We start from the raw sequence: 46,428 nt of genomic DNA, 5'->3' as shown, positions 1-46,428 counted from the left end.
TACATGCCCATGATGGTGGGTGCCCAGGTAGCGTTTGCCCGTTCGGTACAGGGTCTGGCGGAGGATCTCATGAACCTGCGCCCCACCGTGCTCATCTCGGTGCCAAGGATCTACGAACGTATCTATGGTCGCATCACCTCGGGGCTGGAGGCGAAGTCCGGTTTTGCCCGTTTTCTGTTCAACACCACGGTGTCTGTGGGATGGCGCCGCTTCGAGCACGAGCAGGGGCGCGCTGGCTGGCATCCCAGCCTGCTGCTGTGGCCGCTGCTGAAACGGATCATTGCCACCAAGGTGACCGAGCGCCTGGGCGGCCGGTTGCGTCTGGCTGTCTGCGGTGGTGCGCCGTTGCCACCGCCCATCGCGCGTTTCTTCATTGGCCTGGGGTTGCCCGTGTTCCACGGTTTTGGCATGACCGAGGCCAGTCCGGTGGTGGCCGTCAACCGGCCTGAGGACAACGTCCCCGCCAGCGTGGGGTGTGCGTTGCCCGGTGTTGAGGTGAGTATCGGGAAAGATCAGGAATTGCTGGTGCGCGGTCCTTCGGTGATGCAGGGCTATTGGAATAATGAGGAAGCCACCGCCGACACCATCGACAAGGATGGCTGGCTGCACAGTGGCGACAAGGCCCGCATCGACGAGCAGGGTCATATCTTCATCATCGGTCGCATCAAGGAGATCCTGGTGCTGGGCAATGGCGAGAAGGTGCCACCGGCGGATATGGAAATGGCCGTGACCCTGGATCCCATCTTTGAACAGGCCATGGTCGTGGGGGAGGGCAAGCCCTATCTCACCGCCCTGGTGGTGCTCAATGCCGAGGAGTGGAAAAAGCTGGCCGAGGAACTGGAAGTGGATCCAGGCAGCAACGAGGATCTGTTCAGCCGCAAGGTGGAAAAGGCCCTGCTGGAGCGTGCCGGCAAGCAACTGACCGAGTTCCACGGATACGCCCAAGTGCGTCGTCTCACGCCCACCCTGGAGCCCTGGGATGTGGACAACGGGCTGCTCACGCCCACCATGAAACTCAAGCGTGCGTTGATCCTGGAGCGCTACAGCAAGCAGATCGAGGCCATGTACGAGGCCCACAGCAAGCGCTGAAAAGCTTGTGAACGGATAAAACCAAAAGAAATCACCCAAGGGGGAAACATGCCATTCATCCAGTCCCGCAACGCCCTGTCCTGCGCCGTGGCCGGCGCTGTCGCCCTGTCCGGGGCCACCCTGTGGCAGTCACCGGTGAAGGCGGCCGGCTTCTATATTCAGGAACAGAGCGTCAGCGGCCTGGGCCGCGCCTTCGCCGGCGAGGCGGCGGTGGCCCAGGATGCCAGCACCATCTTCTTCAATCCGGCGGGGATGGTGTTCCTGCCCGGCACCGAGGTACAGGCAGCGGTGCATTTGCTGATGCCGAAGGCGGATGTGAGTGATGGAGGGTCAACAGTCACAACGCCAGGTACGTTGGGAAATCCGGTTTCCGGGCTCGGGGGTTCTGGTGGCAATCCTTACGATCCGACCCCGGTACCCAACCTCTTCATCTCCCATCAGCATGACGACCGTACCTGGTTCGGGTTTGGCCTGACTGCTCCGTTTGGCCTGGCCAATCACTACGACGACGACTTCTTCGCCCGCTACGACTCCACCGAGACCGAGTTGGCAGTGATCAATCTGCAGCCAAGCGTGGCCTATCGGCTCACGGACCGCCTGGCCCTGGGTGGGGGGGTCGATATCCAGTATGCGGATGCGACCCTGAAGAATGCGATCCCGGATCCCACGGTGCCGGGCGGCCCAACGGTTGCAACCGATGGTGAACAGGTGCTGGATGCCGATAGCTGGGACTATGGCTTCAATCTGGGCCTGCTGTGGCAGGCGAGCGACACAACCCGCCTGGGGCTCCATTACCGGCAGGGTATCAAGCATACTTTGGACGGCAAGGCCGGTGGGATCGCGCCCGCGCGCTTGGGGGGTGCCGAGACCCAGTTGGATGGTCGTGCTGATCTGCATTTGCCGGATATGCTGGCCCTGGGCTTGCGACAGGAAATGAATGATCGCTGGACACTGATGGCCCAGTACAAGTGGTTCCAATGGTCCAACTTTGACGAAATCCGGGTCCGCTTCGATAATGGTGACCCTGATAGCCCGACCGAGCAGAACTACAAGGACAGCTGGGCGCTGGCTGTGGGTGCCGAATACCAGTGGGATGATCGTTGGACCCTGCGCGGTGGCATCCAATATGATCGCACACCCACACAGGACAACTACCGCACCACCCGCACCCCGGACGGTGACCGCACCTGGTTTTCCGTTGGGGCCAGTTACGAGCAGGGGCCGCACTGGGGGTTTGACATGGCCTATACCTACATCGATATCTCAAAGGAGTCTCTGGATTTGAGTAGGACGTTTTTTAAGGGTGTCGAGATTCCAGTTGATGGTGCAGGCAATCTGCCCATTGAATCAACTGTCGACCTCACCGGCAACACCGAAGGCCACGTCCACATCCTCGCCGCCTCCGTGCGCTACCGGTTCTAGAACCCATGACCTCCACCTTCCCGGCCCTGTTGATTCGTGACGAGGTGCTTGGCTCCCGTCGTGTCAGTCTCGCGGAAATGGAACCCTCGGAGCTGATGGACGGGGCCGTGGAGGTGGCGGTTCGTTACTCCTCGCTCAACTACAAGGATGCCCTGGGCATCACCGGCAGTGGGCGGGTGCTGAGGCGCTCGCCTATCGTCGGGGGCATCGACGCCGCGGGCGAGGTGGTCTGCGCGGGCGATAACAGCGGCTTCAAGGTCGGTGATCCGGTGCTGGTCACTGGCTGCGGCCTGGGCGAGATCCACCATGGTGGCTTTGCGGGGCGTATCCGCGTGCCCGCCGACTGGGTGGTGCCGCTCCCTCGGGGGCTTAATCTGCGTCAGTCCATGATCCTGGGTACCGCCGGGTTCACCGCGGCCCTGGCGTTGCAGCGTCTGCGGGCCAACGACCAGGATCCGGGCATGGGCCCGATCCTGGTCACGGGGGCCAGCGGCGGGGTGGGCTCCCTTACCGTGAACCTGCTGGCGTCCCAGGGGTACGAAGTGGTGGCCCTGTCCGGCAAGACCCGCCGGCAGGACTGGCTCAAGTCCCTGGGCGCCGTCAAGGTCATGGATCGTCGCGGTCTCTCCCAGGGCTGGCGCCCGTTGGAGACGGCCCGCTGGGCGGGCGCGGTGGACACTGTTGGTGGTGAGATCCTGTGCTGGCTCACCCGCACGGTGGACGAGTGGGGCAATATCGTCACCATCGGGCTGGCGGGTGGCGCGGAACTACGCACCACGGTGATGCCCTTCATCCTGCGGGGGGTCTCCCTTCTGGGGGTGAGTTCCAGCAACTATCCCACGGAACGCCGCGCCGCCATCTGGACCCGTCTGGCCACCGACTGGTCCATTCCCCACCTGGATGACATCGCCACCGAGGAGATCGGGCTGGGGGAGCTGGAGTCAGCCAGCAAGCGGATGCTGGCGGGAGATGTGTACGGGCGGATCCTGGTGGATCTTCAGCGGTAGTCCCTGGTATTCAAGGATCACCCTCACCCCCTAGCCCTCTCCCGCAAGCCCGTCTATGTTCGATGGCCTGTCGGGGTGTTGCGGGGGTATTGGGGGCGCCGGCCGGGCGCTTCCCGAAGCGCCCCTACAAGGGCTTGAGTTCTTTCTCCATGACTGCTTCAGTGGAATATGCGAAAGATATGGGTAGGGGCCGTTCGCGAACGGCCCGCCAGCCTGTCCGAGGTTGATGGATTGTCGGGCTGGTGACGTGCTATCCGCTGTGCCGGCCGGGTGCTCAAGGCTTGCCGATCCCCGACAGGATGGATTCCTGAGTGATGACCTCGCGCATCACCCGACTCTCCGGGTGCCGTCCGCCGCAGATTTCCAGAACATTGCCATCCGCCAGATGGGCCTCCACGCTGTAGCCCAGGCCGGGTTCATGGTTCAGGGTGATGGTGCGGGTCTTGTCCGGCGCCAGTTGGAGGATCGTGGTGGTCTGCTGGGTGTCCACGTTGGCATAACCGATTTCCACCTTGGGAATGGTCTCCGAAGTGCGGTTCTGGACATGAACGATCAGGGTGCGGTCAGGCAGCGAGGCCCCCTGGTCGTGGCGGCAACCGGAGCCTGTCAGGCCCACCGTCAGGAGCAGTGGGATCAGGCAGAGTGTCATCATGGAGCGATTCATTTTCATGATTCCCACATTAGCGCTTTCTGATGGATCCGTCAGTGAGAATTATCATATGAACCCATAAAATGTTATCCCTCACTGGATCGATCACCATAAGATCCCGTGAGGAGCGCCGACCGCGAAGATCATGCAGCCACATGGATGGTGTTGTGTCACGATGCCTGGTTACACTGTGATGCAGCAAGAAAGGATACGACTTATGCCAAAACGTACCATGCGTCCCAGGAATGCCCGACGACTCCCGGCCCTGCTGCTGACCGCCTCCCTGGTGCTTGGCGCCTGCGAGCAACCTCCCGAGATGCAAGAGGCAGCGCCCGAGCGCCCGGTGCTGACCCTCACCCTGCAATCTTCCGAGGATATGGCCTCCCGTACCTTCAGCGCTCGGGCCGAGGCCGCTGAACATACGGCTCTGGCCTTTCGTGTGTCCGGGCAGGTGGCATCGGTGCAGGCGGACCTGGGGGACCGGGTGATCGAGGGCGACGTGCTGGCGCGGATGGATGACCGGGACTACCGTCTCAAGGTGCGCGAACTGGAGGGCCAACTGGAGGCCGCCGAAGGGCAGCTGCAAGAAGCCGAGGTGAATTACCGACGCGGGCAGACGCTGGTGCAGGACGGCACCATCAGCCGCGCCGATTTCGATAGTTTGCGATCGGCCTTCCGCCAGGCCCAGGGGCAACGGGATGCCACCCGCGAGGGTTTGGCCACTGCCCGTGCCGCGCTGGACGACACGGTGCTGCGGGCCCCCTTCGAGGCCCATGTGGCCCGCCGCAACATCGAACCCCACGAACAGGTCAGCCCGGAGCGCGTGGTCTTTGTCCTGGACCGCCTTGACGAGATCGAACTGCGGGTCGGGATGCCCGAGACCCTGGTGGTGCACCGCGATCAACTCACCGGCGTGAAGGTGCATTTCGCTGCACTGGGCCGCCAGTATCCGGGCCGGGTGCAGGCCGTGGGTGTGGACGTGGACGAAGATACCCAGACCTATCCGGTGCGCATCGTGGTGGACAACCCGGACCAACGCATCCTGCCCGGAATGACCGCCCGCCTGGATTTCCGGGCCGACCTGGATGCGGCGGGCGAGCAGGGTTATTTCCGGGTGCCCATGACGGCGATATTCGACCACGATGGCCAGCCCCATGTCTGGGTGCTGGACGAGGCCGGCGAGACAGCGACGCGCCGCCCGGTGAGCCTGGGGCCGCTGGAGCGGGATGGCGCGCGCGTCCAGGGTGACCTGCATGCGGGTCAGCAGGTGGTGACCGCGGGTGTGCAGCACCTGCGCGAGGGTCAGAAGGTACGCGTGCTCACCGAGGACGAGATGCGAGGTGCACGCCGATGAACGCCGCTGTCTGGGCCATCCAGCGGGGCCGTCTGATGGGCTTTCTGGTGGCCCTGATCGTATTCGTGGGGGGCTTCGCCTACACCCAGCTGGGTCAGCTTGAGGACCCGGAATTCACTGTGCGCACAGCGGTGGTTTACACGGAATACCCGGGCGCCCGGGCCGTGCGCGTGGAGCAGGAGGTGACCGAGCACATCGAGCTCAAGATTCAGCAACTGGGCGAGCTGGACCAGGTGCAGTCCCACAGTCGGGACGGGGTGTCAGTGATCTTTGTGGACATCCAGGAGCATCATGATCCGGAGAAGTTGCGACAGATCTGGGATGAACTGCGCCACAAGGTGAACGAAGCCGCCCGCGAGCTCCCCGATGGGGTGCGCGGGCCCATTGTGGACGATGACTATGGTGATGTGTACGCCCTGTTGATTGCCCTTACCGGCGAGGGCTACGGCTATGACGTGCTGGATCGGGTGACGGACAACGTGCGCCGTGAATTGCTGCGGGTACCTGGCGTGGCCAAGGTGGAACTCTTCGGGCAGCAGGGGGAGCGGGTGTTCGTCGAGACCTCCCGGGAGAAGGTGGCCGAGATGGGCCTCACGCCGCACCAGGTGGTCCAGGCCCTGAACCGTCAAAATGTGGTGGAACCGGCGGGTTTTGTGGAGATGGGGCCCCGGCAGGTGCGCATCTTTGCCAGTGGCGTGTTCGAGTCCCTGGAGGAAATTCGCAGCCTCTCCATCCGCAGTCCGGTGACCGGCAACCTGGTGTATCTGCGTGATTTTGCCGAGGTGCGCCGGGGGTTTGCGGATCCACCCCAGGCGCTGCTTCGCCATGGGGGGCAGGACGCCCTGGCCATTGGCATCGTCCCCTCCCAGGGAGTGAACGTGGTGGAGCTGGGGGACCGGATCAACAAGCAGCTGTCACGGATCGAGCCCACCCTGCCCGTGGGGATGTCCTTCGGCATCATTGCCAACCAGCCCCGCGAGGTGCAGGCGGCAGTAAGCGAGTTCATGATCAACCTGGTCACGGCGGTGGTCATCGTCATCGCGGTGCTGCTCATTGCCCTGGGGCTGCGCACGGGCCTGATCGTGGGGTCTGGCGTGCCCTTTACCATTCTGGCCACCTTCATCGCCATGTGGGTCACGGGGATTGACCTGCACCGGGTCTCTCTGGGGGCCTTGGTGATCGTGCTGGGCATGATGGTGGATAATGCCATCGTGGTGGCTGAGCTCACCGTCGTGAAGATGCAGCGGGGGCTGGACCGCGCACGCGCAGCCCGGGAGGCGGTGGGTGAAACCGCCTGGCCTTTGCTGTCGGCCACCCTGATTGCCGTGCTGGCCTTTTCGCCCATTGCCCTCACCGATACGGCAACCGGGGAGTTCACCCGCTCTCTGTTCTGGGTGGTGGGTTTTTCCCTGTTGCTCAGCTGGGTGCTGGCCATCACCGTCACGCCGGTGATGTGTCATCGCTGGCTCAAGGCCCCGGCCGAGGGCAGTGCAGGCAGTGATCCCTACGGGGGACGCCTGTACCGCGGTTTCCGCGGCCTGTTGGGTGGGGTGCTCCACTGGCGCCGTGCCAGTCTGGGGGGGATTGCCGGGCTGCTGGTGCTCTCCCTGATCGGCTTCATGCTGGTGCCGCAGATCTTCTTCCCTCCCGCGCAGCGGGCCCAGTTCATGGTCGATTACTGGCTGCCGGAGGGCAGCCGTATCCGTCAGACGGCCGAGGACATGGCCGTGATCGAGGACTGGCTGCAGGGGCAGGACGAGGTGGAGTCCGCCACCGCCTTCATTGGCGAGGGAGCACCGCGCTTCTATCTGCCCATGCTGCCCGAACATCCCAATGCGTCCTTCGGGCAGATCCTGGTGAATCTGAAGGCCGTGGATGACCTGGATGGCATGATGGCAGCCACTCGGGGGTTCATGGATCAGCGTTTCCCGGATGCCGAGCCTCGAGTGCGGCCCATGCAGTTGGGGGATCCGGTGCGATATCCCATCGAGATGCGCATCATTGGGCCGGAACGTGACACCTTGCGGGCCTTGGCCGAGCAGGGGCGGGACATGCTGGCAGGGGATCCCCGTCTGGATCATGTGCGCCTGGACTGGCGCAACAAGACGCCGCAGATCCAGGTGGATGTGGATCAGGAGCGGGCACGCCGGGCCAATGTGTCCAGTGCCGCCATCGCCGAGGCACTGGCCACTGCCTTCGCTGGTCAGCCCATTGGTGTTTACCTCGAAGACGATAAACGCATCCCCATCAAGTGGCGCTTCCCCCTGGAAGATCGTACGGATCCCACGCAGGTGGAGACCATGGTGATCTGGCCTGAGCAAGGCCATCGTCCGGTACCGCTGTTGCAGGTGGCCGAGGTGTCAGTGGTGTGGGAGGACGCCTCCATCTGGCGTATGGACCGAGAACGCAGCGTGACCCTGCAGATGGATCTCATGCCTGGCTTCATTGCCCATGAGGTGCTCAGTGATCTTCAGCAGCGGGTTCAGGATCTGGATCTGCCACCTGGCTACCGGCTCGACTGGGACGGTGAGCCGGTGAAATCCCAGGAAGCCCAGCGGGGCGTGCTGCAACCGGTGCCGGTGGTATTGGGCTTGATGGCCCTGGTGTTGATGGCGCAGTTCAATAGTTACCGCCGCTCACTGATCATTCTGCTCACGGTGCCCCTGGGGGTGGTTGGGGTGAGCGCGGGATTGTTGCTGTTCAAGCAGCCCTTCGGCTTCATGGCGCTGCTGGGGGTGATGAGCCTGTCCGGCATGATCATCAAGAACGCCATTGTCATGGTGGAGCAGGTGGATCTGGAAATGGAGCGCGGCGAAGAGGCCCACGAAGCCCTGCTGGAGGCGGCGGTGAGTCGCGTGCGGCCGGTGATGCTGGCGGCTGCCACCACGGTGCTGGGGATGTTGCCATTGGCCTTGTCCGGGCCCTTCTGGGCGCCCATGGCCATTGCCATCATGTTTGGGTTGGCGCTGGCATCGTTGTTGACCTTGCTGGCGGTGCCACTGTTTTATGCGGTGCTGTTCGGGGTTTCGCACCCTCACCCCAACCCCTCTCCCCGGGGGGGAGAGGGGCTATAACTTCCTTCCTCCCCGGGGGGGTCTCCCTTCTCCCCTCGGGGGAGAAGGGTCGGGGATGCGGGGAGCGGCGGGCACCGCCCCCTACAATCGCTTGCTCACCAGCTTGATGCCCTCGTCCTCCCGACTGTTGCGGGAGCTGAAGCCGAGGCGATGCATCAGGGCCATCATGTTGGTGTTCTGGGCAAGCACGTCTCCCTCCATGGTACGCAGGCCGCGGGTGCGGGCCACATCCATGAGCTCGTTCATCAGGTGTGAACCCACGCCCCGGCCCTGCCACTCGTCGGCCACCGCCAGTGCAAACTCACAACTCTGCTGGTCCGGATTGGCGGTGTAACGGGCCACCGCCACCTGCAGCTCGGAGCCATCCGGGCGCTCCTGAACGGCGACCAGGGCCATTTCCCGGTCGTAATCGATCTGGGTGAAGCGCACCAGCATTTGCGGGGTGAGTTCGTGCACTGCCTGCATGAAGCGGTAATACCGGGATTCCGCCGAGAGAGTGCGCACGAAATCCTGTTCGATCTTGGCATCCTCGGGCCGGATTGGCCGGATGGTCAGGTTGGTGCCATCGGGCAACTGCCATTGATTGACCAGGTGGGCAGGGTAGGGATGGATGGCCATGTGGGCATAGCGATCCGGCATCACCGGCGGGAAGTTCACGGTGATGCGGGCATCCACCGCCGCCAGGCCGCGTTCATCGGCGATCAGGGGATTGATGTCCATCTCCTGGATCTCCGGAAGCTCGCAGACCATCTCCGACACCCGCAGCAGTACCTGTTCCAGGGCCTGTGCATCCACCGCGGGCATGTTGCGGAATTCCTTGAGGAGCTTGGCCACCTTGGTCCGCGCGATCATGCCTTCGATGATCACCTCGTTGAGGGGCGGCAGGGCCACGGCCCGGTCCTTGATCACCTCCACCGAGGTGCCGCCGGATCCGAAGCTGATGACCGGTCCGAAGACCGGATCCCGGAGCACGCCCACCATGAGTTCCCGGCCGTAGGTGCTCTGATGCATGCGCTCCAGGGTCACGCCATTGATGCGGGCCTCGGGCTTGAGCCGTCGAGCGTCGTCCACCATGGTCTGGAAGGCGTTGCGCACGGATTCGGCGCTGGCGATGTTCAGGCGCACACCCTGCACGTCGGACTTGTGGGTGATGTCGGGGGAGTCGATCTTCATGGCCACCGGATAGCCCACGGTGCCCGCGGCCACCAGGGCCTCGCCCGCCGTGTTGGCCCGCATGGTCTGGGTGACGGGGATACGAAACGCGGACAGCACCGCCTTGGATTCCAGGGTGCTGAGCAGCTTGCGGCCCTCGGAGAGGGCGCCCTCGATGATCAGTCGGGCGCCGTGCACGTCGGTGCGACCGCGGTCGGTGAGGGGGCTGGGCACCTGCAACAGCAGGCGCTGGTTGCGTTTGTGGGAGGCCAGGTAGGCAAAGCCCTCCACTGAGGCCTCGGGGGTGGTGAAATGGGGCAGGCGCTCGTGCGTGAGATGGTCACGGCCTTCACGTACCTGGATATCACCCATCCAGCATCCGAGTACGGGTTTTTTCACCTTCTTGGCGACCCGGGTGGTCACTTCGGCCACGCTCAGGGGATCGGTCATGGCCTGAGGTGTCAGCATGATGATGGAGGCATCCACGCCGCCGTCCTCAAGACAGGCGGTCATGGCACTCTCGAAGCGCTCTGCATCCGCATCCCCCAAGATGTCCACGGGATTACCGTGGGACCATTGCTCCGGAAGGGCCTTGTTGAGCTTGTCCATGGTTTGGGTACTGAACTGAGCCATGCTCACGTCCAGTTCCACCGCCCGGTCAGTGGCCATGACGCCGGGCCCACCGGCATTGGTGATGATGGCCAGGCGGTTGCCTTCTACCCGATAGCCACTGGAGAGGATGCGGGCCGCGGAGAAGAGTTGCTGGATGGTCATGGCACGCACGGCGCCGGCCCGTTCCAGGGCGGCGTCGAAGACATCGTCAGCGCCCACCAGGGAGCCGGTATGGGACATGGCCGCCCGCGAACCCTCCGCATGGCGACCGGACTTGATGACGATGACCGGCTTCATGCGCGCGGCGGCACGCAGGCCACTCATGAAGCGCCGGGCGTTGTGAATGCCCTCCACGTAGAGGAGGATGCTGCGGGTTTCCCGATCCAGGGCCAGATAATCCAGCACATCGCCAAAATCCACATCGGAGGCGTCGCCCATGGAGGCCACGGCGGAAAAACCGATCTCCTGGCTCTCGGCCCAATCCAGGATGGCGGTGCAGATGGCACCGGACTGGGATACCAGGGCCAGATTCCCCGGCAGGGCCTTGTTCTTGCTGAAGGTGGCATTGAGGCCGCGCCCCGGTCGCATCACGCCCAGGCAGTTGGGTCCGATCAGGCGCAGGTCATATTCCCGGGAGATCTCGATGATCTCCTCTTCCAGACGTTTACCGGCCCGCCCGGACTCACTGAATCCGGCGGAGAGCACCACGGCTCCGTGTACGCCGTGTTCGCCGCAGTGGCGCAGGACATTGGGCACGGTGCGTGCGGGGGTAGCCACCACGACCATCTCCACGGGCCGGCCAATGGCCTCCACGTCGGGATAGCAGCGGCGTCCGTGCACGGTCTCGTGTTTGGGGTTCACCGGGTACAACTCACCCTTGAAGCCGGCGTCCACCAGATTGGCGAACACCAGGTTACCCAAGGCGTTGTCCCGTTCGGTGGCGCCGATCACGGCAATGCTGCGCGGCGCGAAAATTCGCTTGAGGAAGTGTGGTCCCATGGTTGTGCTGCTGATCGCCCCTGTAGAGATTCTCTCTGAGTATAGTATGGGTGATGCTGCGGTGCGGCGAAACCGCCTGGGGACGAATGGCACAAGCAGACGAAATTGTCTCAGCCTATCTCGTCTTTTCGCGCTTCGCGTTACCATGGGGAAAAGCCCAAGGAGTCGTGCCCATGACCATCGCCTTCATCACGCATCATGATTGCAGTTTGCACCGGGTGGCCGTTCACCATCCAGAGGTGCCTGAACGCCTGTCCGCTGTTGACGATCGGATGCTGGCGTCGGGGATCAGTATCCTGTTGAGCCATTATGACGCACCGCTGGTCACCCGTGAGCAGTTGTTGCGGGTGCATACTGCGGATTACGTGGATTACGTGGAGTCCTCCTCGCCGGGCCCGGACGAGATGGTGTGTCTGGACGAGGGGGATACGGTGATGACGGAGCATACCCTGCAGGCGGCCCGCCGGGCGGCGGGTGCATCGGTCCTGGGAGTGGATCTGGTGATGTCGGGAGAGGCCAGCAGTGCCTTTTGCAGTGTGCGCCCGCCGGGGCATCATGCGGAGCGGGCGCGAGCCATGGGGTTCTGCATCTTCAATAACGTCGCGGTGGGGGCGGCCCATGCTCTGGCTCAGCATGGCCTGGAGCGTGTGGCGGTGGTGGATTTCGATGTCCATCATGGCAACGGTACGGAGGATATTTTCCGTGACGAGCCGCGGGTGCTGTTCTGCTCGACCTTCCAGCATCCGTTTTATCCGCATACCGGCGAGGCGGTGGATTCCCCGCATCTGGTGAATGTGCCGTTGACGCGAGGGGTCACGGGCAGGGAGTTTCGGGATGCGGTCAAGGGGCACTGGTTGCCGGCGCTGGAGGCCTTCAAGCCGCAGTTGATCATGATTTCGGCGGGTTTTGACGGCCATCGTGAGGAGGATATGGCGGATTTCCGCCTGGTGGAAGATGACTATGCCTGGGTGACCCGGGAGTTGAAGGAAGTGGCCAAGCGTCATGGGGAGGGGCGGTTGGTGTCCTGCCTGGAGGGGGGGTATGCCCTGTCCGCCCTGGGGCGGTCGGCGTGTGTGCATCTGGATGCGTTGATCGGGCACTGAGTTGGGTTTTGTGGTGCCTGGGTTTGGCATCCGGGTGGCGATATCCTCGGGGGCGGGCGCCTGTCCGCGGGACGCCGTGAATACCTCCCTGTAGGCTTGACCGCCGCATCCCTGCGGCGAACACCCGCTCCCAGGCACCCGCCCCCGAGGACATCTTGAGACTGCAGGGGCTTTACGGTTGCAGGACGCCGTGAACTCATGCCTGCGGGGTTGATTCCTGCATCCCTGCGGCGAACACCCGCTCCCAGGCACCCGCCCCCGAGGACACCATGAGACTGCAGTGGCTTTCGGTTCGCGGGGTGCCATGAAAGAGCCCCTCTCCCGCTGGCGGGAGAGGGGTTGGGGTGAGGGCGGGGCGGGGTGGGGATGGGGACGCCCCTATGCCTTCCACTTGATGTTGCAGCCCAGGCTGGGTTTCTGGTCCTGGGGGATGGGCTGGCCTTCGAGCCGGGCGTCGGCGGCGGCGCGCAGGTCCTTGCCGGTGACGGGGACGTCGCTGCCGGGGCGGCAGTCGTCGAACTGGCCGCGGTAAACCAGCTTTCGGTCGGCATCGAAGAGGTAGAAGTCCGGGGTGCAGGCGGCGTCGTAGGCTCTGGCCACTTCCTGGGTCTCGTCGAACAGGTAGGGGAAGGTGTAGCCGAAGCGGCGGGCGTCGTCCTGCATCTTTTCAGGGCTGTCTTCCGGGAAGTTGTCCGCGTCGTTGGCGTTGATGGCGATCACGGCCAGGCCCTTGTCGGTGTATTCACGACCGAAACGGGCGAATTCGTGGCGGATGAGTTGTACGAAGGGGCAGTGGTTGCAGATGAAGGCGATCACATAGCCCTTGGCCTGGGGAAAGTCATCCAGGGAAACGGTCTTGCCGGTGGATGGGTCGGGCAGGTTGAAGTCGGGGGCGCGGGTGCCCAGGTCGATCATTCGGGATTCGGTTCTGGCCATGGGATTCTCCTTGCGCCTCTCCCGCTGGCGGGAGAGGGATTGGGGTGAGGGTGGGCATGCTCAATCAGGGGCACGGAACAGGATATCTTTCGTGCACGGCTTCGATTTCCTCCAGCACCGCCTCACTCAATGTGACCTCCAGACTATCGAGATTCTCCTCCAGCTGGGATAGCTTGGTGGCACCAATGATGTTGCTGGTGACGAAGGGCTGGGCGTTCACGAAGGCCAGGGACATCTGTGCCGGGCTCAGGTCGTGGCGCCGGGCGATGTCCGCGTACTCGCGGGTGGCAGCCACGCCGGTTTCGCCGGAGTAGCGCACAAAACGAGAGTACAGGGTGATGCGCCCATCGGGCGGGGCGTTTTCCAGGTATTTGCCGCTCAGGGCACCGAAGGCCATGGGTGAGTAGGCGAGCAGGCCCACGTCTTCGCGGATGGCCATCTCGGCCAGGCCCACCTCGAAACTGCGGTTGAGCAGGTTGTAGGGGTTCTGAATGGAGGCAATACGGGGCAGGTCGGCCTGTTCCGCCAGGCGCAGGTACTCCATGAGCCCCCAGGGGGTCTCGTTGGAGATGCCGATGGTGCGCACCTTGCCGGCGCGCACGAAATCGGCCAGCACTTCCAGGGTTTCGGCAATGGGTGTGGCGCCAGTGTCGTCCTGGTGTCGGTAGCCCAGTTGGCCGAAGTAGTTGGTGGGTCTTGAGGGCCAGTGGATCTGGTACAGGTCCAGGTAGTCCGTCTGCAGTCGTTCCAGGCTGTCGTGCAGGGCCTGTTCCAGGTGGGGCCGGTCCAGTTGCGGGCCGCCACGGATGTGGCCGAAGTTCTCGCTGGGGCCTGATGCCTTGGAGGCGATCACCAGATCATCCCGCCGGCCGCGACGGGCCAGCCAGGTGCCCAGATAGCGTTCTGTGCGCCCCTGGGTCTCGGCCTTGGGGGGTACCGGGTACATCTCGGCCGTGTCGATGAAGTTGATGCCCCTCTCCATCGCCATGTCCAGCTGACTGTGGGCCTCGGCCTCGGTGTTCTGTTCGCCCCAGGTCATGGTACCCAGGCATAGGGTGCTCACCTGGATGCCGGAACGTCCCAGTGGCTTGGTCTGCATGATGTTCTCCCGCGATGCTTGAATCTGCCAGGATACAACCGGTGGCCGGTGCGGAGAAATCCAGCTCCCATAGGGCAGGGGGAGTTGGCCAGAGCGGCCCTCCCCCAAAACCTCAGCGCCGCTTTTCCAGCATGTTGGCGATGATGGGGGCCAGGATCACCTCCATGGCCAGCCCCATCTTGCCACCGGGCACCACGATGGTGTTGCGGCGCGACATGAAGGAGTCATGCAGCATGTTCAGCAGGTAGGGAAAATCCACACCGAATTTCTTGGGGTCGCGGAAGCGGATCACCACCAGGCTCTCATCCGGCGTGGGGATATCGCGGGCGATGAAGGGGTTGGAGGTATCCACGGTGGGGACCCGCTGGAAGTTGATGTCCGTCTTGGAGAACTGCGGCGTGATGTAGTGGACGTAGTCGGGCATGCGGCGCAGCATGGTGTCGACGATGGCCTCAGCCGTGTAGCCGCGCTCGGCATTGTCGCGGAAGATTTTCTGGATCCATTCCAGGTTGACGATGGGGACCACGCCGATGCCCAGGTCCACATGCTGAGCGGCATTCACATCGCCGTCAGTCACCAGGCCGTGCAAGCCCTCGTAGAACATGAGATCGGTGCCGTCGGGGATGTCTTCCCAGGGCGTGAATTCACCGGCCTTGAGGCTGGTGCCGAGCCGACCATTGTGGTTGTCCGCTTCTTCTTCGTTGTGGATGTAGTAGCGTTTCTTGCCACCGCCGGTCTCACCGTAGGTCTTGAACATCTCTTCGAGTTTGTCGAACAGATTGGCCTCGGGGCCGAAGTGACTGAAGTGATTGTTGCCATGGGCGGCGGCCTCCTTCATGGCCTGCTTCATCTCCACCCGGTTGTAGCGGTGGAAGCTGTCACCCTCGATGATCACCGGATTGATATGTTCACGGCGGAAGATATGCTCAAAGGCGTTCTTGACCGTGGAGGTTCCGGCGCCGGATGAACCGGTGACGGCCACAATCGGGTGTTTTCTGGACATGGGTTCGACTCCTCTTTGGGTTTGATGGCTGTTTTTTTAGCGCACTTATAATGGGCTCCCCCGCATCTGGGCCGAGGAACCATATGGGGTATTCTTTAGGATTCCATCCTTGGAACTGTCTGCGATGGCGCCTATACCTACACCATGAGCCGACACCATGGCAACCATCGGGCGTCTGCTTACGGGTTGCGTTTCCGATGGGGCTGCAGGGTTTCCAGGGCTTCCCTGTAGGAGCCAAAGATGTTTTTCTCGCCGATCTCATCCAGCAGGCCGGCCCGTTTCATGTACTTGAGAACACCCGGCTTGAGGCCGCTGAACATGAGGGTGCAGTCGGCCGCCTGAAGATCAGTGATCAGGGAACGGATCTTGTCGATGCCCGAGGCATCAATGCGGTTCAGGCTGTTGCCGACAACCAGCAGGGCGCGTGCATTCGGGTTGCGGGCGAGGGCATCCATCACCGCATCCTCGAAATGCGCGGTGTTCATGAAGACCAGCGAGGCATCAAACCGCAATATTGCAAAGTCCTCGGCAGCCGGCTCTTCATCCTCTCCTTCGGCATCATCACGAATGGACCCTGGGCGCGTCCCATCCGAGCGCAAGCTCTGTATTTCGTAGCGAGGCCGAACGGTTCCCGCCAGGAATACAAGATTGGCCATGAGTGCCCCGACGATCACGCCATTGGCCAGATTCGGTGCCATGAGCAGCGTGACCCCAAAGGTGATGAAGCCGGCCAGACCGTCCGCACGCCGGATGCTCCAGTACTGAGCCATCGTTCGGAAATCCACGAGGCCGAATACGGCGGACATGACGATGGCCGCCAGAACTGCCTGGGGAAGGTGATAAAGCCATGGGGTGAGGTAGAGCATGGTGATGAGCACGCCGATGGCGCTGATGATCGCGAACATCCCCGTCTGGGCTCCGGAGCGTGCAGCCACGGCTGAGCGGGAAAATGACCCGCTCACCGAGAAAGACTGGAAGAAGCTGCCCACGATGTTGGCCAGCCCCTGGCCGATCAATTCTTGATTGGGATTAAGCTTTTCACGGCGTCGAGCCGCCAGGGCCCGTGAGATGGCCGTGGCCTCCATGAAGCCGATCAGGGCCATGACAAAGGCCGCGGGCAGGAGTGCGGGCATGACATCCCAGTGCAATACGGGGGCCTGTATGCTGGGCAGGCCCTGGGGTATGGTGCCCACCACTTGCCCCCCGGAAGCCATGATCAGGCGATTCCCTTCGAAGCCGGATAACCGCCACATGGGCCCCGCATCGCCCGCCTCCCTGGGCTGGAACACCGATCCCAGTGTGGGGTGGTCACGGCGTGTGAGCTGCTGCCGATGGGCCTCCAGTCGCAACGCATTGCGTGCCTTGCTCAAGCGCTTCTTTTCCGATTCCAGGGTGGCCACGCGCACCGCCAGCTCCGGTGGGTGGACTCCCGCGTCTTCGGAGGACTGCAGCGCCTCGGAGGCCTCGTTCAGGGTCTGAATCACGCGGTCGAGGTCCTGTCGTGCCGCCAGGAGTCCATGGTAGATACCCTCAACGGGATCCCCCTGGACCTGTTCGATATCCACCGTTTCGTTACGCTCGAAGCCGATGAGGGCGCTGATCAGTGTGCCCAGGATCACCACCACCAACACACCCGGCAGCCGTGGCATGAGGTACCGCAAGCCCACCAGGGCCACCAGCGTTCCCACGCCGAAGGCCACGGTGGGCCAGTGGGCATGGGGAATCTGTGCCACCACGCCGAAAAAGTCCTCCAGAAACGTGCCGCTGTCCGGTTTGGGAACCGACAGGAAGGTGTTCAACAGGGAGAGCCCGATGATCAGGGCGGCAGCGTTGGTGAACCCGATGATGACCGGTTGGGAAACGAAGTTCATCAGGATGCCCAGCCGGAAGATTCCCAGCAAAAGCCGCATGACGCCGACCATCAGTGCCAGCAGAATGGACAGTTCGATGAAATATTGAGTGCCGGCGGCCGCGAAGGGCGCCAATGAGGCGGCCGACAGCAGTGAGATCATGGCGACGGGGCCGGTATGCAGAAAGCGCGACGATCCCCAGAGCGAGCCGATGATGGCGGGGATCGCGGAGGCATACAGGCCGTAGATGACGGGCAGACCCGCCAGCGTGGCGTAAGCCATGCCCTGGGGCACCAGGATCATGGTGACGCTGATTCCGGCCACGACGTCCGCACGCAACTGCTTGCCGGAAATGGGGAACCAGTTCAGGAAAGGCAACAGGCGATACAGCCAATAATTCATCGATTGATCCGTGATGGCCCCAAAATGACTGAACCCCGCAGGCCCTGAGTGAGGGCTCGACCGAGTTACGGTTATATGTCTATATTACAAATGCATATAAGTGTAGAGATCTTTGCTCGAGAATGAAAGACTCGAGCTGCAAGGGGATGTGAACGGGGCTTGCCTCGGCTATGCTCGAATCGTACCCACGGGTGGAGTGCGTCTCATGGACACAGATCTTCCGCTGAGCGGGGGGCTTAAGCGAATAATGCTGGCGACCGACGGCTCGGACGCAGGCCGGGGAGCCCAGGCCCAGGCTGTATGCCTCGCCAGGCAGTGCGGTGCTGAACTCCTGGTGCTGCGTGTTGTGCTCACCAATCCCGAGTACGAATCCATGGTCCCGCAGCGCATGGAGACCGAAACCAGGGAGGTGGAGCAATTCCTTGAGCAAGTCGCGGATCAGGCCCGAAAACAGGGGGTCGATTGCCGGGTGATGTCGCGTCACGGTGTGGACGCAAGCACCCTTGTGGTGCAGCAGGCTGAGCAGGAGGATGTGGACTGCGTGGTGGTGGGACGCCGCCATCGCAGCGATCTGGCACGGCTGGTGATCGGGGATTCCACCGCCCGAATCATCGGTCACGCCCCGTGCAGTGTTCTGGTGGCGCCACAGGGGTCGGCGCCCATGCGACGGCGCATCCTGGTGGCCACCGATGGCTCCGCCCATGCGGATGCAGCCTGCGCCACCGCCGCGCGCCTGGCATTGTCCACCGGGTTACCCCTGACGGTGCTCTCCGCGACCCTGGGTGAGCGGAGTGACGAGCAACGTGCCCGGGCCAACGAAGCGGTGCAGCGGGTGTTGTACAAGCTCAAGCCGGCGCTGACGCCGGCGGGGATCGAACTGGACGGCATGGTGGAGCAGGGGCGCCCGGAAGCAGTGATCGTGGACGTGGCCCGCAGCCGGGGTGCTGACCTTGTAGTGGTGGGCAGCCACGGCTACGCCGCCCTGAAACGCCTGTTCATGGGCAGCGTCTCCAGGCGCGTGGTGGGCAACGCGCCCTGTCCGGTGCTGGTCGTCAGGTAGGCAGAGGTCGACCGCCGGACCCCAGGCTGGCCGAATTCGCACGGTTATGGGCGTGGGTTTGTGTGTTCATGGACCAGATCCCAGACGTTATGTCCCAGTCGCTGACCTCGTTGTTCAAATTTGGTCAGGGGGCGGTAGGTGGGGCGCGGGCTGAAACCGCCATCGGCAGCCTGATTGGTGAAAGCCTCTGCTTGTTGCATCACCTCAAGCATGTGCCATGCGTAGTCTTCCCAGTCGGTGGCCAGATGCAGGATGCCACCCTCACGCAGTCGGGTGGCCAGCAGGTCCACAAAGGCTGGCTGCACCAGACGCCGCTTGTGATGGCGTTTCTTGGGCCAGGGGTCGGGGAAATAGATCTGAATGCGATCCAGGCTTCCGGGCGGTATCTGCCGGTTGAGCATCTCCACGGCGTCATGGCAGGCCACACGCACATTGGTGAGTCCCCGATCCTCCACTTGCTGCAACAGGTGCCCCACCCCCGGGCGGTGTACCTCCACGCCAATGAAATCCCGCTCCGGAGCGTGGGCGGCCATCTGTGCCAGGGATTCGCCATTGCCGAAGCCGATTTCCAGGGTCACCGGCGCCCGGCGCCTGAACAGCGCCTCAAGGTCCAGGGGCTGGGGCGTGAACTCCAGGCCCCAGCGGGGCCCCAGCAGCTCCAGTGCCCGCTGCTGCCCTGTGGTGAGACGTCCTTCCCGACGCACGAAGCTGCGAATGGGGCGATGGTGTGGCGGCGGGTGGGTGGCTGTCATGGGAGAACGACTTCAAGCGGTTCAATAGGTTACGGGGTCCGTGTATTCCTCCCTTCTCCCCCTTGGGGAGAAGGGCCGGGGATGAGGGGGACGGAGGCCCCCCAAGCCGATAGACTTCAGAAAAACGTCCCTTCCAAGGGCGAAGATGCCGAAGCATACCGCTTTTTCGCCATCCGGCCCGCCAGGAACGCCTCCCGGCCCGCCTCGATGGCCTTTTTCATGGCCGAGGCCATGAGCACCGGGTCTCGGGCGGCGGCGATGGCCGTGTTCATGAGGACCCCGTCGCAGCCCAGCTCCATGGCAATGGCCGCATCGGAGGCGGTGCCCACACCGGCGTCCACCAGGATGGGCACCTGAGCGTTTTCCACGATCTCCATTACGTTGTAACGGTTCTGGATGCCCAGGCCCGAGCCAATGGGGGCGGCCAGGGGCATCACCGCCACGCAACCAATCTCCTCCAGGCGCTTGGCCAGGATGGGGTCGTCGCTGGTGTACACCATCACCTTGAAGCCATCGGCCACCAGGGTTTCGGCGGCGCTGAGGGTCTGCACCACATCCGGGTAAAGGGTTCTTTCATCACCCAGCACTTCGAGTTTGACCAGGTCGTGACCGTCCAGCAGTTCCCGGGCCAGCCGGCAGGTACGCACGGCATCGTCGGCGGTGTAGCAGCCGGCGGTGTTGGGCAGGATGGTATAGCGGTCCGGGGAAATCACATCCAGCAGATTGGGCTCGCCCGGGTTCTGCCCGATGTTGGTGCGCCGGATGGCCACGGTGACGATCTCGGCGCCACTGGCGTCGATGGCGTCGCGGGTCTCGTCCAGATCCTTGTATTTACCCGTGCCCACCAGGAGCCGCGAACGGTAGGTGGTTCCGCCGATGGTCAGGGTGTCTTCCCGGGGCGTATTGTTTTCAGTGGCTATGCTCGACATGAGGGGTACCGTATGCAATCTCTGGTCAATGAGGGGGTCAACCGCCGCCGATGGCCTGGACGATCTCCACGCGGTCGCCGGGATTGAAGTGGTGTTGGTTGAACCGGCTGCGCGGCAGCAGTTCGCCGTTGACCTCCACCGCAAGGCGGCGTCCGGTCAGTCCCAGGTCCTCCACCAGGTCGGCGGCAGTGAACTGCTCGGACACCTGGCGCGGTGCGCCATTTACTATGAGTTCCATCATGGGCGTGTTCAGGGTTGGAAAAGCCGTCATGTTAACCGATCCGGCTGTTCCCGGGGGGCGCGCGCCATCCCCCGTTGAGAACCGCCGTGTAACCGCATACACTATGGGTGCCGTGCGGGTGTAGTTCAATGGTAGAACCTCAGCTTCCCAAGCTGATGACGTGGGTTCGATTCCCATCACCCGCTCCAAGTTCCCCCCCTGTTCCCTGGCTTTGGCCAATGTCCCCCAGTGGGTGATTCCATGACTGACTGCATCGTGGTGGGCGGCGGTCTGATCGGCATGCTCTCCGCCCGCATGCTTCACGATCAGGGCCTGGACGTCACCCTTCTGGATCGCCAGGAGCCGGGGCAGGAGGCCTCGTGGGCCGGTGGTGGCATCCTCTCGCCCCTGTATCCCTGGCGTTTCCCCGATCCGGTGACCAAACTGGCCAGCCTCACTCAGGCGTCCACCACCGAGGCGGCCGCTCAGACCTTTCACGCGGCGGCGGCCCGCCTGGTGCCGGCCCTGGTGGATCTGCCCATCGAGAAACACTGGGCCGGGCTGCGCCCGGGTTCGCCCCAGGGCATCCCCTACATCGGACCGCATCCTGAAGTGGAGGGGCTTTTCGTCAACGCCGGCCATTATCGCAATGGTGTGGTCATGAGCATCGGTGCCTGCCGCCTGCTCACTGATCTGATCATGGGGCAGTCGCCCATCTGTGACCCATCGCCCTACCGGATCGACCGGGGAGATTTCCCTGTTCGGCGACATAACGCGAACTAGACTTTGTCTAGTTGAGGGTTATACTGGGGTATAAGTCACAGCGGAGCACATTCGCCATGCCCGATCGAGAGGCTGTCGTTAAACGCTTGAGGGATCACGGCATTACGCCGACCCAGCAACGCCTGGATATCGCTGAACTGTTGTTCGAGAGGCCGCAGCATGTCTCCGCCGAGCAGCTACTGGCCCTCGCCAGTGAACGCCGCTACCAGGTGTCCAAGGCCACGGTGTACAACACCCTCGGGCTGTTTGCCGAAAAGGGCCTGGTGCGCGAAGTGGTGGTGGACCCGGCCAAGCTGTTTTACGACTCCAACCTGGAGCCGCATCATCACATGTACCACATGGACTCCGGCCACCTGGAAGATCTGGCCCTGGAGCACGTGGATATCGGCGCGTTGCCTGATCTGCCTGAGGGCGTGCGGGTAGAGGGCGTGGATGTGATCGTGCGGGTGAGGCAGGGCTGAATCCCACAGGTATCCGGGATCATGACCGGCTTGTGCGGGTTCGCGGGTTCAGGGGGTGTCCTGTCCCTCATCCATGTGGAGTTCATTGATCTTGCGCGTCAACGTGTTGCGCCCCCAGCCCAGCAGCCGGGCGGCGTCCTGACGGCGTCCGCCGGTCTTCTTCATGGCGGCGCGGATCATGATGCGTTCGAAGGCCGGTGTGGCCTGCTCCAGCAGCGCGGAGTTCCCCCGCGCCAGTTCCTGCTCGGCCCATTGAGCCAGGCCGTCCTCCCAGTCACTGATCTCCCCGCTGGAAGAACGTTCATGCAGTTCCGCGGGCAGGTCATTCATGTGGATCTCGCGCCCCGAGGCCATCACGGTCAGCCAGCGGCACAGATTCTCCAGTTGCCGCACATTGCCCGGCCAATCCAGGGTGGACAGGTATTCCTGCACTTCTGGTAGTGGCGCCTTGCGTTCCACGTTCAACTCCGCTGCTGCCAGTCCCAGGAAGTGGTTGAGCAGCAGGGGGATGTCCTGGCGGCGTTCCCGCAGGGAAGGCACGTGAATGCGGATCACATTGAGTCGATGAAAGAGATCCTCCCGGAACAGGCCATCCTTCACCCGGGACTCCAGGTTCTGGTGCGTGGCAGCGATGATGCGTACGTCCACCTTCACCGGCAGATGCCCCCCGACCCGATAGAACTCGCCGTCCGCCAGGACGCGTAGCAAACGCGTTTGCAATTCCGCCGGCATGTCGCCGATCTCGTCCAGGAAGAGGGTGCCGCCATCGGCCTGTTCGAAGCGACCGCGCCGGGCACTCTGGGCGCCAGTGAAGGCGCCCTTCTCGTGACCGAAGAGCTCGGATTCCAGCAGATCCTTGGGGATGGCAGCAGTGTTCAGGGCGATGAAGGGCATGTGGGCCCGGGGGCTGTGGCGATGCAGGGCATGTGCTACCAGTTCCTTGCCGGTGCCGGATTCGCCGTTGATCAGCACGGTGATATTGGACCGGGATAAACGCCCAATGGCCCGGAATACCTCCTGCATGGCCGGGGCCTCGCCAATGATCTCGGGCGTTTTTTCCATGTCCTGGGGCGCTTCGCGCCCACGTTCCCGGCGGAGTTGGCAGGCCCGATGCACCAGGGAAACGGCATCATCCACGTCGAAGGGCTTGGGCAGATATTCGAAGGCACCGCCCTGATAGGCGGAGACCGCGCTCTCCAGGTCGGAATGAGCGGTCATGATGATCACCGGTAGCTCGGGGTGATCCCGCTGCAGCCGCCCCAGCATCTCCAGACCATCCATGCCGGGCATGCGAATATCGGTCATCAGTGCGTCGGGTACGTCCTGTTCCAGGGCCTGCAGGGCCTCGGCGGCAGAGGCAAAGGACGTCACCTCGATGCCGGCGCGGCTCAAGGTGCGCTCCAGAACCCAGCGGATCGAACGATCGTCATCAATGACCCAGATATGCTCTCGATTACTCATCCGTCAGCTCCACGGGTAGCAGCAGGGAAAATACGGTCTGGCCGGGGCGTGAAGTGCATTCGATCAGCCCGCCGTGCTGGTTGATCAGGGACTGGGCAATGGACAGGCCCAGTCCCGTGCCTCCATCGCGGCCCGAGACCATGGGGAAGAAAATGCGTTCGCGAACCTCCTCGCTGATGCCGGGACCGTTGTCGATCACTTGTATCAGGGCCACCAGCTTGTGCCGGACCTGGCCTATGGTGTATTGGCGCAGCACGCGGCTGCGCAGTCGAACCACCCCTGCTTCACCGACGGCCTGCACCGCATTGCGTACGATGTTGAGGATGGACTGAATCAGCATGTCCTGATCGGCGTTGACGTCGGGGATGCTCGGGTCGTAATCGGTGCGTATTTCCACCCCTTCGAGGGCTTCCGCGCTCACCAGGTTGCGGACATGCTCCAGGGCCTTGTGGATGTTCTGGCGGCGGCGCTGGGGCAGGTTGTTGGGCCCCAGCATGCGATTCACCAGGTTCTGCAGCCGGTCGGCCTCGCCAATGATGATGCGGGTGTACTCCTGTAATTCCGGGTCGGGCAGTTCTCGTTCAAGCAACTGGGCGGCGCCGCGCAGGCCACCCAGGGGGTTTTTGATCTCATGGGCCAGGCCTCGGAGCAGGGCCCGGGAGGCGGACTGCTGATTGAGGAGTTGTTCCTCTCGGGTGATACGCAGTTGGCGATCCACCTGCACCAATTCGATCAGCAGGCGTCGCGGGCTGCCCGGTTCGGAAATGGGAGAAACGGTGATGTCCACCGTGACCTCTCGCTCGAAATGCAGCGCCAGGACACGTTCGCGTTCGGTGAAGGGGTGTCCCGTGTGAAGTGATTGCTCGAGGCTGCCCAGCAGCGTTTCGTCTTCGCGGAACAAGTCGCGCATGGGCAGTCCGCGCACGCGGTTGAGGCTGATCTCCATGAGCATCTCGGCAGCGGGATTCATGAAGTCCAGCCGCAGGCGCTCATCCGCCACCAGCAGGGCGGTGGTCAGGTTCTCCAGCAGATGTCGGTGCAGTGTGTGATCCTGGGACATATGCCTTTTCCTTTTGCAAGAAATGAACCAGCATGGCTGCATGCACCGGGATCGGGCGTCATCTGGCCCCGGACCGAGGCGTGGCGCCACTTCGAGGTGCGGCCAGGGGGCAGGATCAGAGGGGGGAGGATCGAAGGTACACGCGCCATTGCACTATTATGGTGCAACGAGGATGAGCCTGCCATGTGAGGGGGCGAATGCGCCCGGAGGGAGGGGCGCTTCACCGGGTCTCACACAGCGCGATGCCAGGACATGCCCCGGATTCCGAGCACGGCAACAGGAAAGGGCTCAGTTGCCACCGGGTCGGGATGGCTGCTGCACGGTGGTGCGCAGCAAATGGAAGGTGCTGTCTTCGGATTCCGTCAGGGTCCGATCGTTGCTGTCCAGAATCTGGGCCCGCAGGGTATGAGTGCCCGGAGTGACACCCTCCAGGCTAAGCTGGGTGGACTCGCCCTCGGCGGCGGTCTGGCCATCCAGGAGGATGCGCACCTGGTGACCCTGGTCAGACTGAAATTCGGGTTCCACCTGCACGGATACGTTGACCTCGCCCAGATTGGTGCGTACCACACCGTCATTCCCGGGGCTGGCGATGCGGATGCCGGTATAGCCCGGGTCACGGGCTTGTTCTCGTGCCTGTGCCGCCTCTCGCGGGGTGGGACGCTCCAGGATCTCGCGGGCATCGGGCATGCCCGGCGTCACCGAGGGGCTGCGCACGTTGATGGGGGTGGCGTCCACGCCATCGGGGGGGGTATCGCCAAAGACCGTGTTGCCCTGTTCGTCGGTCCAGCGATACACCTCCGCCAGGGTCGGCGTGGCCAGGGTGAACAGCAGGGGCAGGATGATCAGGCGCGCGTCCATGGCTTGACCATAGCGCAGGGGAGTGTGGCGGGCAAGCACACGCAAAAAGGCCCCCGACATTGTCAGGGGCCTCTGGCTGAATCACGATGACCGCTCGGGTCCGGTGATTACAGGCTGTAGTACAGGTCGAATTCCACCGGGTGGGTGGTCATGCGCATGCGGGTGACTTCTTCCATCTTCAGGTCGATGTAGGCATCGATCACGTCGTCGGTGAACACGCCGCCGGCGGTCAGGAACTCCCGATCCTTGTCCAGGGCGTCCAGGGCGTCTTCCAGAGAAGCGCACACCTGCGGGATCTGCTTTTCCTCTTCCGGGGGCAGGTCGTACAGGTTCTTGTCCATGGCTTCGCCCGGGTGGATCTTGTTCTGGATGCCGTCCAGGCCTGCCATCAGCAGGGCGGCAAAGGCCAGGTAGGGGTTGGCGGTGGAGTCGGGGAAGCGCACCTCGATGCGGCGGGCCTTCGGGCTGGACACCCACGGAATGCGGATGGAAGCGGAACGGTTGCGGGCGGAGTAGGCCAGCATGACCGGGGCTTCAAAGCCGGGGACCAGACGCTTGTAGCTGTTGGTGGAGGGGTTGGTGAAGGCATTCAGGGCACGGGCGTGCTTGATGATGCCACCCACATAGTACAGCGCCGTCTCGGAGAGGCCGCCATACTTGTCGCCGGCGAACAGGTTCTGACCGTCCTTGGACAGGGACATGTGCACATGCATGCCGCTGCCGTTGTCGCCCACCAGGGGCTTGGGCATGAAGGTGGCGGTCTTGCCGTAGTTGTGGGCCACGTTCTGCACCACATACTTGAGGATCAGCACCTCATCAGCCTTGCGGGTGAGCGAGGCGGCGCCGACACCGATTTCGCACTGGCCGGCAGTGGCCACTTCGTGGTGGTGCACCTCGGTGGTCAGGCCCATTTCTTCCAGGACCATGCACATGGCGGAGCGCAGATCCTGCAGGCTATCCACCGGTGGCACGGGGAAGTAGCCGCCCTTCACGGTGGGGCGGTGACCGATGTTGCCGTCTTCAAAGACCTTTTCCGAGTTCCAGCTGGCCTCGTCGGAGTCGATCTGGAAGAAGCAGTTCTGGATGGAGGTGCCCCACTTGATGTCGTCGAAGACGAAGAATTCGTTTTCCGGGCCAAACATGCAGCCGTCGGCAATGCCGGTGCTGGCCAGGTAGGCCTCGGCGCGCTGGGCCAGGGAGCGGGGGCAGCGATCATAGCCCTGCATGGTGGTGGGTTCCACCACTTGGCAGCGCAGGTTCAGGGTGGGCTCGTCGAAGAAGGGGTCCATGACGCCGCTTTCAGTATCGGGCATGAGGATCATGTCCGATTCGTTGATGCCCTTCCAGCCGGAAATGGAGGAGCCGTCGAACATCTTGCCGCCTTCCAGGACGTCCTCGTCGATGGTGTGGGCGGGGACGGATACGTGTTGCTCCTTGCCGCGGCTGTCCACGAAACGGAAGTCGACGAATTTGACGTCGTTTTCCTTGATCATGTTGAGTACGTCGCTTGCTGACATGCGTGCTCCTCCAGGGACTTGAATGATTGCCACTTTGAAATGGGTTGCCCACTGATCAGGCGGCAGGGGCGTTGAAAAACGTTCGGTCGAGATAATGCATGGACCGTGCCATGGTGTGAGTGGTCGAAATACGGGCCTGAGCGGGGCTCCATGCCCAAAATAGGGTCACGGCGTCGCACCATGATAGTGCAGCACAGGGTATCACGCCTCATATTGGGGCAGGGCGATACCCTGCATTGCCCCAGACCCGTGGCCCCCTGTGGGAGCGGCCCCCGGCGCCAAGGGCGTATCTGGCATGAGCACCTGGGTTTCGCGTCGGGGGCAGGCCCTGCCGAGGGGGGTGTTCCTTACGGCGGGACGCCGTGAATACATCCCTGTAGGCTTGGCCACCGCATCCATGCGGTGAACACCCGCCTCCAGGCTCACCCCCCCTCGGCAGGGCCGGACGCCCGGGTGGCTGCGATCTTCGCGGCCGAGGGCCGCTCCCAAGGGACGGTGCTGGTCTGGCTGCTGTCGGCGCCGTTATAATGAGACGCCTTGCCCGCGCCTGCCGCCGGCATGCCAATCACGAATCACTTCGGGTCGATCTGAATGTCCTCTCAAGACGCCTCAACCTTCCAGGGCCTCATCCTGGCCTTGCAGGACTACTGGGCCCGCCAGGGCTGTGTGCTACTCCAGCCCTATGACATGGAGATGGGGGCCGGCACCTTTCACTGGGCCACCTTTCTTCGGGCCGTGGGGCCCGAGCCCTGGCGCACCGCCTATGTGCAACCCTCACGCCGCCCCACCGACGGACGTTACGGGGAAAACCCCAACCGCCTGCAGCATTACTATCAGTTCCAGGTGCTGCTCAAGCCCTCGCCCCCGGACTTCCAGGACCTGTACCTGGGGTCTTTGAAGACCATCGGCATCGACCCGCTGGTGCATGACATCCGCTTTGTGGAGGATAATTGGGAATCCCCCACCCTGGGGGCCTGGGGGCTGGGCTGGGAGGTGTGGCTCAATGGTATGGAGGTCACCCAGTTCACCTACTTCCAGCAGGTGGGCGGCCTGGACTGCCGGCCGGTGAGTGGTGAGATCACCTATGGTCTGGAGCGTATCGCCATGTATCTGCAGGGGGTGGAGAGCGTCTACGACCTGGTGTGGACTCGCGGCCCTCAGGGGGTGGTCACCTACGGCGATGTCTACCACCAGAACGAGGTGGAACAGTCCACCTACAACTTCGAACACGCCGACGTGGAACGCCTGTTTGCCTGGTTTGATACCTGCGAGCAGCAGAGTCGTCACCTGATCGAAAAGGGCCTGCCCCTGCCGGCCTATGAGCAGATGCTCAAGGCCTCCCACACCTTCAACCTGCTGGATGCCCGCCGCGCCATCTCCGTGACCGAGCGTCAGCGTTACATCCTGCGCGTGCGGGAACTGGCCCGGAGCGTCGCCCAGGCCTATTACGCGGCCCGGGAAGCGCTGGGCTTCCCCATGCTGGAAGACAAGGGTCAGGGTCAAGGGGCACAGGGGTAAGACATGAACGATACACATGATCTGTTGATTGAAATCGGCACCGAAGAACTGCCGCCCAAGGCCCTGCGGGAGCTGCGCGATGCGTTTGCCCGAGGCGTGACCCAGGGGCTCGCAGAGGCTGGCCTGGAGGTCGGAGTGTGTCAGGCCTACGCCGCGCCTCGCCGCCTGGCGGTATGGATCAAGGACGTACCGCCGCGACAGGCGGATCAGTCCATGGAACGCCGCGGCCCGGCGGTCAGCGCCGCCTTTGATGCCGATGGTCAGCCCACCCGGGCGGCGCAGGGTTTCGCCGGCTCTTGCGGCGTGGCGGTGTCCGAACTGGAGCGCATGGAGACCGACAAGGGCGCCTGGCTGGTGCACCGCCACGTGGAACCGGGTCGCGAGACGACCGACCTGGTGCCGGGGGTCGTGGAATCGGCGCTGGCCGCGCTGCCCATTCCCAAGCGCATGCGCTGGGGCGATGGAGACGCGGAATTCGTGCGCCCCGTGCACTGGGTCATCCTGCTGCTGGGGGATCGTGAGATCCCGGCCACCCTCCTGGGTGTGTCTGCCGGGCGCGAGACCCGTGGGCACCGGTTCCACCATCCCGAGCCCCTGCGTGTGCCAGAACCGGCCGCCTATGCGGATCTGCTGGCGCAGCAGGGTCATGTGCTGGCGGATTTCGATACGCGGCGCGAGACCATCCGGAGCCAGGTGGAACAGGCCGCCGCCGAACTGGGGGGGCGCGCCGTGCTGGAGGAGGCGCTGCTGGACGAGGTGACTGCCCTGGTGGAATGGCCGGTGGCCGTGGTGGGCCATTTTGAATCCCGCTTCCTGGAGGTGCCCCAAGAGGCCCTGATCCTCACCATGCAGGACAACCAGAAATACTTCGCCGTGGTGGATGGGCAGGGCCGTCTGATGCCCCATTTCATTACCATCAGCAACGTGGACTCCCGGGAGCCGGAGCGGGTGCGTGAGGGCAATGAGCGGGTCATCCGGCCACGCTTTGCCGATGCTGAATTCTTCTGGAAGCAGGATCGCCAGCGTCCCCTGGAAAGCCACCTGGACGGCCTGCGCCATGTGGTGTTCCAGCAGAAGCTGGGCAGCCTGCATGCCAAGACCCTACGGGTGGAACAACTGGCCGGTTATCTGGCCGGACAGATCGGCGCACCGGAGGCGGAGGCCTGTCGCGCAGCACACCTGTGCAAGTGTGACCTGCAGACCCTGATGGTCTACGAATTCACCGAACTGCAGGGCACCATGGGCCGTTACTATGCCCAGCACGACGGCGAGGCCGCCTCCGTGGCCCGGGCCCTGGAGGACCAGTACCTGCCCCGCCATGCTGGCGATGACCTGCCCGGTGAGGCCGTGGGGCGGGTGCTGGCCCTGGCCGATCGTCTGGACACCCTGGTGGGCATCTTCGCCATCGGTCTCAAACCCACGGGTGCCAAGGATCCCTTTGGCCTGCGCCGCGCCGCCCTGGGCGTGCTGCGCATCCTGGTGGAGGCGGAACTGCCGCTGGATCTGGAAGACCTGCTCCAACAGGCGGCCCGGGGTTACGGGGACGCCGTGCCGGCCATGGAGGCCGTCCCCCAGGTGCTGGACTACGTCATGGAGCGCCTGCGCGCCTACTACCACGACCGGGGCATCCGCCCGGAGGTGTTCGATGCCGTATTGTCGGTGCGGCCCACCCGACCCCTGGATTTCGACCGCCGCGTGCGCGCCGTGGAGACCTTCCTGGGCCTGCCCGAGGCGGAACCCCTGGCGGCGGCCCACAAGCGCATCCACAACATCCTGCGCAAGGTGGAAGGCGACCTGCCCGAACAGGTTGACCCGGAGCGCCTCCAGGAGGACGCCGAGCGCGCCCTGCACGAACGGCTTGAAGCACTCTGGGCGCCGGTGTCGGCCCACTTCGATGTGGGCGAATACACCCAGGGGCTCACCGAACTGGCCACCCTGCGCGAGCCCGTGGATGCCTTTTTCGATCAGGTGATGGTGATGGCCGAGGATGCTGCCCTGCGCGATAACCGCCTGGCCCTGCTCAACCGCCTGGCGGGCCTGTTCCTGCGGGTGGCAGACCTGTCCCGGGTACCATGAAGCTCATCCTTCTGGACCGGGATGGCGTCATCAACCAGGACTCCCCCGACTACATCAAGTCCCCGGAGGAGTGGATTCCCCTGCCCGGGAGCCTGGAGGCCATCGCCCGACTCAGCCAGGCGGGCTGGCAGGTGGTGGTGGTCACCAACCAGAGCGGACTGGCCCGGGGACTATTCGACGCCGCCACCCTGGAGGCCATCCACCAGCGGATGACCCAGGCGGTGGAATCAGTCGGTGGGCGTTTGCGGGGCACCTATCACTGCCCCCACGGACCGGACGATGGTTGCGACTGCCGCAAGCCGTTGCCGGGCTTGTTTCACCAGGTGGCCCGTGATCTGGACGTCGACCTGACCGGCGTGCCCGCCGTGGGCGACTCTCCTCGAGACATTGAGGCCGCCACCACCGCTGGCTGCCGCCCCCTGCTGGTCAGAACGGGCAACGGCGCCAGGGCCCTGGCCGAAGGCCGTATTCCCCAGGGCATCCCCGCCTACGAGGGTCTGGCGGAGGTGGTACAGGCACTTCTCGGTCAGTGTCCCTCATCCAAGGGAGGCCCTTCCAAGCGAAGCCAGTGATGCATCCAGTTCTCCCCTCGGGAGAACGCCACCCCTGAAGCTCGGCCATGCCGCCGCCCCCGGCACTGGCCCGCGTTAGTCCCGCTGGTTATCATGCAGCCTGCCCAAAATCCCTGAAATGACCCCGTGACCCGACCCCAGCCATCCCTGCTGCTCTACCTGCGCGCCACACTGTTCTGGGCCGGTTTTGCCGGCTCCACCGTCGTGTTCGCCTGCTTCTTCCCCTTGCTCACCCTCCTGGACTGGCACGGTCGATTCCGTGTCCTTTCCCGGTGGACCCACTTCAACGTCTGGTGGCTCAAGGTCACCTGCGGTCTGGGCTTCGAGGTCACCGGCACCGAACACCTGGCTGGAGAAGCCAAGGTGCTGCTCTGCAAGCACCAGTCCACCTGGGAGACCCTGGGGCTGCAGCGGGTGATCCCGCCCCAGGTCTGGGTGCTCAAGAAGGAACTGATGCGCATCCCCCTGTTCGGCTGGGGGATGTCCCTGGTCGATCCCATCGCCGTGGACCGCTCGGCCGGACGCAAGGCCATCAGCCAGTTGGTCAAACAGGGACTGGACAGGCTTCAGCGGGGCCTGTGGGTGGTGATCTTCCCGGAGGGCACCCGCACCGCCCCCGGGGAGCGAGGTCGTTACAAGCTGGGTGGCGCGGTCCTGGCCGCCCGCAGCGGTCGTCCGGTGATCCCCGTGGCCCACAACGCCGGGCTATATTGGCCCAAGGGCAGCTTCATCAAATATCCCGGCACCATCCGCATGGAGATCGGCCCGCCGATCCCCACACAAGGCCGCAAGGCCGATGAGATCATGGCCGACGCGGAAGCGTGGATCGAGACCCGCACCCATGTCCTATGCGGGATCCCCGAAAGCCCGCAGACCCCGACCGGTTCGTAAAGCTCTCACGCCGCCCCAGAGGGATCCGCACCCAGTGCGACGGACTCCAGGGGCACCGGGTGGCCGATGTGATGACCCTGGACATAGTCCACCCCCATCTCCCGTAGCACCTGCAGGATGGCGTCCGATTCCACGAACTCAGCAATGGTGCGCTTGCCCATCACGTGCGCGATGTCGTTGATGGACTGCACCAGCGCCCGGTCGGTCTCGTCCTGGGCGATATCGCGCACGAACAGACCGTCGATCTTCAGATAATGCACCGGCAGGTTGCGGAGATAGCCAAAGGACGACATGCCACTGCCAAAGTCATCCAGGGAGAAGCGGCAGCCGAGCGAACCCAAGGACGAGAACAGGTGCCGGGCATTGTCCAGATTGCATATCGCCACGGTCTCGGTCACCTCGAAACAGAACTTCTCCGGCGGCAGGCTCGACTCCTGCAAGGCCTCCAGCAGGAATTTGAGAAACTCGCTGTTGCCCACTGAATGTCCCGACAGGTTGATGGCACAGGCATCCAGGGCATCCAGGCGATCACGCTGATCGCTCATCCATGCCAACGTCTGGCGCACCACCCAGCGGTCGATCCGGGTCGACAGGTTGTAGCGTTCTGCCGCCGGCAGGAAGGCTGCCGGGGGGATGAGCTTGTCGTCGTGATCGCGCATGCGCACCAGGATCTCGAAGTGTGCCCCTGCGCCCTTTCCCTCGAGGGCCGCCGGCCGGATGGGCTGGCAGAACAGTTGCAGCCCATTGTTCTCCACTGCCGAGTGGATGCGGTTTACCCAGTGCATATCCCCCTGCATTCGCATCAGGCTGGTATCGTCCTTGTTGAAGGCATGCACCTGGTTACGTCCCGTCTCCTTGGCGGCGTTGCAGGCGGTATCGGCAGCGGAGAGCAGGGTGAGGCCACTGCTGCTCTGGCGGCTGACGGGCACCAGCCCCACACTCACAGTGAGGGAGAACTGAAGGTTCTCCCAGGGGAAGCGATAATTTTCCACCAGTTTGCGCATGTCCTCAGCCAGGCCCATGGCCTGCTCAGGACTGACTTCGTGCAGTATCGCCGCAAACTCGTCCCCTCCCAGGCGTGCCAGCGCATCTCCGGGACGGGCGTGATCGGTGAACAAGGTGGCAATGCGGCGCAGCAATTCATCCCCGGCCTGATGGCCGCTGGTGTCATTGACCAGCTTGAACTGGTCCAGGTCCAGGTAGACCAGCGCGTGTTGAACGTGCCGATGCCGGGCGTCGTGCAGGGCACGCTCCAGACGGAACATGAGTTCACGGCGATTGAGTAGGCCGGTGAGGGGGTCGTGACTCGCCTGATAGTCCAGCTGGGTGGACATGGAACGGTATTCCGTCGCGTCCTGAAAGGTCGCCACGGCGCCGCTGGCGGCGGTCCCCGCGCGAAGCGGTGTGATGCCCAGATGGACCGGCAGGGCCCGGCGATCACGGCGCCATAATACGGTGTCCTGCCGCTCCACGGCCTCCCCGGTGTGCAGCACGTGATGCAGAGGTGAATCCGGCCAGGCCACGGGTGTGCCGTCCTCCTGGGCCATCATGAGCAGGCCATGGGCCTGGCGGCCCAGCAGGTCGGGCCGTGCATAGCCCAGTTGTGTGAGTGCTCGCTGGTTCACGTAGGTGATCTGCCCCTGTGCGTCCACCGCGAACAGCGCCATGGGCGCCTGATCCAGTAGCTGGTGCAGATGTCGGGCCAGTTGCGGGGCCTCCGTGAGGGCAGGGGACGCGGGTGGATGGGCGGGCTCCTTGGCCAGCGTGGCGTGCGCTTCTTGGGGTGATTCCAGGATCTCCATCATCAGGCCCTGGATGACCGCGCGCTCGGGGCGGCCGTCATGGACGTAGGCCCCCATGTCCCGAACCCAGTGGGCCTGACCGTTTTGGTCCTGAAGTCGATACTCCAGGCAGTAAGCACGTTGGGCTTCGCGAGTCTCCTGCAGGGCCGTGAGTACCGAAGCCCGGTCATCGGGGTGAAGGTGAGCCAGCCAGCGGTCGTGATCCTTGAGAAACCGGCCCTTGCCCTGGCCGCCCATCCACTGCTTGAGGCGCGGACTGACGTAAATGCGCTGCAGTTCATCCACGGCCTTGGCCATGTAGGGGATCATGGTGGGCATGCGGTCAACGCCCTGCCAGGCATCGGGCACCCTGTCCATGGCATGCACCTGGGCGATGATGCGTTCGAGGTCATCGGGCGCGGCCTTGCCCTTCGCCCGGGAGGGGCCGCTGGGCGGCCGGGTTTCAGTCTTGCGCATGGGTCTCCCTGACACGGGGTCCTGTTGTGCCTGCAGCTCCAGACTATAGACCAGCCAAGGGGTTACAGGGCAGGGGGGCGCTGGAAAGCAGCCTGCGCAGCACTTCGCCCGCCAGGGTGAGCCCGAATAAGGCGGGCAGATAGGAGATCGTACCGTTCACCGCGCGAGGTCGACCGGAGACCTGTCCATCGATGGGGCGGTGTTCGCTTCCCTTGATAGGGGTCTCGGTGGAGTACACCACCGGGTAATCCAGGTGCCCCCCCAGACGACGCAGGCGCTTGCGCAGTTCCCGCGCCAGGGGGCACTTCTCGGTGGCCGCCAGCGGGCCCACGCGAATGGCGGTGGGGTCCAGTCGTCCTCCGGCCCCCATGCTGGAGACCACCGCCAGACCACGTTCCTGGCAGGCATGGATCAGTGCCGCCTTGCAGGCAATGGAGTCGATACCGTCCAGCACGAAGTCGCAGGTGTCCGGCAACAAATCGGTGACATTATCGGGGCTGAGGAAGTCCTGTCGCACAGTGACCCGCGCTACCGGGTTGATGTCGGCAATGCGCTCGGCCATCACCTGTGCCTTGGGGCGTCCCAGAGTGGAGTGCAGTGCCACCAGTTGACGATTGAGGTTGGAAGGGCCCACCACGTCGTGATCCAGCAGGGTCAGGTGGCCAACGCCAGCCCGGGCAATGGCCTCGGCGGCACTGGCGCCCACCCCGCCCAGGCCGGCAATGAAGACGTGGCAGCGGCCCAGGTGTTCCAGGCCGGCGTCGCCCAGAAGCATGCGGGTGCGTTCGTGGATGTCGGGTGTTTCGGTCACGGATGGCTCAATCGTCAGATGATGCGGGCAGCTGGAACAGACGGCGGGCATTGTCGGCGGTGACCCGGGCCACATTGAGCGGATTGTCGTCGCGCAGTTGGGCCAGGGTGTGGATGATCTCGGGCAGAAATGCCGGTTCGTTGCGCTCCCCCCGGTGGGATGCGCTGGGCTGATCAGGGGCGTCAGTCTCCACCAGAATGCCCTCCAGGGGCAGTTCGCTCACCAGGCGCCGCAGGCGCTGGGCGCGGGGGTAGGTGATGGGTCCGCCAAAGCCCAGCAGCATTCCCTGCTCCAGCAGCTTGTCGGCCTGCTGGCGGCTCCCGGAAAAACTGTGCACAACGCCCGTGAGGCAGGGTCTTTCGCGCACCGCCCGGGTGACCTTGTCCACGGCGCGGCGGGCGTGGACGATCACGGGCAACCCGAACTGCACCGCCAGGTCCAGTTGTGCGGTGAAATAGGTCCATTGGTCATCAAAGTCCAGGCCTTCCACAAAGCAGTCCAGGCCACATTCGCCCACGGCCACTGCCTGTTCACGGCCGAGCCAGTCAGCCAGCTCCTCCAGGTGACCGGGCTGGTGCCGGTCCAGGTAAACCGGGTGCAGACCATAGGCCGGGTGAATGCCAGGGTAGCGACGGGCCACATCACGGACCTTTTCCCATTGATAACGGTCAATGGCCGGCACAACCTGGGTCCCCACGCCAGCGTCGCGGGCCCGCGCCCAGCAGGCGTCCCGGTCGGGATCGAAGGCCGCCACGTCGAAGTGGCAGTGACTATCTATACTGAGAGAAGGCATGACTCAAGAATAACCCCAAACCCCGGGGCGTTGAAAAAATCATCGGGGGACGACAGGTTATGAGTGTATCGATTGAGGCCCCATCACGGGCCAGGGGAAATGTCATGGCAGGTTGGTTAACGGGCGAGGTGGTTGAACTCAAACGCTGGACACAGCGACTGTACTCGCTGCGGGTGGAAGCGCCCGTGGATGAGTTCAAGGCGGGGCAGTTCAATCGGTTGGGAGTCACCATCGAGGGTGAACGTGTTGCCCGGCCCTATTCCTACGTGAATGCACCCAAAGAACGGCCGCTGGACTTCTATTTCATTACCGTGCCGGAAGGGGCCTTGACCCATCGTCTGCAAGAGTTGGGCCCCGGAGATACGGTGGAACTGATGTCTCGCGCCAACGGCTTCTTTGTCATGGATGAGGTTCCCGACGCCGATGTCCTGTGGATGTTCGCCACCGGCACGGCGCTTGGGCCCTACCTGTCCATGCTCAAGACGGAGACGCCCTGGCAACGTTTTGACAAGGTGGTGCTGGTGCACGCCGTGCGCACCGCGGAGGAGCTGACCTACCAGAAGACCATTCAGGACTTTCGCGATCGGGGCAGCCAGTTCCAGTTCGTGCCCTTTGTCAGTCGTGAGGAAGTCCGGGGGACCCTGCCGGGGCGAGTGCCGGCGGCCATCGAAAACGGTCTGCTGGAGCGGCATACGGGGTTGCCGCTGACGCCTGATGTGTCCCAGGTGATGATCTGTGGCAATCCGGATATGGTCACCGACACCAGCGCCGTGCTCAAGGCGCGAGGCATGACACGCAATCGGCGCCGTGAGCCGGGCCATATCACCACCGAGAACTACTGGTGATGTGGGGTGGAGACAAAGTCATGACCCCGCATCCCGCTGCCTGGCACATTGCCGGCATAGGCCTCGCCCCTCCACAATGGGCTGATCCAGTGCAAAGCCCTGGGCCGAGGCCTTTTGGCGCAAGGCCTCGGTGACCCCGGCATCGGCCAATTCCGTCACCACGCCGCATTGCCGACAGATGAGCAGCAGCGTGTCGTGGGCCTGCTCGGGCTGGATGCAGCCCACATAACCGTTAAGACTCTCGATGCGATGCACCAGGCCCTGGGCCAGCAGAAACTCCAGCGCCCGGTACACGGTGGGCGGCTTGACGGTGTGGTCATCCGAGCTGAGCTGATGAATCAGTTCATAGGCCTTCACCGCCTCATGGCTTTGCCAGACCTGTTCCAGCACCCGTTTTCTCAAGGGCGTGAGGCGCACGCCCCGTTCCCGGCACAGGCGCTCGGCGCTGTCCATGGCGCCACGGATGCAGGCGGCATGGTCATGATGGGGTTCGGCATGAGGTGAGTTTTGTGCCATCAGGGCGCTCGTGTGACTGCCATGGCCCCTCATCATACTCAGGTGGAAGGTCAGACCGCCATCTGTCGGCCGGTCGCTCATGAGTGGACGCGCTCCGGGGCTTGGGATAAGGTTGAAAACAGATCAATCGCAGGCCGGTCATGAGGTGCGAGCCGGGAAGATCACACCATACAGGCAGGTAGTAACCAAAGGGCCGGCCCATGGGGTAGTCAGGGACAGGATGAAAGGGAATGGCTTCGTGTTCAGGGGACTGAAGGCCGTGGCTCGCATGTGTCTGTTGTCATGGATCCTGCTGATCGTGCCATCGGCCAACGCCGACCCCCCTCCGATGGTCATCGCCCATGAATCTCTCCAGGACGATGTCATCACCCTGCCCATGCTCCGGGCCATCTTCAGCATGCGCCTGCACAGCCTGCAAGGAGAGCGCCTCACCGTGTTCGTACTGGACACTCGCCACCCGGACCACGAGGCCTTCAGCAAGGAAGTGCTCGGCGTCTTTCCCTACCAGTTGCAGAATGCCTGGAACCGGGTGATCTACTCGGGAACGGGTCGAGGCCCGGTCATTGTGGAGTCCCCGCAGGAGATGCTGCGTCGGGTGGGGCAGACCCCCGGGGGGATTGGTTACGTGGGCGCCCCGGTGGATCATCCGGACGTTCGAGTGATCAGCATGGAGGCTGGGCGATGAAACGCCGGGGCCAGGGCGTCTGTCTCTCTCTGGCAGTACTTGGGAGCCTGTGGGGGGCGCCTGTACAAGCCGGCGGGCCGCTGGAACTGCATGGATTTGCCAGCCAGGGCTATCTTTACTCCAATGGCAACGACTATTACGGGCCGAGCCGCGATGGCAGCTTCGAGTTGACGGAACTGGGGATCAATGCCCGGTATGCCGTCACCCCGTCCCTGTCGCTGGCTGCCCAGGTGGTGAGCCGGCGTGCCGGTGAGTTGTATGACGGTGATCCTCGCCTGGATTACGGTTTTGTGGATTACCGCTTTCTGGACGGTCCGTTGATTGGCGGTGTCCGCCTCGGTCGCGCCAAGATTCCTATCGGCTTCTACAATGAGACCCGGGACGTGGCCACCACGCGGCCGGGGATTCTCCTGCCTCAGACCGTCTATGTGGAGGGGCTGGGTGTACGGGATTTCTACATCGGTGCGGATGGATTGCATACCTATTGGCAGTGGTTCACGGATCGAGGCCTGTTCCAGTTCGATCTGGGAGTGGCCGTGCCCGCGACCCTGCAGGAGGAGACCCAGGCCGCCTTCCTGCGCACCCAGGATGCCCCGGGAGACCTGAAACTGACCAGCGGGCAGAATGCCCGGTTGCTTTATGAAAGGGATGGGGGCGCCCTGCGCCTGGGGGCCACCTATTCCCGGGTGCGTACCGAGTATCGCCCTGGTGACCTGACCAGCCCTCCCCTGGCGGCCGGTGAGACCTCGGTGGATGCTCTGGTGCTGAGCGCCGAATGGAACCGCGAGCGATTGAGCCTGACCACCGAGGGGGTCATTCGGCGTCTTCACCCCAAGGGTTACGGACCGCTCACCGGAGATGCTTACACCGAGGCCGGTTACTATCTTCAGGGTACCTATCGTTTCAACCATCAATGGGAGGGGGTTGTGCGTCACGAACAGCACTGGAACGATACCCGTGACCGCAGCGGCACGCGCCAGTCCCGCGAGTTCGAACCGTTACCGGGGGTGGCGCGGGCGCCGCATCGCTTTTATCAGCATCAATGGACCGTGGGCGCGGGCTGGCGGCCGACCCCCCAATGGTTGCTGCGGGCCGAGTGGCACCACATTGAGGGTACAGCCCTCACGCCCCTGGCAGACAATCCGCAATTCGATCAGGGGGGCGGGCAGGCGCGTTGGGATCTGTTTGCCCTTCAGGCCTCGTACACCTTTTGATCATGCATCAGGACGCCGTCTCCCAGGGATTTGTCAGCCTCAAGTGGAAGTTTCTGGCCAACCTGGGCGTGCTCCTGCTCCTCTTGCTGGCCACCTTTGCCCTGTTCAGTCATCACAACCTGCAACAGCAGTACGAAGACCAGCGCGCCCTGGAGCAGACCCGGGCCCTGGAGCAACTGCAGGGGCTGACTCAGCAGTCCCACGCGGAGTTGCTCAATCTGGCCCATCTGGTCCCCGCCCTCTCAGGGGTGCGCGAGGCCTTGCAGGCCGGCAACACCGACCGATTGGCCATGGCCTTCAGTCCGCTTTGGGCCTCGCTGCAGATGGACACGGACCTGGCCCTGGCGGTGTTTCTGAATGCCCGGGGGGAGGTCATGCTGCAGTCCAGCGTGGGGGTGCCGCCCTGTGAGGACTGCCCCAGGATGCAGCGGGTGATTGACGATGTGCTGTTGACTGAAGAGCCCCAGGTGTTCACCCACTGCCAGGATCTGTGCCTGACCAAGGCGGTGGCGCCGATTCTGGGAGAGGAGGGCACCATCGGGGCGATCGTGCTCGGCCGCACGCTGGGTGATCTGGTGCTTGCGTTCCAGGGCATCTCGCAGCTGGATATCGCCTTGATCCAGGATCCCATGGGCAAGGCGTTGCCGGACGGAACCCTGGATCTGCGACCCCAGCGCGAGGGTGGGCAATTGGTGGCCCTGACCCGACGGGACGAGGTGCTGCCGCTGCTGGAGGGTAAGACGACCGGGCAGATACAAAGCACCCTGGCGGTACGGGGGCGCCGTGAGGCCGTGCTGGGGGATCGCTATTTCGAGATGATGCCCTTTGACCTGCCAGGTACCCACGCGGACGATCACGTACTGGCGGCGGTCATCTCGGACGTGACCGAGGCCCGGCGTCAGATCAGCACGGCCCGCTGGCAGAACCTCTTCATTGGTCTGGCTGGGCTCATGGTCTTCATGCTGGCGGTGGTGGCGCTGACCCGCAAACCCTTGCGGCGCCTGAGGCGCGTGGCCCAGTTGCTTCCCCTGTTGGCCGAGCACCGATTCGACGCGGCGAGGGAACAGATCGACCTCTCGCAAGGCCTGCGTCTGCCTGATGAGTTGACCCTGCTGGAGCGCATCACCCTGGGTCTGGCGGATCGCCTGGAATCCCTGGAGTGGGATGTGCAGCGCAAAAACCGCTCACTGTCTGCCCGGATGCAGGAATTGTCGGTGGAGCGAGAGCGTTACGAACTGGCCGCTGCCGGGGCCAACGATGGGCTGTGGGACTGGAACCTGGAGACCGATCGCATCTATTTATCGCCCCGCTTGAAGGCCATGCTGGGCTGTCGGGACATGGACCTGGGGGAGGCACCGGAGGCGTTGCTGGTGCGTGTGCACCCGGATGATGTGGGTTGCCTGCGACGGGATCTGAAGGCCCACCTGGAGGGCCGCAGCGACTGGCTGGAAAGTGATCAACGTGTCCTGCATGAGCAGGAGGGGTATCGGTGGATGCGTTTTCGCGGCCTGGCAGTGCGTGATGATCAGGGCGTGGCTCATCGCATGGCCGGATCCATGACAGACATCACCGAGCAGCGACGTATCCAGGAGCGGCTCAAGCACGATGCCTTGCATGATGCCCTCACCGGCCTGCCCAACCGCACCCTCTTTCTGGATCGGCTCACTCAGGCCATCTACCGATCCCGTCGCGCCCACTTCCAGTTCGCTGTCCTGTTCCTGGATCTTGATGATTTCAAAACCATCAACGACTCCCTGGGGCATGCCATGGGGGATCGGGTGCTGGTGCAGGCGGGCGACCGTCTGCGCGGATTGCTGCGGCCGGGAGACACCGTGGCACGTCTGGGGGGCGATGAATTCACGGTGCTGTTGGAGGATCTGCCCGACGAAGACGAAATTCATAAGGTGGTACAGCGCATCCGCGATGTCATGGCCCAGCCGATGCAGGCGGGCGAGGAGACGCTGTTCATCAGCTTCAGCATCGGTATCGCCCAGAGCACCGATGAGGATCTGCGGGCGGATGAGTTGCTGCGCAATGCCGATACCGCCATGTACCAGGCCAAATCCCGGGCCCGCGGAGACAGCGCCTTCTTCAACATTTCCATGCACACGCAAGCGGTGGAGCGGCTCAACCTCGAGAACGCCATGCGGCGTGCCCTCAAGGAGCAGGAATTTCAGCTCCATTACCAGCCGCTGGTCTCTCTGGATACGGGTCGCCTGGCCGGCTTCGAGGCCCTGGCCCGCTGGCGGCGGACGGATGGCAGTTCAATTCCGCCGGATGTCTTCATCCCGGTGGCTGAGCACTGTGGTCTGATCTTGCCCCTGGGGCGTTGGGTCATCCGCGAGGCCGTGGCCCAGGCGGCTTGCTGGCATCGGGAACGCACTGCCATTGGCGCTTCCTGCCTGCCCGTGAACCTGAACGTCTCGGGCAAGCAGTTGCGGGACCCGGAGCTGGTCCCCACCCTGGCCGCCGCCCTGGAGGAACATCAGGTGCCGGGGGCCTGCATCAAGGTGGAGCTCACCGAGTCCGCCCTGATTGAAAACGCGGCCCAGGCCCATCACGTCATGAATGGCCTGAAGGACATCGGTGTCTCCCTGTGTATTGATGATTTTGGAACCGGTTACTCCTCCCTGAGCCAGTTGCGGGACTTCCCCTTCGATGTGGTCAAGATTGACCGTTCATTCGTGCGTCGTCTGGGTATGGATGCCGGGCACGCGGCCATCGTCCGGGCGGTGATCTCCATCGCCGGTGCCCTGGACAAGACCGTGGTGGCCGAGGGGATCGAGACCGTCGGTCAGGCGGCGCATCTGCGTGAATTGGGATGCCAGGTGGGGCAGGGCTATTTGTTTGCTCCGGCCCTGGAAAGAGGGGCAGCCCACGCGCTGGTGCAATCTGACCCGGTGTTCCCCTTGTCCTGATCAGGTTTGTATGAGGTCTGTGGGAGGGCATGGCGCCCGTGCCGGGGATCTGGGATGATGACCTCGAGCCCGTGGCGGAGGATCCTGCTTGACTATCCTGAATCTGGACTCGGCGCAAACGCGGCTGAGTGAACTCAAAGAGGAGCATCGTGCCCTGGACGAGGCGATTGATCGCCTGTCCGAAGGGCCGTTCGTGGATCAGATCCGTCTTACCCGACTGAAGAAACGCAAGCTCACCCTGAAGGATTCCATCGCCCGACTGGAGAGCCAACTGATCCCCGATCTGAATGCCTGATGGGCGGACCTTCAGGTCCGCCCCGGGCTGTGTCAGCCCCAGGTATCCGCCGTGATGCTGTCGTACCATCCCTGAGCATAACGGGCCTCCTGGCGGCGGAAGGCATGGCTGGCCTCCGACGGGCTTACGCCCCCCGAACCGGGCACGCCGGCGATACCGCCATCCTGGAAGCGATAGACCGCAGCCACCGTGATGCCGTAGTCCGGTCCCACCAGGCTGTAGCAGGTGTTCACTGTGGACAGGGGGAGCATCTCCTGATCATTCATGGACCGCACGATGGCCGCCGCCACCGCCTTGCCCTGGGTGTTGGCCGAGTGGCCCGACTTGGGCATGGCACCGGCGATGCAGGCATCGCCGATCACGAAGATGTCCTTGTTCTTCTCGGACTGGAAGCTGAGTTGGTCCACAGGGCACCAGCCGGTATCGTTCGCCAGACCGGTCTCCTGGGCAATAGCCCCCGCCTGTTGCGGTGGCACGACGTTGAGCACGTCGGCCCGGAAGCGAGTGAGTCCGCCGTCTGAATACACGGTGCGGGTGGCCGGATCCACCTGCTCCACCTGGCCCCCCTGTGAACTGGGCACCCACTCGATCATGTCTCCATAGAGCTGCTCCCAGCCGGCCATGAACAGCCCCTGCTTGGAGAAGCTCTCCTTGTTATCCAGAATGATGACCTTGGAGCGGGGTTTATGCTGCTTGAAGTAGTGGGCCACCATGCTGGCACGCTCATAGGGCCCGGGCGGGCAGCGGAAGGGGTTGCCCGGGGCCACCAGGACGAACACACCGCCATCATCCATGGCGCGCAACTGATCCCTGAGGATGCGGGTTTGCTCGCCTGCCTTCCAGGCATGAGGAATGTCTCGTGAAACGGCTTCGCTGTAGCCTTCCACCGCATTGAAGCGGAAATCAATCCCCGGGGATAACACCAGTTTGTCGTAGGATAGGGTGTCTCCACCAGCCAGACGCACCTGTCGGGCATCGGGATCGATGGTGGCGACCGTGTCCTTCACGACATTCACGTCGTGTTGATCCTTCAGCGCCCCGTAGGTCTGTTCGATGCTGTCCATTCCGGCCAGGCCGCCCAACACCCAATTCGAGCCAAAGCAGGTATGGTAGGTGGCCTTGGGTTCCACCAGGGTGACCTGCATGTTGGGGTCGAAGCGTTTCAGGTACTTGGCGGTGGTGGCGCCTCCGGGACCGCCCCCCACGACCACCACATTCGGGCCGCGAGGGCGCCGCCCGGGCAGGGTGCCGCAAGCGGCCAGGGCAGTGGCGGCCCCCCCAGCCCCCAGTGCACGGATGAAGTTTCTGCGGGAAAATCTGTGTTCCATGGTGTAACCCCCCTGCTTTATTGTCGGCTCAGGTATTCGGCGATGAGTTCGATCTCCTCATCGGAGTAGCCGGTGGCGTGACGGTCCATGACGGTGGCCGGGCGCCGCCCCTCACGGAAGGCCTTCATCTGACCGACCAGGATCTCGGGGGGATACCCGTAGATGCTGGGGATGGAGCCGGCGCTGTGTCCGTCCGTGCCGTGGCAGGCAAAGCAGGTGTTGGCCATCAGCTCGCCCCGGGTGACTTCCGCCTGGGCCACCGCAACGGCTCCGATGGCAGCCAGGGCCAGGGTGGCGACGGTAATGTGTTTGCGTATCATGATGGGCCAGTTCCTCCGGGTGGTCGTTGTTCTCGTCTGAAACATGGATTCTCGGTTTGATGTTTGCCTAATTCATTATCAGCATATCTTTAGAACCGCACGGGGGTCCAATCGCGATTTGCTTGCGATGGGTCAATATATAGCCAGGTGTGGCGATTGATCTAATATGGATAAATCAGGTTATAAGAACCTTTTGTCATGAATGCCCTGTCCGCCCTGTGGCCGGACCGTGCCAGTCCTTGGGAGTTTTGAAGAGATGGAATCGGATCGGCGTCAGCATCCCCGTCTGCCGGTGGAGGTGGCAGTGGAATTATTTCGTGAGGGTCAGCCCGCCCGCCGGGTTCAAACCCGTGATCTGAGCGGCAATGGCGTGCTGCTGCTGATTGCGGGAGAAGACGCTCCGGCGGTCGGAGAGCGCATCCAGGTGCGCGTCGAGGGCACCCTGGGGGATGGAGAGGCACCGCCCGTGGTTCATGGGCGTGTGGTACGGGTCAGCGATCGGGAAGTGGCCGTGGAGTTCCTTGCGGAATGACTCTCATGGGAGGTCGCGTATTTCCGGCTGACGGAGAGCCGGCTGCAAAAGCGAACGTGTATAGTCCTGGGATGCCCGAACGACTCGACACCAAGGCAGGCCGTATCCGACGCCTGCAGGATCTGCCTCCACTGCCCCAGGTGGCCGACTCGTTGCTTCGCGAACTGGCTGCCGGTGACACGCCCATCCGGCAACTGGCCGACCTGATCAGTACCGAGCCGGCCTTGACTGCCCGTGTGGTCGGTGTGGCCAATACCGCCTATTTCGGGGGGGCGCGGCAGGTGTTCTCGGTGGAGGCCGCGATCTCCCGCCTCGGGCTGAACATGGTCCGGGGGCTGGCCCTGGGGTTATTGATCAACGGCCATCTCTCCCCCCACCGTTGCCGCTCCCTGGACCTGGACCGCTACTGGTTTGTCTCCATGGTGGGGGCCCGCCTGGCGCGGGAGCTTGCCCGGCACGTGGAGTCCGGGGGGCTGAACGCCGAGCAGGCCTATCTGGCCGCGCTATTACGCCAATTGGGCGTGATCGTGCTGTGCGACCTGGAACCTGAAGGTATGGAACAGGTGCTGGCCGGGGGGCGCCAGGCTGATGCCCGCGTGATGGGGGTCCGCACCCAGCAGCACCTTGGGCTGGATCACCACATGGCGGGTCTGATCCTGGCCGAGCGCTGGCACCTGCCCACCGAGGCGGCGATGGCCATGCGCCATTATGCCGAACCGGATTATCACGGAGATCACGCACGACTGGTGGGCCTGGTCGGGGTCTGCGATGTGCTGGCCGAAGCCCTGTTCGACCAGGTTGAGATCTGCCCCGCCGGGGCGGCTCTGGGCCGGCTGGATCTGCCCGTGGCTGCCATCGATAAGGCTGTCGAGGCATGTCGTGAGCAGCGGGAGGCGATGCTCGCGGCCAGTCGACAGATGTCTGCCTCTTGAGGATACCGTGGATCTAACACCCTTTGCCGAAGCCTACAGAGAGACCAACCGGCGGATAGTCCAGTTGCTGGACTTTCTCTCGGCCCTGCAGGGTTTATCCGAGGTCAGCCACATTGTGACCGATCGCCGGGGAATGCTGGATCAGGCCCTCAAGGGGCTGCTGGAAAACCAGAATATGTCACGTTGCTCGGTCTTCTTGTGCGAGCGTGATGAACTGGTGAATGCCGCCGGCCTGAGCTGGGCCGACTTGATCGGCCTGCCTGGTCAAGTCGCGCGCCGCGCCTTCCCTGTGGGCAATGGCGTGATGGGTCGCGCGGTGGCCACCGGGATGGTTCAGTACGCCTCCGATTGCCGTCATGACCCCGATTTCCTGTCGTTGCCCGCCGAGGCCAGTCCGGAGATCTCGAGCCTCATCTCGGTGCCGATCCGCAGTGGCGATGGCGTGTTGGGCGTGCTCAATGTCTCTCACACCGAAAGCGAAGCCTTCGGCCCGGATGAAGAGAGGTTGCTTACCCTCTATGCCCATTTTCTTGGGCAGATGCTGCTCAACTGGCAGCACGTCCACCGTCTGGAAGAGCAGGTAGGGCAACGGACTCGCGAACTGGAGGAGGCCCTGGAGGAGGCTCGTGAGCTGCAGCAACGGTTCCAGACCCTGGCAGTGCTCGATGATCTCACGGGCCTGCACAACCGGCGATTCTTCTTCGCCGAGGCCCGGGCGATTGTCGCTCGCGCCCTGCGTCAGGGTGTGGGCATTGCAGTGATCCTGCTGGACCTGGATCACTTCAAGCAGTTCAATGACCAGTTTGGTCATGCCGCCGGTGATCGGGTGCTCCGCGATGTGGCCATGGCCATGGGGCAACTGGTGCGGGAGGGCGATGTGCTCTCCCGTTTCGGTGGCGAGGAGTTCGTGTTGCTGCTACCCGGCACGGATCTGGACGGGGCCATCGGTCTGGGTAAACGCATCCGTCAGGCCCTTGCTGGCCTGGAATGGATGTTTGATGGCTCCGAGCCGCAGCGGATTACGGCCAGTATCGGCATCTGCGCCCTGGTGCTGGAGGGGCCGAGGCAAGAC

40 protein-coding genes and 1 tRNA gene are annotated in these 46,428 nt (G+C 63.6%); 22 read left to right on the top strand and 19 right to left on the bottom strand.

Annotated features, from left to right (window positions below; all coding sequences use genetic code 11):
* From LPW29_RS08705 to LPW29_RS08695, 3 genes are all read left to right on the top strand, one after another.
* Positions 1-1,089 (top strand): AMP-dependent synthetase/ligase (locus LPW29_RS08705; RefSeq protein WP_238627683.1); only part of this gene is annotated, 1,089 nt, incomplete at its 5' end.
* 48 nt (positions 1,090-1,137) lie between these two features.
* Complete coding sequence (locus tag LPW29_RS08700; protein ID WP_238627682.1) at positions 1,138-2,511, top strand: OmpP1/FadL family transporter; 1,374 nt, start codon at positions 1,138-1,140, stop codon at positions 2,509-2,511.
* Between the two features lie 5 nt (positions 2,512-2,516).
* The gene (locus LPW29_RS08695; RefSeq protein ID WP_238627681.1) at positions 2,517-3,518 is read left to right on the top strand and encodes an acrylyl-CoA reductase family protein; all 1,002 of its coding nucleotides are present in this window, start codon (positions 2,517-2,519) and stop codon (positions 3,516-3,518) included.
* 274 nt (positions 3,519-3,792) lie between these two features.
* Here LPW29_RS08695 and LPW29_RS08690 read toward each other — a convergent pair whose 3' ends face one another.
* Positions 3,793-4,170, bottom strand: a complete 378-nt coding sequence (locus LPW29_RS08690) for a hypothetical protein (protein WP_238627680.1) — start codon at positions 4,168-4,170, stop codon at positions 3,793-3,795.
* A 214-nt stretch (positions 4,171-4,384) separates the two neighbouring features.
* Between LPW29_RS08690 and LPW29_RS08685 the strand changes: the two genes are divergently transcribed.
* Together LPW29_RS08685 and LPW29_RS08680 are read left to right on the top strand one after the other, a co-directional pair.
* The gene (locus LPW29_RS08685; RefSeq protein WP_238627679.1) at positions 4,385-5,521 is read left to right on the top strand and encodes an efflux RND transporter periplasmic adaptor subunit; all 1,137 of its coding nucleotides are present in this window, start codon (positions 4,385-4,387) and stop codon (positions 5,519-5,521) included.
* On the top strand, positions 5,518-8,595 hold the full coding sequence (locus tag LPW29_RS08680; protein WP_238627678.1) for an efflux RND transporter permease subunit: 3,078 nt from the start codon (positions 5,518-5,520) through the stop codon (positions 8,593-8,595). Before LPW29_RS08685 ends, LPW29_RS08680 begins: the two co-directional genes overlap by 4 nt.
* A gap of 81 nt (positions 8,596-8,676) precedes the next feature.
* Here LPW29_RS08680 and LPW29_RS08675 read toward each other — a convergent pair whose 3' ends face one another.
* Positions 8,677-11,358: a bifunctional acetate--CoA ligase family protein/GNAT family N-acetyltransferase gene (locus tag LPW29_RS08675; protein ID WP_238627677.1), complete on the bottom strand. Its 2,682-nt coding sequence runs from the start codon at positions 11,356-11,358 to the stop codon at positions 8,677-8,679.
* A 173-nt stretch (positions 11,359-11,531) separates the two neighbouring features.
* Here LPW29_RS08675 and LPW29_RS08670 point away from each other — a divergent pair, with 173 nt between their 5' ends.
* On the top strand, positions 11,532-12,461 hold the full coding sequence (locus tag LPW29_RS08670) for a histone deacetylase family protein (RefSeq protein ID WP_238627676.1): 930 nt from the start codon (positions 11,532-11,534) through the stop codon (positions 12,459-12,461).
* 378 nt (positions 12,462-12,839) lie between these two features.
* On the opposite strand, the gene LPW29_RS08665 is transcribed toward LPW29_RS08670, so the two are convergent.
* The 4 genes from LPW29_RS08665 to LPW29_RS08650 all read right to left on the bottom strand — a co-directional run bounded on the left by LPW29_RS08665 (position 12,840) and on the right by LPW29_RS08650 (position 17,751).
* Positions 12,840-13,397, bottom strand: coding sequence for a thioredoxin family protein (locus LPW29_RS08665; RefSeq protein ID WP_238627675.1), 558 nt, complete (start codon positions 13,395-13,397; stop codon positions 12,840-12,842).
* A 64-nt stretch (positions 13,398-13,461) separates the two neighbouring features.
* Positions 13,462-14,496 carry an NADP(H)-dependent aldo-keto reductase gene (locus LPW29_RS08660; protein ID WP_238627674.1) on the bottom strand — a complete coding sequence of 345 codons (1,035 nt, stop codon included), beginning with the start codon at positions 14,494-14,496 and terminating at the stop codon, positions 13,462-13,464.
* Positions 14,497-14,608: 112 nt separating this feature from the next.
* Complete coding sequence (locus tag LPW29_RS08655) at positions 14,609-15,499, bottom strand: phosphoribulokinase (RefSeq protein ID WP_090252191.1); 891 nt, start codon at positions 15,497-15,499, stop codon at positions 14,609-14,611.
* 179 nt (positions 15,500-15,678) lie between these two features.
* A complete protein-coding gene (locus LPW29_RS08650) occupies positions 15,679-17,751 on the bottom strand; it encodes a SulP family inorganic anion transporter (RefSeq protein ID WP_238627673.1) in 2,073 nt (690 codons plus the stop codon).
* A 205-nt stretch (positions 17,752-17,956) separates the two neighbouring features.
* Between LPW29_RS08650 and LPW29_RS08645 the strand changes: the two genes are divergently transcribed.
* Positions 17,957-18,811 carry a universal stress protein gene (locus tag LPW29_RS08645; protein ID WP_238627672.1) on the top strand — a complete coding sequence of 285 codons (855 nt, stop codon included), beginning with the start codon at positions 17,957-17,959 and terminating at the stop codon, positions 18,809-18,811.
* Positions 18,812-18,855: 44 nt separating this feature from the next.
* Here LPW29_RS08645 and trmB read toward each other — a convergent pair whose 3' ends face one another.
* The 3 genes from trmB to thiS form a co-directional block, all read right to left on the bottom strand.
* Positions 18,856-19,563, bottom strand: a complete 708-nt coding sequence (trmB, locus tag LPW29_RS08640) for a tRNA (guanosine(46)-N7)-methyltransferase TrmB (protein ID WP_238627671.1) — start codon at positions 19,561-19,563, stop codon at positions 18,856-18,858.
* A gap of 116 nt (positions 19,564-19,679) precedes the next feature.
* Positions 19,680-20,492 carry a thiazole synthase gene (locus tag LPW29_RS08635; RefSeq protein WP_238627670.1) on the bottom strand — a complete coding sequence of 271 codons (813 nt, stop codon included), beginning with the start codon at positions 20,490-20,492 and terminating at the stop codon, positions 19,680-19,682.
* 37 nt (positions 20,493-20,529) lie between these two features.
* The gene (thiS, locus tag LPW29_RS08630; protein ID WP_238627685.1) at positions 20,530-20,730 is read right to left on the bottom strand and encodes a sulfur carrier protein ThiS; all 201 of its coding nucleotides are present in this window, start codon (positions 20,728-20,730) and stop codon (positions 20,530-20,532) included.
* 117 nt (positions 20,731-20,847) lie between these two features.
* Here thiS and LPW29_RS08625 point away from each other — a divergent pair.
* The 3 genes from LPW29_RS08625 to LPW29_RS08615 all read left to right on the top strand — a co-directional run bounded on the left by LPW29_RS08625 (position 20,848) and on the right by LPW29_RS08615 (position 21,956).
* Positions 20,848-20,921: transfer RNA gene (locus LPW29_RS08625), tRNA-Gly, on the top strand.
* A gap of 52 nt (positions 20,922-20,973) precedes the next feature.
* Positions 20,974-21,495, top strand: coding sequence for an NAD(P)/FAD-dependent oxidoreductase (locus LPW29_RS08620; RefSeq protein WP_238627669.1), 522 nt, complete (start codon positions 20,974-20,976; stop codon positions 21,493-21,495).
* A 56-nt stretch (positions 21,496-21,551) separates the two neighbouring features.
* Positions 21,552-21,956, top strand: a complete 405-nt coding sequence (locus LPW29_RS08615; protein WP_238627668.1) for a Fur family transcriptional regulator — start codon at positions 21,552-21,554, stop codon at positions 21,954-21,956.
* 48 nt (positions 21,957-22,004) lie between these two features.
* On the opposite strand, the gene ntrC is transcribed toward LPW29_RS08615, so the two are convergent.
* The 4 genes from ntrC to glnA form a co-directional block, all read right to left on the bottom strand.
* Complete coding sequence (ntrC, locus tag LPW29_RS08610; RefSeq protein WP_238627667.1) at positions 22,005-23,417, bottom strand: nitrogen regulation protein NR(I); 1,413 nt, start codon at positions 23,415-23,417, stop codon at positions 22,005-22,007.
* On the bottom strand, positions 23,410-24,477 hold the full coding sequence (glnL, locus tag LPW29_RS08605) for a nitrogen regulation protein NR(II) (RefSeq protein WP_238627666.1): 1,068 nt from the start codon (positions 24,475-24,477) through the stop codon (positions 23,410-23,412). Before glnL ends, ntrC begins: the two co-directional genes overlap by 8 nt.
* Before the next feature lie 288 nt (positions 24,478-24,765).
* Positions 24,766-25,395 carry a DUF4124 domain-containing protein gene (locus LPW29_RS08600; protein WP_238627665.1) on the bottom strand — a complete coding sequence of 210 codons (630 nt, stop codon included), beginning with the start codon at positions 25,393-25,395 and terminating at the stop codon, positions 24,766-24,768.
* Positions 25,396-25,442: 47 nt separating this feature from the next.
* Positions 25,443-26,852, bottom strand: coding sequence for a glutamate--ammonia ligase (gene glnA, locus LPW29_RS08595; RefSeq protein ID WP_090252208.1), 1,410 nt, complete (start codon positions 26,850-26,852; stop codon positions 25,443-25,445).
* A gap of 591 nt (positions 26,853-27,443) precedes the next feature.
* Here glnA and glyQ point away from each other — a divergent pair.
* From glyQ to LPW29_RS08575, 4 genes are all read left to right on the top strand, one after another.
* A complete protein-coding gene (gene glyQ, locus LPW29_RS08590; protein ID WP_238627664.1) occupies positions 27,444-28,370 on the top strand; it encodes a glycine--tRNA ligase subunit alpha in 927 nt (308 codons plus the stop codon).
* Between the two features lie 3 nt (positions 28,371-28,373).
* Positions 28,374-30,446: a glycine--tRNA ligase subunit beta gene (glyS, locus tag LPW29_RS08585; protein ID WP_238627663.1), complete on the top strand. Its 2,073-nt coding sequence runs from the start codon at positions 28,374-28,376 to the stop codon at positions 30,444-30,446.
* Complete coding sequence (gene gmhB / locus LPW29_RS08580) at positions 30,443-31,018, top strand: D-glycero-beta-D-manno-heptose 1,7-bisphosphate 7-phosphatase (RefSeq protein ID WP_238627662.1); 576 nt, start codon at positions 30,443-30,445, stop codon at positions 31,016-31,018. The genes glyS and gmhB overlap by 4 nt, the downstream gene beginning before the upstream one ends.
* Positions 31,019-31,144: 126 nt before the next feature.
* A complete protein-coding gene (locus LPW29_RS08575) occupies positions 31,145-31,909 on the top strand; it encodes a lysophospholipid acyltransferase family protein (RefSeq protein WP_238627661.1) in 765 nt (254 codons plus the stop codon).
* A gap of 5 nt (positions 31,910-31,914) precedes the next feature.
* Here LPW29_RS08575 and LPW29_RS08570 read toward each other — a convergent pair whose 3' ends face one another.
* The 3 genes from LPW29_RS08570 to LPW29_RS08560 are packed head-to-tail and all read right to left on the bottom strand — an operon-like array spanning position 31,915 to position 35,771.
* Positions 31,915-34,167: an EAL domain-containing protein gene (locus tag LPW29_RS08570; RefSeq protein WP_238627660.1), complete on the bottom strand. Its 2,253-nt coding sequence runs from the start codon at positions 34,165-34,167 to the stop codon at positions 31,915-31,917.
* Positions 34,168-34,210: 43 nt separating this feature from the next.
* Positions 34,211-34,942 (bottom strand): tRNA threonylcarbamoyladenosine dehydratase, encoded by a 732-nt coding sequence (locus LPW29_RS08565; protein WP_238627684.1) that lies wholly within the window; start codon positions 34,940-34,942, stop codon positions 34,211-34,213.
* A gap of 43 nt (positions 34,943-34,985) precedes the next feature.
* On the bottom strand, positions 34,986-35,771 hold the full coding sequence (locus tag LPW29_RS08560) for a TatD family hydrolase (protein WP_238627659.1): 786 nt from the start codon (positions 35,769-35,771) through the stop codon (positions 34,986-34,988).
* A 104-nt stretch (positions 35,772-35,875) separates the two neighbouring features.
* Here LPW29_RS08560 and LPW29_RS08555 point away from each other — a divergent pair, with 104 nt between their 5' ends.
* Positions 35,876-36,616: a ferredoxin--NADP reductase gene (locus tag LPW29_RS08555; protein ID WP_238627658.1), complete on the top strand. Its 741-nt coding sequence runs from the start codon at positions 35,876-35,878 to the stop codon at positions 36,614-36,616.
* Between the two features lie 18 nt (positions 36,617-36,634).
* Here LPW29_RS08555 and LPW29_RS08550 read toward each other — a convergent pair whose 3' ends face one another.
* Positions 36,635-37,132: a transcriptional repressor gene (locus LPW29_RS08550; protein WP_238627657.1), complete on the bottom strand. Its 498-nt coding sequence runs from the start codon at positions 37,130-37,132 to the stop codon at positions 36,635-36,637.
* A 238-nt stretch (positions 37,133-37,370) separates the two neighbouring features.
* Between LPW29_RS08550 and LPW29_RS08545 the strand changes: the two genes are divergently transcribed.
* The 4 genes from LPW29_RS08545 (at position 37,371) to LPW29_RS08530 (ending at position 42,244) form a co-directional block, all read left to right on the top strand.
* Positions 37,371-37,817, top strand: a complete 447-nt coding sequence (locus LPW29_RS08545) for a hypothetical protein (RefSeq protein WP_218140404.1) — start codon at positions 37,371-37,373, stop codon at positions 37,815-37,817.
* The gene (locus LPW29_RS08540) at positions 37,814-39,031 is read left to right on the top strand and encodes a hypothetical protein (RefSeq protein ID WP_238627656.1); all 1,218 of its coding nucleotides are present in this window, start codon (positions 37,814-37,816) and stop codon (positions 39,029-39,031) included. Before LPW29_RS08545 ends, LPW29_RS08540 begins: the two co-directional genes overlap by 4 nt.
* A 2-nt stretch (positions 39,032-39,033) precedes the next feature.
* A complete protein-coding gene (locus tag LPW29_RS08535) occupies positions 39,034-41,949 on the top strand; it encodes a bifunctional diguanylate cyclase/phosphodiesterase (RefSeq protein ID WP_238627655.1) in 2,916 nt (971 codons plus the stop codon).
* A gap of 97 nt (positions 41,950-42,046) precedes the next feature.
* Positions 42,047-42,244: a YdcH family protein gene (locus tag LPW29_RS08530; protein WP_177169877.1), complete on the top strand. Its 198-nt coding sequence runs from the start codon at positions 42,047-42,049 to the stop codon at positions 42,242-42,244.
* A 32-nt stretch (positions 42,245-42,276) separates the two neighbouring features.
* On the opposite strand, the gene LPW29_RS08525 is transcribed toward LPW29_RS08530, so the two are convergent.
* Both LPW29_RS08525 and LPW29_RS08520 read right to left on the bottom strand, forming a co-directional pair.
* The gene (locus tag LPW29_RS08525) at positions 42,277-43,572 is read right to left on the bottom strand and encodes an NAD(P)/FAD-dependent oxidoreductase (RefSeq protein ID WP_238627654.1); all 1,296 of its coding nucleotides are present in this window, start codon (positions 43,570-43,572) and stop codon (positions 42,277-42,279) included.
* Between the two features lie 17 nt (positions 43,573-43,589).
* Positions 43,590-43,892, bottom strand: coding sequence for a c-type cytochrome (locus LPW29_RS08520; protein ID WP_090252235.1), 303 nt, complete (start codon positions 43,890-43,892; stop codon positions 43,590-43,592).
* 256 nt (positions 43,893-44,148) lie between these two features.
* Here LPW29_RS08520 and LPW29_RS08515 point away from each other — a divergent pair, with 256 nt between their 5' ends.
* The 3 genes from LPW29_RS08515 to LPW29_RS08505 all read left to right on the top strand — a co-directional run.
* Positions 44,149-44,424: a PilZ domain-containing protein gene (locus LPW29_RS08515; RefSeq protein WP_238627653.1), complete on the top strand. Its 276-nt coding sequence runs from the start codon at positions 44,149-44,151 to the stop codon at positions 44,422-44,424.
* Positions 44,425-44,495: 71 nt separating this feature from the next.
* On the top strand, positions 44,496-45,356 hold the full coding sequence (locus tag LPW29_RS08510; protein WP_238627652.1) for an HDOD domain-containing protein: 861 nt from the start codon (positions 44,496-44,498) through the stop codon (positions 45,354-45,356).
* A gap of 7 nt (positions 45,357-45,363) precedes the next feature.
* Positions 45,364-46,428 (top strand): diguanylate cyclase (locus LPW29_RS08505; protein WP_238627651.1); only part of this gene is annotated, 1,065 nt, incomplete at its 3' end.

This window comes from Ectothiorhodospira sp. 9100 (assembly GCF_022227565.1).
Classification (GTDB): Bacteria; Pseudomonadota; Gammaproteobacteria; order Ectothiorhodospirales; family Ectothiorhodospiraceae; genus Ectothiorhodospira; species Ectothiorhodospira marina.
Note: the sequence above shows the minus strand (reverse complement) of the source record. Positions and strands in the feature narration are given on the sequence as shown.

What these genes read in the sequence shown, in the direction of transcription:
- LPW29_RS08700 (WP_238627682.1), top strand. Translation starts at nt 1,138, where the DNA reads ATGCCATTCATCCAGTCCCGCAACGCCCTGTCCTGCGCCGTGGCCGGC.
- LPW29_RS08695 (WP_238627681.1), top strand. Translation starts at nt 2,517, where the DNA reads ATGACCTCCACCTTCCCGGCCCTGTTGATTCGTGACGAGGTGCTTGGC.
- LPW29_RS08690 (WP_238627680.1), bottom strand. Translation starts at nt 4,170, where the DNA reads ATGATGACACTCTGCCTGATCCCACTGCTCCTGACGGTGGGCCTGACA.
- LPW29_RS08685 (WP_238627679.1), top strand. Translation starts at nt 4,385, where the DNA reads ATGCCAAAACGTACCATGCGTCCCAGGAATGCCCGACGACTCCCGGCC.
- LPW29_RS08680 (WP_238627678.1), top strand. Translation starts at nt 5,518, where the DNA reads ATGAACGCCGCTGTCTGGGCCATCCAGCGGGGCCGTCTGATGGGCTTT.
- LPW29_RS08675 (WP_238627677.1), bottom strand. Translation starts at nt 11,358, where the DNA reads ATGGGACCACACTTCCTCAAGCGAATTTTCGCGCCGCGCAGCATTGCC.
- LPW29_RS08670 (WP_238627676.1), top strand. Translation starts at nt 11,532, where the DNA reads ATGACCATCGCCTTCATCACGCATCATGATTGCAGTTTGCACCGGGTG.
- LPW29_RS08665 (WP_238627675.1), bottom strand. Translation starts at nt 13,397, where the DNA reads ATGGCCAGAACCGAATCCCGAATGATCGACCTGGGCACCCGCGCCCCC.
- LPW29_RS08660 (WP_238627674.1), bottom strand. Translation starts at nt 14,496, where the DNA reads ATGCAGACCAAGCCACTGGGACGTTCCGGCATCCAGGTGAGCACCCTA.
- LPW29_RS08655 (WP_090252191.1), bottom strand. Translation starts at nt 15,499, where the DNA reads ATGTCCAGAAAACACCCGATTGTGGCCGTCACCGGTTCATCCGGCGCC.
- LPW29_RS08650 (WP_238627673.1), bottom strand. Translation starts at nt 17,751, where the DNA reads ATGAATTATTGGCTGTATCGCCTGTTGCCTTTCCTGAACTGGTTCCCC.
- LPW29_RS08645 (WP_238627672.1), top strand. Translation starts at nt 17,957, where the DNA reads ATGGACACAGATCTTCCGCTGAGCGGGGGGCTTAAGCGAATAATGCTG.
- trmB (WP_238627671.1), bottom strand. Translation starts at nt 19,563, where the DNA reads ATGACAGCCACCCACCCGCCGCCACACCATCGCCCCATTCGCAGCTTC.
- LPW29_RS08635 (WP_238627670.1), bottom strand. Translation starts at nt 20,492, where the DNA reads ATGTCGAGCATAGCCACTGAAAACAATACGCCCCGGGAAGACACCCTG.
- thiS (WP_238627685.1), bottom strand. Translation starts at nt 20,730, where the DNA reads ATGGAACTCATAGTAAATGGCGCACCGCGCCAGGTGTCCGAGCAGTTC.
- LPW29_RS08620 (WP_238627669.1), top strand. Translation starts at nt 20,974, where the DNA reads ATGACTGACTGCATCGTGGTGGGCGGCGGTCTGATCGGCATGCTCTCC.
- LPW29_RS08615 (WP_238627668.1), top strand. Translation starts at nt 21,552, where the DNA reads ATGCCCGATCGAGAGGCTGTCGTTAAACGCTTGAGGGATCACGGCATT.
- ntrC (WP_238627667.1), bottom strand. Translation starts at nt 23,417, where the DNA reads ATGAGTAATCGAGAGCATATCTGGGTCATTGATGACGATCGTTCGATC.
- glnL (WP_238627666.1), bottom strand. Translation starts at nt 24,477, where the DNA reads ATGTCCCAGGATCACACACTGCACCGACATCTGCTGGAGAACCTGACC.
- LPW29_RS08600 (WP_238627665.1), bottom strand. Translation starts at nt 25,395, where the DNA reads ATGTCGGGGGCCTTTTTGCGTGTGCTTGCCCGCCACACTCCCCTGCGC.
- glnA (WP_090252208.1), bottom strand. Translation starts at nt 26,852, where the DNA reads ATGTCAGCAAGCGACGTACTCAACATGATCAAGGAAAACGACGTCAAA.
- glyQ (WP_238627664.1), top strand. Translation starts at nt 27,444, where the DNA reads ATGTCCTCTCAAGACGCCTCAACCTTCCAGGGCCTCATCCTGGCCTTG.
- glyS (WP_238627663.1), top strand. Translation starts at nt 28,374, where the DNA reads ATGAACGATACACATGATCTGTTGATTGAAATCGGCACCGAAGAACTG.
- gmhB (WP_238627662.1), top strand. Translation starts at nt 30,443, where the DNA reads ATGAAGCTCATCCTTCTGGACCGGGATGGCGTCATCAACCAGGACTCC.
- LPW29_RS08570 (WP_238627660.1), bottom strand. Translation starts at nt 34,167, where the DNA reads ATGCGCAAGACTGAAACCCGGCCGCCCAGCGGCCCCTCCCGGGCGAAG.
- LPW29_RS08565 (WP_238627684.1), bottom strand. Translation starts at nt 34,942, where the DNA reads ATGCTTCTGGGCGACGCCGGCCTGGAACACCTGGGCCGCTGCCACGTC.
- LPW29_RS08560 (WP_238627659.1), bottom strand. Translation starts at nt 35,771, where the DNA reads ATGCCTTCTCTCAGTATAGATAGTCACTGCCACTTCGACGTGGCGGCC.
- LPW29_RS08555 (WP_238627658.1), top strand. Translation starts at nt 35,876, where the DNA reads ATGGCAGGTTGGTTAACGGGCGAGGTGGTTGAACTCAAACGCTGGACA.
- LPW29_RS08550 (WP_238627657.1), bottom strand. Translation starts at nt 37,132, where the DNA reads ATGGCACAAAACTCACCTCATGCCGAACCCCATCATGACCATGCCGCC.
- LPW29_RS08540 (WP_238627656.1), top strand. Translation starts at nt 37,814, where the DNA reads ATGAAACGCCGGGGCCAGGGCGTCTGTCTCTCTCTGGCAGTACTTGGG.
- LPW29_RS08535 (WP_238627655.1), top strand. Translation starts at nt 39,034, where the DNA reads ATGCATCAGGACGCCGTCTCCCAGGGATTTGTCAGCCTCAAGTGGAAG.
- LPW29_RS08525 (WP_238627654.1), bottom strand. Translation starts at nt 43,572, where the DNA reads ATGGAACACAGATTTTCCCGCAGAAACTTCATCCGTGCACTGGGGGCT.
- LPW29_RS08520 (WP_090252235.1), bottom strand. Translation starts at nt 43,892, where the DNA reads ATGATACGCAAACACATTACCGTCGCCACCCTGGCCCTGGCTGCCATC.
- LPW29_RS08515 (WP_238627653.1), top strand. Translation starts at nt 44,149, where the DNA reads ATGGAATCGGATCGGCGTCAGCATCCCCGTCTGCCGGTGGAGGTGGCA.
- LPW29_RS08510 (WP_238627652.1), top strand. Translation starts at nt 44,496, where the DNA reads ATGCCCGAACGACTCGACACCAAGGCAGGCCGTATCCGACGCCTGCAG.